Origin of the sequence: Micromonospora taraxaci (assembly GCF_007830095.1) — a bacterium.
In the GTDB taxonomy this organism is placed as follows: Bacteria; Actinomycetota; Actinomycetes; order Mycobacteriales; family Micromonosporaceae; genus Micromonospora; species Micromonospora taraxaci.
In genome coordinates this window covers 6164892-6219625 of the sequence record NZ_VIWZ01000001.1, presented here as the reverse complement: position 1 = coordinate 6219625, position 54734 = coordinate 6164892, and the positions used below count along the sequence as shown (strand labels likewise).

The 54734-nt window shown below is 71.6% G+C and carries 58 protein-coding genes (2 of these 58 cut by a window edge); 31 read left to right on the top strand and 27 right to left on the bottom strand.

Going from position 1 to position 54734, the window contains the following annotated elements; genetic code table 11:
* The 4 genes from FHU34_RS28160 to FHU34_RS28145 form a co-directional block, all read right to left on the bottom strand.
* On the bottom strand, window positions 1-508 hold the start of the coding sequence (locus FHU34_RS28160) for a DUF1996 domain-containing protein (RefSeq protein WP_145785214.1). Its footprint begins 704 nt before the window's first position; only the first 508 of its 1212 coding nucleotides appear in the window; its start codon is at window positions 506-508; the stop codon falls past the left edge of the window.
* 181 nt (window positions 509-689) lie between these two features.
* On the bottom strand, window positions 690-911 hold the full coding sequence (locus FHU34_RS28155) for a hypothetical protein (protein WP_145785213.1): 222 nt from the start codon (window positions 909-911) through the stop codon (window positions 690-692).
* A gap of 67 nt (window positions 912-978) precedes the next feature.
* On the bottom strand, window positions 979-1872 hold the full coding sequence (locus FHU34_RS28150; protein WP_145785212.1) for an ion transporter: 894 nt from the start codon (window positions 1870-1872) through the stop codon (window positions 979-981).
* A gap of 84 nt (window positions 1873-1956) precedes the next feature.
* Window positions 1957-2247: an amphi-Trp domain-containing protein gene (locus tag FHU34_RS28145; RefSeq protein ID WP_167524915.1), complete on the bottom strand. Its 291-nt coding sequence runs from the start codon at window positions 2245-2247 to the stop codon at window positions 1957-1959.
* A 146-nt stretch (window positions 2248-2393) separates the two neighbouring features.
* Here FHU34_RS28145 and FHU34_RS28140 point away from each other — a divergent pair, with 146 nt between their 5' ends.
* The gene (locus FHU34_RS28140) at window positions 2394-2690 is read left to right on the top strand and encodes a DUF6582 domain-containing protein (RefSeq protein WP_145785210.1); all 297 of its coding nucleotides are present in this window, start codon (window positions 2394-2396) and stop codon (window positions 2688-2690) included.
* A gap of 64 nt (window positions 2691-2754) precedes the next feature.
* The gene (locus FHU34_RS28135) at window positions 2755-3954 is read left to right on the top strand and encodes an FUSC family protein (protein WP_145785209.1); all 1200 of its coding nucleotides are present in this window, start codon (window positions 2755-2757) and stop codon (window positions 3952-3954) included.
* Window positions 3955-3975: 21 nt separating this feature from the next.
* Here the strand turns inward: FHU34_RS28135 and FHU34_RS28130 are convergent, their stop codons facing one another.
* Entirely contained in the window at window positions 3976-4404 is a 429-nt protein-coding gene (locus tag FHU34_RS28130; RefSeq protein ID WP_145785208.1) for a VOC family protein, read from the bottom strand.
* Window positions 4405-4731: 327 nt separating this feature from the next.
* On the opposite strand from FHU34_RS28130, the gene FHU34_RS28125 reads away from it, so the two are divergent.
* A complete protein-coding gene (locus FHU34_RS28125; protein ID WP_145785207.1) occupies window positions 4732-4923 on the top strand; it encodes a hypothetical protein in 192 nt (63 codons plus the stop codon).
* Window positions 4924-5033: 110 nt separating this feature from the next.
* Window positions 5034-6863, top strand: a complete 1830-nt coding sequence (locus FHU34_RS28120; protein ID WP_145785840.1) for a glycoside hydrolase family 15 protein — start codon at window positions 5034-5036, stop codon at window positions 6861-6863.
* A gap of 9 nt (window positions 6864-6872) precedes the next feature.
* On the opposite strand, the gene FHU34_RS28115 is transcribed toward FHU34_RS28120, so the two are convergent.
* Window positions 6873-7688 (bottom strand): DUF72 domain-containing protein, encoded by an 816-nt coding sequence (locus tag FHU34_RS28115; RefSeq protein WP_208745215.1) that lies wholly within the window; start codon window positions 7686-7688, stop codon window positions 6873-6875.
* 124 nt (window positions 7689-7812) lie between these two features.
* On the opposite strand from FHU34_RS28115, the gene FHU34_RS28110 reads away from it, so the two are divergent.
* The 3 genes from FHU34_RS28110 to FHU34_RS28100 all read left to right on the top strand — a co-directional run bounded on the left by FHU34_RS28110 (window position 7813) and on the right by FHU34_RS28100 (window position 10407).
* Window positions 7813-8817 (top strand): glycosyltransferase, encoded by a 1005-nt coding sequence (locus tag FHU34_RS28110; RefSeq protein ID WP_145785206.1) that lies wholly within the window; start codon window positions 7813-7815, stop codon window positions 8815-8817.
* Between the two features lie 59 nt (window positions 8818-8876).
* Window positions 8877-9629: a Clp protease N-terminal domain-containing protein gene (locus FHU34_RS28105; RefSeq protein ID WP_145785205.1), complete on the top strand. Its 753-nt coding sequence runs from the start codon at window positions 8877-8879 to the stop codon at window positions 9627-9629.
* A gap of 292 nt (window positions 9630-9921) precedes the next feature.
* Window positions 9922-10407: a hypothetical protein gene (locus tag FHU34_RS28100; protein WP_145785204.1), complete on the top strand. Its 486-nt coding sequence runs from the start codon at window positions 9922-9924 to the stop codon at window positions 10405-10407.
* 10 nt (window positions 10408-10417) lie between these two features.
* On the opposite strand, the gene FHU34_RS28095 is transcribed toward FHU34_RS28100, so the two are convergent.
* The 4 genes from FHU34_RS28095 to FHU34_RS28080 all read right to left on the bottom strand — a co-directional run bounded on the left by FHU34_RS28095 (window position 10418) and on the right by FHU34_RS28080 (window position 11977).
* Window positions 10418-10936 (bottom strand): hypothetical protein, encoded by a 519-nt coding sequence (locus tag FHU34_RS28095; RefSeq protein WP_145785203.1) that lies wholly within the window; start codon window positions 10934-10936, stop codon window positions 10418-10420.
* A 109-nt stretch (window positions 10937-11045) separates the two neighbouring features.
* Window positions 11046-11465 carry a PIN domain nuclease gene (locus tag FHU34_RS28090; RefSeq protein ID WP_145785202.1) on the bottom strand — a complete coding sequence of 140 codons (420 nt, stop codon included), beginning with the start codon at window positions 11463-11465 and terminating at the stop codon, window positions 11046-11048.
* Complete coding sequence (locus FHU34_RS28085) at window positions 11465-11719, bottom strand: type II toxin-antitoxin system VapB family antitoxin (RefSeq protein ID WP_145785201.1); 255 nt, start codon at window positions 11717-11719, stop codon at window positions 11465-11467. The genes FHU34_RS28090 and FHU34_RS28085 overlap by 1 nt, the downstream gene beginning before the upstream one ends.
* Window positions 11720-11782: 63 nt before the next feature.
* The gene (locus FHU34_RS28080; RefSeq protein ID WP_145785200.1) at window positions 11783-11977 is read right to left on the bottom strand and encodes a DNA repair protein; all 195 of its coding nucleotides are present in this window, start codon (window positions 11975-11977) and stop codon (window positions 11783-11785) included.
* Window positions 11978-12149: 172 nt separating this feature from the next.
* Between FHU34_RS28080 and FHU34_RS28075 the strand changes: the two genes are divergently transcribed.
* Entirely contained in the window at window positions 12150-12812 is a 663-nt protein-coding gene (locus FHU34_RS28075; RefSeq protein WP_145785199.1) for a GNAT family N-acetyltransferase, read from the top strand.
* A 267-nt stretch (window positions 12813-13079) separates the two neighbouring features.
* Here FHU34_RS28075 and FHU34_RS28070 read toward each other — a convergent pair whose 3' ends face one another.
* Window positions 13080-14534 (bottom strand): glycoside hydrolase family 3 N-terminal domain-containing protein, encoded by a 1455-nt coding sequence (locus tag FHU34_RS28070; protein ID WP_145785198.1) that lies wholly within the window; start codon window positions 14532-14534, stop codon window positions 13080-13082.
* Window positions 14535-14702: 168 nt separating this feature from the next.
* Between FHU34_RS28070 and FHU34_RS28065 the strand changes: the two genes are divergently transcribed.
* Window positions 14703-15878: an ROK family transcriptional regulator gene (locus tag FHU34_RS28065; RefSeq protein ID WP_145785197.1), complete on the top strand. Its 1176-nt coding sequence runs from the start codon at window positions 14703-14705 to the stop codon at window positions 15876-15878.
* Between the two features lie 111 nt (window positions 15879-15989).
* Here the strand turns inward: FHU34_RS28065 and FHU34_RS28060 are convergent, their stop codons facing one another.
* Window positions 15990-17000, bottom strand: coding sequence for an ABC transporter permease subunit (locus FHU34_RS28060; RefSeq protein WP_145785196.1), 1011 nt, complete (start codon window positions 16998-17000; stop codon window positions 15990-15992).
* Entirely contained in the window at window positions 16997-18004 is a 1008-nt protein-coding gene (locus FHU34_RS28055; protein WP_145785195.1) for an ABC transporter ATP-binding protein, read from the bottom strand. The genes FHU34_RS28060 and FHU34_RS28055 overlap by 4 nt, the downstream gene beginning before the upstream one ends.
* Window positions 18005-18135: 131 nt before the next feature.
* Here FHU34_RS28055 and FHU34_RS28050 point away from each other — a divergent pair, with 131 nt between their 5' ends.
* Both FHU34_RS28050 and FHU34_RS28045 read left to right on the top strand, forming a co-directional pair.
* The gene (locus FHU34_RS28050) at window positions 18136-18978 is read left to right on the top strand and encodes an ABC transporter ATP-binding protein (RefSeq protein ID WP_145785194.1); all 843 of its coding nucleotides are present in this window, start codon (window positions 18136-18138) and stop codon (window positions 18976-18978) included.
* 24 nt (window positions 18979-19002) lie between these two features.
* A complete protein-coding gene (locus FHU34_RS28045; RefSeq protein ID WP_145785193.1) occupies window positions 19003-19899 on the top strand; it encodes a ribokinase in 897 nt (298 codons plus the stop codon).
* Window positions 19900-19910: 11 nt separating this feature from the next.
* Here the strand turns inward: FHU34_RS28045 and ftrA are convergent, their stop codons facing one another.
* On the bottom strand, window positions 19911-20939 hold the full coding sequence (gene ftrA, locus FHU34_RS28040; RefSeq protein WP_145785192.1) for a transcriptional regulator FtrA: 1029 nt from the start codon (window positions 20937-20939) through the stop codon (window positions 19911-19913).
* Window positions 20940-21009: 70 nt separating this feature from the next.
* On the opposite strand from ftrA, the gene FHU34_RS28035 reads away from it, so the two are divergent.
* On the top strand, window positions 21010-21468 hold the full coding sequence (locus FHU34_RS28035; RefSeq protein ID WP_145785191.1) for a rhodanese-like domain-containing protein: 459 nt from the start codon (window positions 21010-21012) through the stop codon (window positions 21466-21468).
* A 24-nt stretch (window positions 21469-21492) separates the two neighbouring features.
* Here FHU34_RS28035 and FHU34_RS28030 read toward each other — a convergent pair whose 3' ends face one another.
* From FHU34_RS28030 to FHU34_RS28015, 4 genes are all read right to left on the bottom strand, one after another.
* Entirely contained in the window at window positions 21493-22221 is a 729-nt protein-coding gene (locus FHU34_RS28030) for a hypothetical protein (protein ID WP_145785190.1), read from the bottom strand.
* A 65-nt stretch (window positions 22222-22286) separates the two neighbouring features.
* Window positions 22287-22658, bottom strand: coding sequence for a DoxX family protein (locus tag FHU34_RS28025; RefSeq protein WP_145785189.1), 372 nt, complete (start codon window positions 22656-22658; stop codon window positions 22287-22289).
* Window positions 22655-23137 (bottom strand): DUF6232 family protein, encoded by a 483-nt coding sequence (locus tag FHU34_RS28020; RefSeq protein ID WP_145785188.1) that lies wholly within the window; start codon window positions 23135-23137, stop codon window positions 22655-22657. The genes FHU34_RS28025 and FHU34_RS28020 overlap by 4 nt, the downstream gene beginning before the upstream one ends.
* Window positions 23138-23436: 299 nt before the next feature.
* On the bottom strand, window positions 23437-23916 hold the full coding sequence (locus FHU34_RS28015; protein ID WP_145785187.1) for a DUF6232 family protein: 480 nt from the start codon (window positions 23914-23916) through the stop codon (window positions 23437-23439).
* 98 nt (window positions 23917-24014) lie between these two features.
* On the opposite strand from FHU34_RS28015, the gene FHU34_RS28010 reads away from it, so the two are divergent.
* Together FHU34_RS28010 and FHU34_RS28005 are read left to right on the top strand one after the other, a co-directional pair.
* Window positions 24015-24788, top strand: coding sequence for an enoyl-CoA hydratase-related protein (locus FHU34_RS28010; RefSeq protein WP_145785186.1), 774 nt, complete (start codon window positions 24015-24017; stop codon window positions 24786-24788).
* A gap of 85 nt (window positions 24789-24873) precedes the next feature.
* Window positions 24874-26496, top strand: a complete 1623-nt coding sequence (locus tag FHU34_RS28005) for an acetolactate synthase (RefSeq protein WP_145785185.1) — start codon at window positions 24874-24876, stop codon at window positions 26494-26496.
* A gap of 46 nt (window positions 26497-26542) precedes the next feature.
* Here the strand turns inward: FHU34_RS28005 and FHU34_RS28000 are convergent, their stop codons facing one another.
* From FHU34_RS28000 to FHU34_RS27990, 3 genes are read right to left on the bottom strand one after another with little or no spacing between them, the layout of a single operon-like run.
* Entirely contained in the window at window positions 26543-26959 is a 417-nt protein-coding gene (locus FHU34_RS28000) for a PLD nuclease N-terminal domain-containing protein (protein WP_145785184.1), read from the bottom strand.
* A gap of 27 nt (window positions 26960-26986) precedes the next feature.
* A complete protein-coding gene (locus FHU34_RS27995; protein WP_145785183.1) occupies window positions 26987-27292 on the bottom strand; it encodes a DUF202 domain-containing protein in 306 nt (101 codons plus the stop codon).
* Window positions 27289-27681: a YidH family protein gene (locus FHU34_RS27990; protein WP_145785838.1), complete on the bottom strand. Its 393-nt coding sequence runs from the start codon at window positions 27679-27681 to the stop codon at window positions 27289-27291. Before FHU34_RS27990 ends, FHU34_RS27995 begins: the two co-directional genes overlap by 4 nt.
* Window positions 27682-27723: 42 nt before the next feature.
* Here FHU34_RS27990 and FHU34_RS27985 point away from each other — a divergent pair, with 42 nt between their 5' ends.
* The 4 genes from FHU34_RS27985 (at window position 27724) to FHU34_RS27970 (ending at window position 30872) form a co-directional block, all read left to right on the top strand.
* A complete protein-coding gene (locus FHU34_RS27985) occupies window positions 27724-28521 on the top strand; it encodes a GNAT family N-acetyltransferase (protein WP_145785182.1) in 798 nt (265 codons plus the stop codon).
* Window positions 28518-28931: a hypothetical protein gene (locus tag FHU34_RS27980; protein ID WP_208745092.1), complete on the top strand. Its 414-nt coding sequence runs from the start codon at window positions 28518-28520 to the stop codon at window positions 28929-28931. The genes FHU34_RS27985 and FHU34_RS27980 overlap by 4 nt, the downstream gene beginning before the upstream one ends.
* Before the next feature lie 187 nt (window positions 28932-29118).
* Window positions 29119-29898 carry an electron transfer flavoprotein subunit beta/FixA family protein gene (locus tag FHU34_RS27975; protein ID WP_145785180.1) on the top strand — a complete coding sequence of 260 codons (780 nt, stop codon included), beginning with the start codon at window positions 29119-29121 and terminating at the stop codon, window positions 29896-29898.
* A 14-nt stretch (window positions 29899-29912) separates the two neighbouring features.
* On the top strand, window positions 29913-30872 hold the full coding sequence (locus FHU34_RS27970; protein ID WP_145785179.1) for an electron transfer flavoprotein subunit alpha/FixB family protein: 960 nt from the start codon (window positions 29913-29915) through the stop codon (window positions 30870-30872).
* Between the two features lie 96 nt (window positions 30873-30968).
* Here FHU34_RS27970 and FHU34_RS27965 read toward each other — a convergent pair whose 3' ends face one another.
* Both FHU34_RS27965 and FHU34_RS27960 read right to left on the bottom strand, forming a co-directional pair.
* Complete coding sequence (locus FHU34_RS27965; RefSeq protein WP_145785178.1) at window positions 30969-31778, bottom strand: anti-sigma factor; 810 nt, start codon at window positions 31776-31778, stop codon at window positions 30969-30971.
* Window positions 31732-32334 carry an RNA polymerase sigma factor gene (locus FHU34_RS27960; protein WP_145785177.1) on the bottom strand — a complete coding sequence of 201 codons (603 nt, stop codon included), beginning with the start codon at window positions 32332-32334 and terminating at the stop codon, window positions 31732-31734. Before FHU34_RS27960 ends, FHU34_RS27965 begins: the two co-directional genes overlap by 47 nt.
* Window positions 32335-32564: 230 nt before the next feature.
* On the opposite strand from FHU34_RS27960, the gene FHU34_RS27955 reads away from it, so the two are divergent.
* The 7 genes from FHU34_RS27955 (at window position 32565) to FHU34_RS27925 (ending at window position 38951) form a co-directional block, all read left to right on the top strand.
* Entirely contained in the window at window positions 32565-33395 is an 831-nt protein-coding gene (locus tag FHU34_RS27955; protein ID WP_145785176.1) for a DUF4397 domain-containing protein, read from the top strand.
* Window positions 33392-34045 (top strand): class F sortase, encoded by a 654-nt coding sequence (locus FHU34_RS27950; RefSeq protein WP_145785175.1) that lies wholly within the window; start codon window positions 33392-33394, stop codon window positions 34043-34045. Before FHU34_RS27955 ends, FHU34_RS27950 begins: the two co-directional genes overlap by 4 nt.
* A gap of 103 nt (window positions 34046-34148) precedes the next feature.
* Complete coding sequence (locus tag FHU34_RS27945) at window positions 34149-35324, top strand: cysteine desulfurase family protein (RefSeq protein WP_145785174.1); 1176 nt, start codon at window positions 34149-34151, stop codon at window positions 35322-35324.
* A gap of 68 nt (window positions 35325-35392) precedes the next feature.
* Window positions 35393-36466 carry a tRNA 2-thiouridine(34) synthase MnmA gene (gene mnmA / locus FHU34_RS27940; protein ID WP_208745091.1) on the top strand — a complete coding sequence of 358 codons (1074 nt, stop codon included), beginning with the start codon at window positions 35393-35395 and terminating at the stop codon, window positions 36464-36466.
* Window positions 36467-36503: 37 nt separating this feature from the next.
* On the top strand, window positions 36504-37508 hold the full coding sequence (locus tag FHU34_RS27935; RefSeq protein WP_145785173.1) for a uroporphyrinogen decarboxylase/cobalamine-independent methonine synthase family protein: 1005 nt from the start codon (window positions 36504-36506) through the stop codon (window positions 37506-37508).
* 36 nt (window positions 37509-37544) lie between these two features.
* Window positions 37545-37910, top strand: a complete 366-nt coding sequence (locus FHU34_RS27930) for a VOC family protein (protein ID WP_208745090.1) — start codon at window positions 37545-37547, stop codon at window positions 37908-37910.
* 30 nt (window positions 37911-37940) lie between these two features.
* Window positions 37941-38951: an ADP-ribosylglycohydrolase family protein gene (locus FHU34_RS27925; RefSeq protein WP_425280555.1), complete on the top strand. Its 1011-nt coding sequence runs from the start codon at window positions 37941-37943 to the stop codon at window positions 38949-38951.
* 176 nt (window positions 38952-39127) lie between these two features.
* Here FHU34_RS27925 and FHU34_RS27920 read toward each other — a convergent pair whose 3' ends face one another.
* Entirely contained in the window at window positions 39128-39667 is a 540-nt protein-coding gene (locus FHU34_RS27920) for a type II toxin-antitoxin system PemK/MazF family toxin (RefSeq protein ID WP_145785170.1), read from the bottom strand.
* A gap of 320 nt (window positions 39668-39987) precedes the next feature.
* On the opposite strand from FHU34_RS27920, the gene ligA reads away from it, so the two are divergent.
* The 6 genes from ligA (at window position 39988) to FHU34_RS27890 (ending at window position 50873) form a co-directional block, all read left to right on the top strand.
* The gene (gene ligA, locus FHU34_RS27915; RefSeq protein ID WP_145785169.1) at window positions 39988-42123 is read left to right on the top strand and encodes an NAD-dependent DNA ligase LigA; all 2136 of its coding nucleotides are present in this window, start codon (window positions 39988-39990) and stop codon (window positions 42121-42123) included.
* 158 nt (window positions 42124-42281) lie between these two features.
* Window positions 42282-44963: a putative bifunctional diguanylate cyclase/phosphodiesterase gene (locus tag FHU34_RS27910; RefSeq protein WP_145785168.1), complete on the top strand. Its 2682-nt coding sequence runs from the start codon at window positions 42282-42284 to the stop codon at window positions 44961-44963.
* A gap of 137 nt (window positions 44964-45100) precedes the next feature.
* Entirely contained in the window at window positions 45101-45406 is a 306-nt protein-coding gene (gatC, locus tag FHU34_RS27905; RefSeq protein WP_145785167.1) for an Asp-tRNA(Asn)/Glu-tRNA(Gln) amidotransferase subunit GatC, read from the top strand.
* Window positions 45403-46878, top strand: a complete 1476-nt coding sequence (gene gatA / locus FHU34_RS27900; RefSeq protein ID WP_145785166.1) for an Asp-tRNA(Asn)/Glu-tRNA(Gln) amidotransferase subunit GatA — start codon at window positions 45403-45405, stop codon at window positions 46876-46878. Before gatC ends, gatA begins: the two co-directional genes overlap by 4 nt.
* 13 nt (window positions 46879-46891) lie before the next feature.
* Entirely contained in the window at window positions 46892-48391 is a 1500-nt protein-coding gene (gatB, locus tag FHU34_RS27895; protein ID WP_145785165.1) for an Asp-tRNA(Asn)/Glu-tRNA(Gln) amidotransferase subunit GatB, read from the top strand.
* A gap of 124 nt (window positions 48392-48515) precedes the next feature.
* A complete protein-coding gene (locus FHU34_RS27890) occupies window positions 48516-50873 on the top strand; it encodes a transketolase-like TK C-terminal-containing protein (protein WP_145785164.1) in 2358 nt (785 codons plus the stop codon).
* An 11-nt stretch (window positions 50874-50884) separates the two neighbouring features.
* On the opposite strand, the gene FHU34_RS27885 is transcribed toward FHU34_RS27890, so the two are convergent.
* The 3 genes from FHU34_RS27885 to FHU34_RS27875 all read right to left on the bottom strand — a co-directional run.
* On the bottom strand, window positions 50885-52465 hold the full coding sequence (locus FHU34_RS27885; protein ID WP_145785163.1) for a metallophosphoesterase: 1581 nt from the start codon (window positions 52463-52465) through the stop codon (window positions 50885-50887).
* A 61-nt stretch (window positions 52466-52526) separates the two neighbouring features.
* Window positions 52527-53699, bottom strand: coding sequence for a PQQ-dependent sugar dehydrogenase (locus FHU34_RS27880; RefSeq protein WP_145785162.1), 1173 nt, complete (start codon window positions 53697-53699; stop codon window positions 52527-52529).
* A 91-nt stretch (window positions 53700-53790) separates the two neighbouring features.
* Window positions 53791-54734, bottom strand: partial view of a SpoIIE family protein phosphatase gene (locus FHU34_RS27875; protein ID WP_145785161.1) — the 3' portion only. It continues 874 nt past the right edge of the window; the window shows 944 of its 1818 coding nt (coding positions 875-1818); its start codon lies off the right edge, out of view; its stop codon occupies window positions 53791-53793.

Here is a 54734-nt window from a genome sequence, read left to right as displayed (position 1 = left end):
GGGAGGCGCCCGGGAGACCGGGGGCGACGATCGGGTCGTCCGGCAGCCGGTGGCTGTACTGGCAGTCCGCCCGGAACTCCGGGAGGTTGCCCACGCCGGCCGGGACGGGGTCGACAGTCAACGCCTGGTACGCGTCGGCCTGAGCTTTCCAGGCGGCCCGGTCGACGGGTATCCAGCCGGTCGTCGGGACCTTCGGGGTGGCCGCTGTCGACGGTGTCGTGGACGCCGACGGGGTCGCGGAGACAGCCGGTGTCGCGGGGGCCGACGCCGCCGCCCCGGGTGACTCGGCCTGCCCGGCCGACGGCGACGCGTATTCGAGGGCGTTGGCCGCGTTCGACGGCTCGGGCGTCACGTCGCCACTGCCCAGGTACACGCCGGCGGCAGCGATGACCACTGCGACCGCCGCGCCCACGGCCATGCCCAACCTGTTGCGGGCGAACCAACTCGGCGGGCGGTGACGGGACGGCGGTTGGCTCGCGTCCGGTTCGGGCAACGAGGCGTACGACACGGGTCACTCCCAACGAGCAGACGGCGGCACTGACCCGGACGGCCACGGCCGCCGTATGGTAGGCGCTTCCCGATCAGACCCGACAGCTTCTTAAAGCTTCTTTAAAGGATGTTGGTCGTTCCGCGGGCGGAGGTGGGGCACCGACCGCGAAGTCCGTCGATCGATGCCCGACCCGGTGCCGTTACTTGGCGGCGCTCAGGGCGACCAGCGCCTGGGCGGTGCGGAAGTACGGGCTACGACCGAGGTCGCCCACAGTGGTGATGTTGAATGCCTCCTTGAGCAGCTTGGCGTCTCCCGCGCTGACGCCGGTGAGGGCGCTCACGGGGGAGTCGACCAGCTCGGCGAGGGTCTTGTCCTGGTAGGCCTTGACGACGAGCTTGCTGAAATCGGCGGTGACGCTCATGCGATCTCCTACGAGCAGCAGGTGGGACATCCCACCGGGAAGCGGATCTAGCGGATGAATTAGATCATCAGGCGGGAACACGGTCCACAGGGGACGGTTGCGCTTCGCGTGCCGTGTCCGTGGCCTGCGGCAGCCGACGCTCCAGGTCAGTGATGATCGTGCGTAGCTGCGCCAACTGCTCGTGCACGGACGGCTCGCCGGGCTCCTCGCCGACCTCTGGCCGAAGGGCCCGCGACGCCGCGGCGCGCTCTTCCTGATGGGCCTCGTCCAGCGCGTTCAGGACCACCCCGACCAGGAGGTTCGTCAGCAGGTAGCAGGCGGCGATCATGTACGAGACGTAGTACAGCACCGCCCACTGCGTGACCTCCCGGCCGGCCTGGAGGGTGTCGGTGATGCCGTCCAACGACAGCAGCAGGAACAGCGTGAGCATCGCCTGCCCCACAGTGCCGTACCGCTCGGGAATCGCCACACCGAACAACATCCAGCCGAGCATCGCGTACCCGTACAGCACGAGGACGGTGACCAGAAGGAAGCTGCCGAGCCCGGGAAGGCTGCGCCGGATCCCGACGAGGATCACGCGCAGGCTCGGGAAGAGGCGGAACGCGCGGACGATGCGGGCCAGGCGCAGCAGTCTCAGCATCGTGACGTTCTCGCGTACGCCCGGCATCAGCGGCGCCGCGATGATGAGCAGGTCGAAGACGTTCCACGGATCCCGGAAGAAGTCGCCGGGGCGGCGCAGGTGCGCCCCGAACCGCGTCAACAGCTCGACCGTGAAGTACGCCAGGCACGCGTACTCGATGGATTGCAGCGGCGCCCCGGCCCGGCCGTACGTCTCCAGGCCCAGTGCCAGCGCATTGAGGGTGATCACGACGAAGCTGGCCAGGCTGAACCAGGGCGCGGCCACCAACTCCTGGCACGTGTCGGCCAGGCGATGTGTCCGACCGGGTGGTGCGCTCGTCATCGTTCCTCTCGGCCCGTTCGGGGTGACGGTGGTGGCGGCCACCGGGGTCGATGGCCGCCGTGCGACGTGGTGTCGCCCCGGGGGTCACGCCTCCGAGGTGGCCTCGCCCTGCTGCTCCCCGCTCGGCGATTCCTCGACCTCGTCCACTGCCTGCCCGGACGTCGGCACGGTCCAGGAGAACTCGATCTCGACGGACACCTCCGTCTCGCTCTCCTGTTCGATCTCCAGCTCGCAGCGCACGGTGTCCGCCACGGACACGGAGCCCGCCGCGCCGTAGAAGATCCGCCCATCGGACTCCAGCTGGCTCGCCAGCTGACGCAACCAGGCGGCCAGATCCGAACGTGACACCGTACGGGCGTCCTCGTAGATATCCATGCCGGCCATGCTCGCATTCCACAAAGGACCGACGCGGTAAGGGCTTCGGCCGCACGCAGGCCGACGGCATGGTATGGATCTTGTGGTGGCACGGGAAAACTCGTCGCGGCAGGTGCTCCCGCGCAGCTTGTGGGTACTGGTGAGGGATGACGTCGACCTGGAAACCCCACGAGAAGCACGGCGGCCTGACGGACAAGGACAAGCGCGAGCTGCCCGAGAGCGTCTTCGCGTTTCCGGACAAGCGTAAGGAACCGATGACCGACGCGGGTCACGTCCGGAACGCCATCGCCCGGTTCGACCAGGTGCAGGGCGTCACCGACAAGGAGCGTGACCAGGCCTTCCAGAACATCCTCGCTGCCGCCGCGCACTACGACGTCGAGGTGGCGGAGACGAACTGGCGTCAACTCGGCAAACTACCGCATACCCCGAATCCGGCCCACTGAGGCGAGCCGTCACGATTCCCTGTCGCTCACCGGATAGAACGGGTACCGCTGGGTAGACGGCGCGATGCCCGCGGAGCAGGAGGCGGCAGCCGACACCGACCCGACCCTCACCGGCCGGGCGTTGGCCGGCCTACGTGCGCGGGCGCGGTACGCAGTGCGCTCCCGCGCCTGGCGGCTGCGCCTCTACGGGCTGCTCGCCGTGCAGGCCGGGATCGCGGCGTCGCTTGCCTGGTTCGTGGGGTACCAGTTCCTGGACAACCCCGCCCCGGTCTTCGCGCCCACCACCGCGGTGGGCATCGTGGCGGCCTCGATGGGGTCACGCCTGCGGCGCACCATCGAGCTGCTGGTCGGGGTCGTCCTCGGGCTTGCCGTCGGTGACACGCTCATGCCGTTGTTCGGCATCGGGGCCTGGCAGACCGGTGTGGTCGTCGTGCTGGCGATCCTCGTCGCCGTGCTGCTCAAGGGCGGTGGTTCACTGCTGACCCAGGCGGGTGCCACAGCAGTGCTCATCGCCACCCTGGAACCGCCCGTCCGTGACCTGTCCATTCCGCGCTTCGTCGACGCGGCGGTTGGTGGGCTGATCGGACTGGCGGTCGGCCTGCTGGTGGTGCCCATCCACCCGCAGCGCACGGTGCGGCGGCTGGCCGAACCCGTCATCGACCCGACCATCGCGGCCCTCCACGACCTGGCTGCGGCGGCCCGCCTCCGCGATCTTGGGGCCGCCGAGCGGAGTCTGGGCGCGCTGCGGGAGGTCAGTCCTCGGTTGAACGGGTTGAACGACGGGCTCGACGCCGCCCAGGAGGTGGTCCGGCTCGCGCCACTTCGCTGGCGTGAACGCCCATCGCTGGCCTTCTACACCGAAGCCGTCCGCCACATGGGGCGCAGCCTGCACAGCTGTCGGTCCATCGCGAGGCGGCTCACCAAGGCGCTCCGGGACGACGAGCCGATACCCGAGGAGTTTCCCGAGGCGCTCGACCTGCTGGCAGTCAGTGTGCAGACCCTCAGATGCACGATCCGCACGCGGGATGATCCACAGGAGGCGCGCCAGCAGATTTTGACGGCCGTCGAGTTGGTCAGGAAGGCGGAGGGGGAGGCCGCGCTCGATCCCACCCGCCCGCACGTCCACCGGTTGGGCTATTCGGGAATGATCGCCGCCGGCGAGTTCCGTACCGCGGCGAACGACCTGCTCATCGCCAGCGGGCTCGACGCCGACGAGGCGGCAACGTTGGTGCGACGGACGTCGGATCCGGACGAATGGGAATGACCCCAACTCACGTCGCCTACCTCAGGTCGCCTTGGGCGAGGCGAGGATGTCGAGGTAGTGCGGGTTCCGCATGACGCCCAGTACGTTGCCGAACGGGTCGACGACCGACGCGGTGACGAACCCCCCGTCGCCGTGCGGGGTGATCGGCTGGTACTCCGTGGCGCCCAACGCCAGCAGCCGGTCGACGGTGGCGTCGAGGTCGTCGACGTGCCAGTGCATGACCACACCGCCGGGCCCGGTCGCGGATGCCCCGGCCGGCGCGTACCTGCGGTCGATGATGCCCAGTTCGGCCTGGTAGTCCCCGACGCGGAACTCGGCGTACGCGAGGCGACCGTCCGGCCCGGGGCGCGTGAAGTACGCCTCGACGCCGAGGAGGTCCGCGTACCAGGCGGTGGCGGCCTCCACGTCGTCCGCCCAGATGTTGAGTGTGGCAAATCCTCGCAGGCTCATCCGCGATCCTCTCGTCGCTGTCGTCGATGAGACGTTATCGGCGATTGCGGACGGATCCCTTCCGCAATCGCCGTCGGGTTCGACGATGTCGAGCCACCTGTGGATTAGCTGAACACCTCAATCAAATGCTTGCGTCAGCAATAAAAGGGCATGAGGATGATGTCAACGTTGTCGATGCAGGGGAGTGTGCGCATGCGAGCAGGATCAGCCCGAGTCGGAGCAGTGCTCACCATGTCCGCGGTCATGACCGCCGGGCTCGGCCTCCTGGCCTCTCCCGCCTCGGCGCAGGAGTCCGGCCTGACCTTCTAAAGCGGGAGCTTCACAACGGTGGTGGCGCACTTCCCCGCCCCGACCGGCGCGTGCACGCCGCTGCCCCAGACGGCCGACAGCCACGTGGGGTGGAGCGGCTTCCAGGACGTCACCTTCTTCCAGACCGCGGACTGCACCGGTCAGGCGACGGGTGGGGGCACGCTCCGCACCTACCCCGCCGGAAACTGGAAGACCTTCCTCGCCCGCTGACCCAATTGCCGGGACGGGGCCGAAACCCCGTCCCGTCTCCGGAATCGCGTGTGTCACGGCCTCTTTGCGGGTAGTCGCCGCCGTTGCCACGACGGATGGCGGGGGACAGCGTGGAGAGCTACCCGGCGGTCGAAGACCATGGCCTGATCGGTGACCTGCAGACGGCGGCGCTGATCAGCAAGGACGGCATTGTCGACTGGTTCTGCGCGCCCCGCTTCGACTCACCGAGCGTCTTCGGAGCGCTGCTGGACCGCCGGAAGGGCGGCCACTTTCAACTCGCGCCCGACGGCGTCGACTACGCGAGCAAGCAGCTCTACCTGCCCGGTACGCCGATCCTCATCACCCGTTTCCACAGCGCGGACGGTGTGGGTGAGTTGTTGGACTTCATGCCCGTCACCGGTGAACGTGCCACGGACCACCACCGGTTGATCCGACTGGTCCGCATGGTCCGGGGAAGCATGCGGTTCCGCTTCGACTGCCACCCGCAGTTCAACTACGGGCGCGATCCGTACCAGCTTGAGGTGCACCCCGAGGGCGACGTTTTCCGAAGCTCGACGCTGACCCTCACCCTCGCCGCCTTCAAGAACGTGGAGCGGGCGTTCGAGGTGAGGGATGTCCGACGCGACGCGGAAGGGGTGTCCGCGTCGTTCACCCTCAACGAGGGCGACATCGGTGGGGTGGCCCTGGAGACGGCCTGCCCGCACGCGCCCCGAGCACTCAGCACCGAGGAGGCGTGCGAACTGCTCGCCCAGACCCGCGACTACTGGCGACGGTGGCTGAGTGGTTCCAGCTACACCGGCCGCTGGCGGGAGATGGTCGATCGGTCGGCGCTGACGCTCAAGTTGATGACGTACGCGCCGACCGGCGCCCTGGTCGCCGCACCCACCGCTGGGCTGCCGGAGCAGGTCGGCGGGCAGCGGAACTGGGACTACCGCTACACCTGGGTCCGCGACGCGTCCTTCTCCGTGCACGCGCTGCTCCGACTCGGCTTCACCGAAGAAGCCCAGAAGTACCTGTACTGGTTGGACGCTCGCATCCGTGAGGCCAACGACAGCGGCCAGCCCTTGCAGATCATGTACCGGATCGACGGCTCACCGGACCTCGACGAAGAGGTGCTGGGCCACCTGGAGGGGTACCGCGGCTCGGCGCCGGTGCGGATCGGGAACGGCGCCGCAGGCCAACTGCAACTCGACATCTACGGCGAGGCGCTCGTCGCGCTGGACCTCGCGGACCGGCACGGACTGATCGCGCCGTACGAGGGGTGGCGGAAGACGGCCGGGTTGATGGACTGGCTCTGCGAGCACTGGGACCAACCCGAGGACGGCATCTGGGAGACCCGTTCCGGGCGGGAGGACTTCACCTACGGGCGGGTGCTGTCCTGGGTCGCGTTGGACCGGGCCGTCCGCATCGCCCAGCGCCGGGGGCGTCCCGGCGACATCCTCCGCTGGACCGCCGCGAGGGACGCCATCTACGAGCAGGTCATGACCCGTGGATTCGACCAGCGACGCGGAGCGTTCGTGCAGCACTACCGTTCCGGCATCCTGGACGCCTCACTCCTGGCGATGCCCGGGCTCAACGTCATCTCGCCGACGGACCCGATGTGGGAGTCGACGTTGCGGGCGATGGACGTCGACCTGGTCTCCGACAGTCTGGTCTACCGCTACGACCCGAAGGCCTCGCCGGACGGCCTCGCCGGCACCGAGGGCACCTTCAACATGTGCACCTTCTGGTACGTGCAGGCACTGGCACTGGCCGGTCGGCTCGACGACGCCCGGTTGACCTTCGAGAAGATGCTCACCTACAGCAACCCGCTGGGCCTCTACTCCGAGGAGATCGCGCCGACCGGCGAGCAGATCGGCAACTTCCCGCAGGCGTTCAGCCACCTCTCACTGATCAGCACGGCGTCCCACCTGGACGAACTGCTCAACGATCAGGGCTGACCGGGGCGGTCAGAACAGCGTCAGGGGTTCGACCGGGATCGGCTCGGGCAGCGCGTCGAGCGTGGGCACCTGTGCGCGTACCTCATCGTGGAACTGGCGGGCGAGTGCGGGCGCTTCGGCGTTGTCCGGGGTGTGGACGAACATCGTCGGTGAGCGACCCTCCCGAAGCCAGGTGGCGGTCACGTCGACCCAGCGCTGCCACCCCTCGACAGTGCGCGCCGAGTCGTCGCGGCCGAGGTAGCGGACGATCGGCTGATCGGTCAGCGCCGTCGACCGGAGCGGCACGCGTGGTTTCTTGGTCCAGGCGTCGCGCTCCGCGTCGCTGGTCGGCCGGTTCGCGAAGAAGGCGGTCGTGTCAAAGGGGATCCATTCGGCCGACGCGGCGGTGAGGGTCGCCTCCAGCAGCCGGATCGCGCGGTCGTCGGTGAAGAACGCCGGATGGCGGACCTCCACCGCGTACCGGTGGGATCGGGGGAGTCGAGTCAGGAAGCGGTCCAGGGTCGGCACGTCGGCGGGCGCGAACGAGCCGGGCAACTGGATCCAGAGAGCATGGGCACGCGGGCCGAGCGGCTCGATCGCGTCCAGGAAGGCGCGCAGTGGTTCGTCGACGTCAGTGAGTCGGCGTTCGTGCGTGACGACCTTCGGGAGCTTGGGGACGAACCGGAATGCGGGTTCGGTCTGCGTGGCCCATGACGTCACGGTGTCCCGGGTCGGGGTCGCGTAGAACGTCGTGTTGCCCTCCACGGCGTCGCACCAGCTGGCGTAGTGCGCCAGGCGATCCGCGGACGGCAGCCGGCGGCCCGGCCACGACCTGTGACTCCACATCGCGCACCCCACGTGGAGACGCATGACCGCCCCCTCCCACCGGTGACCGTGCTCGACGCTGCCCACCGTATACGGGCCGCCGCGCCGGGCCGGGGAGACGGTGCTGCCGCTAGGGTCCGGCGTCATGCGTGTGCTGTTCGCCAGTCTTGCGTCAGTCGGTCACACCTATCCGCTGATCCCGCTGGCGGTCGCCGCCCGGGAAGCCGGTCACGAGGTGCACTTCGCCGCCGGCGCGGCCGTACACGAGCCGCTCGCCGCGAACGGCCTGCGACCGTTCCGTCCCGCCGACGCGTTCTACGAGGTGTACGCGGAGGATCTCGAACCGGAGTTGGCGCGACTACGCCCGGATCTGGTGGTGCACGGGTGGGGGTTGCCGGGAGCCGGCGTCGCCGCTCGTCGGGCCGGCATCCCGAGCATCTGGCACGGGTTCGGCCGGATGATCCCCGAGGGCATCGGCCTCGAACTCCCCACCAGGAACCCCGAGGTCGTCGGTCGACCGCACGTCGACATCTGGCCGCCCTCCCTACAGGACGAGACTTTCCTCGCCACGGAACGTCGGATCGAGCTGCGCCCGGTCGCCTTCTCCACACCGGCCCCGCTACCCGCAGGGGTGAGCCGTCGGACGTCTCGGCCGTTGATCTACCTGACCCTTGGCACCGCGTTCGGCACTGCCGAACTGCTCCGTACGGCCATCGCCGGTCTGGCGACGGTGGACGCGCAGGTGGTGGTCGCGGCGGGTCGCGTGCCCCCGGAGCAGCTTGGCGAGATTCCCGACCACGTCACCGTGCGTCAGTGGGTGTCGCAGGCGGAACTGTTGCCGCTCGTCGACGCGGTGGTGCACCACGGCGGCAGTGGCACCACCCTCGGCGCGCTCGCTGTCGGCGTACCGCAGTTGATGCTGCCGCAGGGTGCTGACCAGTTCGCCAATGCCGAGGTGCTCAGCGCCGCCGGTCTCGCCCTGCGGCTCCTCCCCGGGGAGGTGGACGCCCGCGCTGTCGCCGAGCAGGCCCGCCGCCTGCTGTCGCGGCACGCCGCGCAGCGCGAGGCGGCCCGGGACGTCGCCGAGGAGATCGCCCACCTGCCGTCGCCGGCGCTCGTCGCCCGACGACTGCCGGAGTTCGTCGAGTGAGTTCGCCCATGCGTCAACTTCAGGTTGACGAAGGGATCGCGTCAACCTATGGTTGACGCATGACAGAACCTAACCGGATGAGCAACACGGTCAAGCTCGATGACCTGATCCAGGCGATCAAGACGGCGCACACCGACGCCCTGGACCAGCTCACCGATGCGGTCATCGCTGCCGACCACCTCGGTGAGGTCGCCGATCACCTGATCGGTCACTTCGTCGACCAGGCCCGCCGCTCGGGTGCCTCCTGGACCGACATCGGCCGCAGCATGGGCGTCAGCAAGCAGGCCGCCCAGAAGCGCTTCGTGCCGAAGGCCTCCACCGACGCCGCCGCACTCGACCCGAACGCCGGCTTCGGCCGCTTCACCCCCCGGGCCCGCAACGTGGTGATGGCCTCCCAGGAGGAGGCCCGAGCCAGCGGGAACGCCGAGATCGGGCCCGAGCACCTGGTGCTGGGTCTGCTGGCGGAGCCGGAGGCCCTCGCCGCCCGGGTGATGGCTGACCTGGGCGTCACACCCGAGGCGGTGCGGGAGACGGTCGCCGCCGCCCTTCCGCCCCGTGTCGAGCAGGTGCCCGACCTGATTCCGTACGACGCGCGTGGCAAGAAGGCGTTGGAGCTGACCTTCCGGGAGGCGCTGCGCCTCGGGCACAACTACATCGGCACCGAGCACATCCTGCTCGCCCTGCTCGAACAGGAGGACGGCGCCGGCGTGCTGACCAGTCTCGGTCTGGAGAAGGCGGCGGTGGAGGCCGACCTCGCCACCGCCCTCGCCGCCGCGGTCCGCGCCGCAACGAAGAGTGGCGAGGCGGGTTAGGTCACCGCGATCCGTTTCGAGCCGTCCCGCGAGTGGCGATGCCGCTCCGGGACGGTGCGGTCTTCCCGGCCGTCGCCGCGACCGAGGGCCTCGGCAGCGGAGCTAGGTCCGGAAAGGTGCTTATGCGTTTGCGGGTCCTCGCGCTGGATCGCTCTCACCTAGCCTCGGGTCATCGCACGCTCATCCACACAGTTGCCCAGGCGTGCCAGGGGAGCTGCGGTCGTGCCAGCCGACCGCAACGTTGCGATCTGCCCGAAATGTATGGTGACGCGCTGTTGATGATGGGGATTCGATGGCCCGAGCAGATGTCCGAGTGGTGGGTGTCCTCACGACGTTGGTGGCGCTGGCGGGGCTGACCGCCTGCTCCCCGGCAGAGAAACCGGTGCTTGCCCTACGCGTGGTCGACGGGCAACCGGCTCTGGTCATGGCGGAGTGTGCCGAATTCACGGCAGACCGGATCAGCGTCTACACCGTTGACGTCACGCCGGCTCAGAGCTGGACCATCGACCGCAACGGCGGCGGAGAGGTGACGAACGTGACCCTCTTCGAACTGCCTGCGGGTTGGACGCCCGACGAGCAGACGCTCACCGCTTTCGAACCCGGCACTGAATACTCCGTCGCCGCCTACGGGGACCGGCACAACGCCGTCCCCGTCCACTTCACACTGGCCGAGGTGACCGGGCTCGGGCCGGATCGCGTCCTCGTGCACGAGGGCCAGACGCAGCGGAAGGCGGTCACCGAGACCGCCTTCCGCGACAAGGCGAAGAAGGCCTGCTGACGCCGTTGGGTCAGGAGACGTCGGGAAAGCCGTAGCGCAGGGCGTGCTCCGGGTCGGCAGGGTCGATCTGGCGCACGCCCGCGTCGGCGAGGCGCTTGTTGACCTCGTTGAGCTGCTCGCGTACCAGTCGGGCCTCCTCCTCGGTGACCCGACCACGGTGCGGCTTGCCGGCGTGCTCGAGCGTGCCGTAGTCGATCTTCTCGGCGCTCTTGCGGGCCTTGGGCGGCCGGACCCGCTCGGCCGTCTTCAGCAGTTGAGCCATCGGCACGTCGGTGGCCATCGCGTCGAACTCACTGGCGGTCAACACCACCCGGCGGGGCTCGCCGCCGCCGTGTCGGTCGTGGATCTCGACCACCGCCACGTCCAGGGCGGCGTCGTCGATGTTCTCCACCTCGGTCGGCGTGGCGTCCAACTGCACGGGCCCGGCGACCAGGTCCGGGTGCTCCAGCACCACGACGCGGACCACCTCGTCGTCCTGCTGCAGGACCGTGCCGGTGAAGTCGGAGACGTGGATCGTCTTCTTGCCCATGCGCGGAGCTTCTCCTGTCGTAGCCGGGATGCCGGACCACAAGAAATTACCCGACAGGTGTGCGAAAGCCGCCGCTGGTCCTCCCCGGTGTGTCGCCCGCTCAGGAGGCTCAGAGGCTGCCCTTCGGTGCGACCCACTCGGTGGGCTGACCGGTCACGGCGCTGATCCGGTCGTAGTCGGCGTCGTAGTGCAGCACTGTCGCGCCGTGCTGCTCAGCGGTGGCTGCGATGATCAGATCGGGTAGCCGGAAGTGACGGTGCTGACTGTCAGCCGCGAGGACGCGGTGGACCGCCAGGGCTCGGTCCATCGCTGCTGTCGACACATCCATCCAGCGGTGCCCCCGCAGTGCCTGCCAGAGGATTTCGTAACCCTTCGGGTGGGGTGCGCTGTTGAGATATTCGAGGCTGGTCATCTGACAGGCGGCCAGCCGTCCCTCGGCCAACAGTGTCTCGAAGCGCCGCCGAACCGACGGGTGGCGACCCTGTAGGACGTAGACCGAGGTGTCCGCGAGGTAGATCGGCCCGGCCATCAGGCTGCCTCGGTGTCGCGCGCCTGTTCGGCGAGTGAGCCCAGGTCGCGGCCGCCGCCGTGGCGCCAGGCATCGACGGACCCGCTGAAGTCCATCTCCACCTGGTCGAACGCGGCGACGATCTCGCGAGCCTGCCGACGGATGGCGAACGCGTGGAGGGCGGCATTGATGGTGGCCACCTTGGTGTCAGTGCCAAGGACCTCCCGGGCGGCATCCAACCACTCGTCGTTCACGTCCACGGTGATGCGAGTCATGAGGCGAAATATACACCAGTCGGCGCTCTCGTCAGGCACCAGAATGTGCCTTGGTTTGGTGCGTCAGCGGCGGTTCAGGCGATGCCGACTGGAGCTGCCGGCGGGCATCTTGTTCAGCCCGCACCACGACAGGGCTCCAGCGCCGACCGTTCGGGGGTGGCGGTAGCGGGGTTGGGGCGGGATGCCACCGACGGTCTCCGCCGCCTGCCAGAGTCGCTCGGGGTCCTGCTGGTAGTGGTCGTTCGGCTGCATCGGCATGCGTTCACCGTCCCAAACAAAGGTGACCAGGTATGGAAATAGATATGACGGTCGATTTGTCTACCTGGTTCCGCGCACCCACTGCCGGGTCCGGCCCGCATGGTTCGTCCGCCCGACCGCGCCCCCCGGCGTACGGTGATCCACGACGGGCCGGGTGACGGGGGAGGTCTGCATGCTCGACCGGCGGCTCCAACTGCACCTGGCCACCTGGCTCGGCCAGTGGCCGGCCGGGCCGGGGTTGCACGTGGTCGCCTCGCGTCGACGGGCCCAACCGGCCTGGGACGGTCGACTGCGGCCCGCGCTCGCCGTGGACACCGGGCAGAGTGGTGTCCTCTCCGTCGCGCCGGAGCGGGTGGCGGCGATCCGTTCGCTGGTCCGGCGTACGCCGGATCGGCTGCTCGCTGCGCTGCCGGAGGCCGTCGGGCTGCCGGACTGGTGCGTGCACGACGGCCCTTTCCGGTGGAGCGTGGCCCCCGCCCCGCTTCCCGACGTGGGGGAGTGGACAGATCCGACTGCTCCCGGGTTGCCCCCCTGGTTGCGGCTCTTCGACCAGCCGGTGCTGGTGGTCCGTGACCCGGACGGCGCCTACCTGGCGGGTGCCGGCATCAAGCGGCACGACGCGTACGGGCACGAGTTGGCCGTCGGCACGGTGCCGGCCGCCCAGGGGCGCGGCCTCGCCCGCCGACTCGTGGCCCAGGCGGCGCGACGGGTCCTCGACGAGGGGGCGGTGCCGACCTATCTGCACGAGCGGGACAACCACGCCTCCGCCCGGGTGGCCGACGCGGCCGGTTTTCCGGATCGGGGCTGGCGGGCGTACGGGGTCTATCCGCGCTGACCGGCCAGCGGGCCGGTAATGGGCGCGGACCGTGGATCCCGGGCCGGATCCACGGTCCGCAACCTCCCCCCAGGTCCCGGTTCCGGTGCGCCGGTCGCGCCGTGCGCGAACCGGAACATGTCGATCACGCTACGTATCGAACAGGCGTGGGGCAAGGTTTGAGCTGTCGGTTCGGAGTGTCGAAAAGTGGACTTGACCTGCGGCTGAACTGTTCAAGCCGTCTCGACCAACGGTGACGTAGCGTGTAGCACCGGGGTGGGCGTTCCGCTATCGGGTCAGACCGAGCGCCTCGGCCGCCGCTCGCCCGTTGGCGTGGCTCGCCCCGTAGGTGGTGACGAAGGCGCGTACGCCCGTTGGACGCCACTGTGCCGGCCAACCCATCTCCACCACCGTCACGGCGTGCTGCGCGGCCAGTCCGTTGATCAGCTCCGGGCCGCCGGGCAGCCGGTGCAGGTGCCGCCCGACCAGCACGATGGGTCGGTCACCGGCCAGCCCGCGCAGGCTCGACGGGTCGGCCTCGGTGGCGATCACCCGGAGCTCCTGCACCCCGTCGAGGTGTGGGCCGAGGCCCCACGGGACCCGCCCCTCCGCGATCGTCGACTCGGTGTGCAGGTGCACCACAAGCGGTTGGTCCAGGCCGGTGAGCACGCCGTCGACACGGACGGCGCGGCGCGCTGCCGCGTACCCCAGGTCGGTGTCGTCGGTGGTCGTCGACCCGATGGCGGCCCGGGTCCAGGCGGCGAGTTCGGCGGTGCGACCGGCGGCCTCCTCGACCCGCGCGGTCGCCAAGCGGCCGTCGCTGAGCGCGTCGACGATCTCGGCGGCTACCAGCTCGACCAGCTCGGCGTCGACCTTGGCACCGATGCAGAGCAGGTCGGCACCGGCAGCCAGTGCCCGGACGGCGGCCGGACCCACCCCGCCGGCGGCCACCGCCGCGCCCTTCATCTCCAGGGCGTCGGTGATGACGACGCCGGTGAAGCCGTACTCGGCGCGGAGCAGGTCGACCAGGACGGCCCGGCTGAAGGTGGCCGGGTCGCTTCCGGTCAGCGCCGGAACCCGGATGTGCGCGGTCATCACGGCCCGTGCCCCGGCGGCGACGACAGCGGCGAACGGCGGCAGGTCCCGCTGGCGCAGCAGGGTCAGTGGGGCGTCCACGGTGGGCAGCTCATGGTGGGAGTCGGTGACGGTGGCGCCGTGCCCGGGGAAGTGTTTGGCGCAGGCGGCCACGCCGGCAGCCTGCAGGCCGGTGACGGCGGCCGCCGAGTGGGCGGCGACCCGCACCGGATCCGCGCCGAAGGACCGCGTGCCGATCACCGGGTTGTCGTCGGCGGTGTTGACGTCCACCGTCGGGGCGAGGTTGACGGTGATGCCGAGCGCGGCCAGTTCGGCGCCGATCGACTGGTAGACCCGTCGGGTGAGCGCCACGTCACCGATCGCGCCGAGGGCGGCGTTGCCGGGGTACGGGCTGCCGGTGGCGTGTGCCAGCCGGGTCACGTCGCCACCCTCCTCGTCGATGGCGATCAGCACGTCCGGCCGTCCCGCGCGCAGCGCGGCGGTGCTCGCCGCCAGCTGTGCGGGGTCGTGCACGTTGGTGCCGAACAGGGTGTGCCCGGCCAGCCCCTCGGCCAGCAGATCGACCGCCCAGTCCGGCGGTACCGGTCCCGGGTACGCGGCCAGCAACGTGCCCAGCGCCAGCCGGCGCAGTCCTGGATCCAGCCCCACGTGATCTCCCCCTTCGGTGCCCAGCCGGTACGAAACCTCGTACCGGTGGTGGTCTTGGCCCTGCCGACTCGGCCGAGCGTCCCACCGTCGGGTGGCCGTTACGCTACGGCTACCCGTTCGCAGGTCGGTTTACAGTTAGCAAAGTTTACTAAAACTAGAGGACGTGTCATGAGTGCGACCCGGCTACCCGGTACCCCCCGCCTGTTGCGGGCGCTCAACGACCGTGCCGCGCTGGAACTGCTCCTCGAACGCGGCCCGCTGACCAGGGCCCGGCTCGGCGAGCTGACCGGGCTGTCGAAGGTCACCGCTTCGCAACTCGTCGAGCGGCTGGAGGAGCGCGGCCTGGTGACGCGGGTCGGCGAGCAGGCCGGCGGGCGGGGGCCGAACGCCCAGCTCTACGCGGTCCGTCCGAGCAGCGCGCACGTGGTCGGGGTCGACGTCGGGCCGGACCGGGTGGTGGCCGCCTGCGCCGACATCACCGGTGCGGTCATCGGCCGGGTGGAGCAGTCGACCCGGGACACCGACGATCCGGTGGGCGTTGTGCACAACGCCGTGGTGCAGGCCGCGAGCAGCGCCCAGGCCCAGCTGAGCAGCGTGCGGCGGATCGTGCTCGGCACTCCGGGTCTGGTCGACCCGAACACGGGCGACATCACCTTCGCCTTCAACCTGCCGCGCTGGCACAGCGGCCTGCTTGCCGCGCTGCGGGAGGACCTGCACACCCCGGTCGTCTTCGAGAACGACGTCAACCTGGCCGCAGTGGCCGAGGCGCAGTCCGGCGCCGCACAGGGTCTGGCGGATTTCGTGCTGGTCTGGGTGGGTGCCGGTGTCGGCCTGGCGATCATGCTGGGCGGGCGGCTGCACCACGGCAGCAGTGGAGCGGCCGGCGAGATCGGCTATCTGCCGGTGCCCGGCGCGCCCATCCCGCGTGATGTCTCCCGTCGCGCCAAGCCGGCCTTCCAGCAGCTCGTCGGCGCGGATTCGGTGCGGGCGGTGGCCGGTGAGCACGGCTACCCGGACGCCGACGCCGCCGAGGCGGTCCGCGCGGCCGTCGCGGCCGGTGCCGACGGCGGCCCGATGCTCGACGAGTTGGCCCGCCGGCTCGCGATCGGCGTGGCCAGCACCTGCGTTGTGCTCGACCCGCCGCTGGTGGTGCTCGCCGGCGAGGTGGGTCAGGCCGGTGGCGCGGCGCTCGCCGACCGGGTGCAGCAGGAGGTGGCGGCGATCACCCTGGTCCGACCTCGGGTGGTGCCGACCGGGCTGACCGAGGAGCCGATCCTGCACGGCGCGCTGCGCACCGCGCTGGACGCCGTGCGCGACGAGGTGTTCGGCTCCACCGTCGGCTGAGCCCGCTGCGGCGGTCATGTGAAGGAATATTTCACCGCGAGTCTGCGGCTTGCAAGCCCTTGCCGGCCGGTCGGGCCGACCCCTGTGAGGGCCGGCCCGCCGGGTCACGACTCAGATCAGGTCGCGGCGACGGAACACGGCGAACGACGCCGCGATCAACCCACCGGTGAGCACGAGCAGCACCACCAGGGCCGGCCCCCAGGTCAGGCTGTAGGAGCCGTCGCAGTAACCGGTGCCCGAGCTGCCGGGGCAGGTGTCCCAGAACTTCGCCTCGCCGGTGAGCCACGCCCCGACGTGGCTGGAGAGCATGAACCGGTCCGGCCGCCGGGCGTCGATGATCTCCAGAATCAGACGGCCGCCCAACTCCCACACCACCAGGTACGCGGCTGCCGCACCCAGCGCCGCCGACGTGTGCCGACCCAGTGTCGCGATGGCGAAGCCCAACGCGGAGGCCAGCAGCACCAGCACCACGCCACGGAGGTGCACCGCGCCGAGCGAACGCCAGAACTCACCGCTCAGCCGGCCGGGTAGCCCGGCGGTCTGCCCGATCACCCAGAACGTGGCGAGGTAGGCCACCGACGCGATCAGGGCCAGGACCAGCACCATGCCGAGCAGGGTGCCCAACTTGGTCGCGAGCACCGTCAACCGGCGTGGTCGCCAGAGCAGCAGGTTCACCACGCCACCGGAGTTCAGGTCGGCGCCGATGTAGGAGGCGCCGACCAGGAACCCGAACAGCACCAGGAACGCGATGAGGAAGTAGAGCAGCGGCAGCGCCTGGTTGGCGAAGCTGAACACCCCCGGCAGGAAGTCCGCGGCGATCGGCAACCGATCCTGCCGGATCGGGTCGATCTCCGAGCAGTCCTGAGGGAAGTACTGGTCCATGTCGCTCTGCGGAAGCGTGCCGTTCTGTCGCGCCAGGCACTGCTGGTGAGTCACCTCCATTCCCTGCCGCGCCTCGACGGCCTGAGCCCGCGCCGAGTTCATCTCGTCCGCGCTCGGCTTGTGGGAACCCGCCAGGGTGGTCGCCGCCGTGACAGCGAAGGCAAACGCCAGCAGGACGACCATGAGCTGCACGAAGCGACGGGCCGACAGCCGCTCCACCTCGGCACGGACCAGGTTCACGCGTCCACTCCCCGATCGAGATTGATCACAGCATCGCCCTGATCGGCGGACGGCAGGGCAGCGTCGTCGACCTGCCGGGGCACCGACGGATGCTCGTACGCGCCCGTCAACTCCAGGAAGACGCTCTCCAGATCCGGCCGCAGCGGGGTCAGCTCGCCCACCCACAGGCCCTGCTCGCCGAGCGTCCGGCTGACCACCGTCGGGTCACTCACCCCGCTCACCACCAGCGCCTCGCCGTCGACGGCCGCCGTCAGCCCGGCCGCGTGCAGCAGCTCGACAGCGCGCTCGGCCTCGGCCACCCGCACCAGGAACTCGTGCCTGTCGTAACCCGCCAGCACCTCGTCCACCCGGCCGGCCGCCACCCGACGCCCGTGCGAAATGATCGTGACGTGGTCGCAGATCAGCTGGATCTCACCCAGGATGTGACTGGACACCAGCACTGTCACCCCGGCCGCCGCCAGCGACCGCATCAGGTCCCGCATCTCCCGGATGCCCGCCGGGTCCAGCCCGTTCGCCGGCTCGTCCAGGATGAGCAACCGTGGGTCCTTCAGCAGCGCGGACGCCACAGCGAGGCGCTGCTTCATGCCCAGCGAGTAGCCCTTCACCCGCTCGTCGCCACGGTCGCGTAGGCCCACCAGCTCCAGCGCCTCGTCCACCCGCGAGACCGGCACCCCGCCGGCACGCGCCAACAACCGCAGCGTGCGGTAGCCGGTGAAGTTGCCGAAGAACTGCGGACTCTCCACGATGGCGCCGACCTGCCCCGCCACCCTGGGCAGCGACTCCGGCGACGGCGCACCCAGCACCGTCATCCGTCCGCTGTCGGCGCGTACCAGCCCGAGCAGGGCGCGCAGGGTGGTGGTCTTGCCGGAACCGTTGGGGCCCAGGAAGCCGTGGATCTGGCCCTCCTCGACCAGCAGGTCGAACCCGTCCACCGCCACCCGTCGGCCGTTGCGCATGCTGTGGAAGGTCTTGCGCAGACCCTCGATCTCGATGACCGCGCTCATCCGCGCGGCTCCCTACCTCGACGGGGCATGGGTGGTCCTTCAGGTTTGGTGATCAATGACACGGCGCCTCACCCTATGGCCGGGGCGCCGCCCATGGGGGGCGCCGCGTCGCTGCGTGGTTGGATGGAGCGGTGACTGGTGACCTGATCCCCGGCGCTGCCGGCGCCGCGCCTGCCGCCGCCCCCGTCGACCCGGATCTGGTGGTCAGCCTCGACAGCGTGGGCGTACGCCGCTCCGGCACCGCCCTCCTGCAGGACCTGACCTGGCGCGTCGAGCTGGACGAGCGGTGGGTGGTGCTCGGCTCCAACGGTGCCGGCAAAACGACACTTCTCAACCTGGCCGCCGGCCGACTGCACCCCACCACGGGTGTCGCGCACGTGCTCGGCGAACGGATCGGCCGCACCGACGTCAACGAGCTGCGTACCCGCATCGGGCTCACCACCGCCGCGGTCGCCGAGCGACTACCCGCCGACGAGCGGGTCAGCGACGTGGTGGTGACCGCCGCCTGGTCGGTGGTCGGCCGCTGGCGGGAGAACTACGACCGTGGCGACGAGGCGCGGGCCCGGGCGCTGCTGAGCCAGCTCGGTGTCGGCGGGCTCGCCGAACGCCGTTACGGCACCCTCTCCGAGGGGGAACGCAAGCGCGTGCAGATCGCGCGTGCCCTGATGACCGACCCGGAGCTGCTGCTGCTCGACGAGCCCGCCGCCGGGCTCGACCTGGGTGGCCGGGAAGACCTGGTCGCCCGACTGGCCGAGCTGGCGTACGACCCGGACGCCCCCGCGATGGTGCTGGTCACCCACCACGTCGAGGAGATCCCGCCGGGGTTCACCCACGCGCTGCTGCTGCGCGAGGGTGGCGTGGTCGCCCAGGGGCTGCTCGCCGACACCCTCACCGGGGACAACCTCTCCAAGACCTTCGGCCTGCCGCTGGTGGTGGAGCGCTCCGGCGACCGCTACACCGCTCGGGCCGCCTGAGCGACGTCCAGGGCGGAGACGACAGTGCCGCAGACGCGGGTCGCCGTGGTGGGCAGCGCCAACATGGACCTGGTCGCAATGGCGCCCGCGTTGCCGAGACTGGGCGAGACCATGCTCGGCACCGACTTCATGATGGTGCCCGGCGGTAAGGGGGCCAACCAGGCCGTCGCCGCGGCCCGGGCCGGCGCGTCCTGCTCCTTCCTCGGCGCGATCGGCTCGGACGCCTTCGGCGTCACCCTCAAGGCCCGCATCGCGGCGGCCGGGGTGGACACCAGCCACCTTCGGGTGGTCTACGGCACCTCAGGGGTGGCGCTGGTGATGGTGAACGCCCAGGGTGAGAACGCCATCATGGTCACCCCCGGGGCCAACGACGCGCTGGTCGGCCTCACCGAGGACGAGCTGGCCACTGTGTGCGCGGCGGACGTCCTCGTCGCCCAACTGGAGATCCCGGTGTCGACGGTGACGGCCGCCGCGGTGGCCGCCCGCGCCGCCGGCACCCGGGTCATCCTCAACGCCGCCCCGGCCCGCGAACTCCCGCCCGAGCTGCTCGCATCGGTGGACCTGCTGGTCGTCAACGAGGGCGAGGCACGCACGCTCGCCGGTCGAGGTCGGGAAGAGCCCCGGGCGCTGCTCGACCTGACCCCCAGGGCCGTGCTCACCCTCGGAGGTGAGGGCGCCTGGTACGTCGACCGGGACGGCGCCGAGGTGCACGTACCGGCGGTCCGCGTCGACGTGGTCGACTCCACCGCTGCGGGCGACGCGTTCACCGCCGCGCTGGCGGTCGGCTGGGGCGAGGGACGCGACCTGGTCGACGCGGTGCGCTGGGCGTCGGCGGCCGGCGCCGCCTGCGTACGCAAGCTCGGTGCCTCGGTGGCGCTCCCGCAGCGCGCCGAGATCGACGAGCTGTACGCGCCGGCCTGAACCGGTCCGCGCTACGCCGGCCGGTCCGCGCCGACGCGGAAGGCCCTGCGGTACGCCGACGGTGAGGTCAGCATGATCCGGCCGAAGTGGTGCCGGTACGTGACCGGCGTGTCGAAGCCCACCGACCGGGCGACCCGCTCGACCGGGGCGTCCGTCTCCTCCAGGAGGGGCAGGCTGGCCCGGACCCGCTGGTCGATCAGCCAGCGGATCGGGCTGGTCCCGGTGGCCCGTGCGAAGTGCCGCAGGTAGGTACGGGGCGACATGTGCGCGTGCCCGGCGAGCTGGGCGACTGTCAACGGCTCGGCGAGATGGGCGAGTGCCCAGTCGATGCTGGCGGCGATCCGGTCGTCGTCCGGGTCGACGGGCACCGGCGCCTCGACGAACTGGGCCTGCCCGCCGTCGCGGTGCGGCGGGATCACCAGTCGCCGGGCGACCGCGTTGGCGACCGCCGCGCCATGGTCACGCCGGACCACGTGTACGCAGAGGTCCAGCCCAGCGGCGCTGCCGGCACTGGTGAGCAGGTCACCGTCGTCGAGATAGAGCACGTCCGGGTCCACCTCGATCCGCGGGTACCGCCGCGCCAGGAGTTCGGCGTACCGCCAGTGGGTGGTGGCCCGCCGGCCGTCCAGCAGCCCGGCGCCGGCCAGCGCGAACGCGCCCGAGCAGATCGACATGATCCGCGCGCCGCGTCGGTGCGCCCGACGTAGCGCGGTCACCAGCTCCGGTGACGGGTCACCGGTCACGTCCGGGACGCCGGGCACGATCACCGTCCGCGCCGCCGCCAGTTCGGCCAGGCCGTACGGGGTGTGCAGGCTGGCGCCGCCGACCACCGGCACCGGTCCCGGTTGCTCGGCGCAGACCACCAGGTCGTACCACTCGACGCCGAACTCGGGCCGGGGCAGCCCGAACACCTCGGTGACGATGCCCGTCTCGAACACCGACATCCCCGGGTACGCGAGCACGGCGACGCGGTGCGCGGCTGCCGCCCGCCGGGGCGCCGGGAGCAGGAGCGGGTCGGTGGTCGTGGACCCGAGCGGCATGGCGGGATGTTAGCGCAGGACGGCGTATCCGCCACTCGTCCCGGACCGGCCAGCTGGCGAGGATCGGTGTATGACCTTCTCCTTCGCCGTTCCGGCGGCCGACCCGGCCACCGCCGCCGCCCACTTCTCCGCCCGGCTCAGCGTCGAGACCGACGTGAGTGACGTGCACGCCGACCTGTCGGCCCGTACCCCTGCTCTGGTGGTGGTCGACACCAGGGGCGTGGCGGCCTGGACGCAGGGACATCTCCCCGGTGCGGTGCACCTGCCCACCGCCGAGATCGCGACCCACGCGGCGGAGGTCGTCCCGGCCGGCTCGTCGGTGGTGACCTACTGCTGGGGGCCGGGCTGCAACGGCGCAACTCGTGCGGCGCTGGAGTTCGCCCGGCTCGGCTACCGGGTCAAGGAGATGCTCGGTGGGTTCGAGTACTGGGCGCGGGAAGGGCTGCCGGTGGTGACGGCGAGCGGGTTGACCCGTCGCCCGGTCGACGACCTGACCGCCCCGACCACGACGATCACCTGCGACTGCTGATCCCCTGTCCAGGTGGGCGAGGGCTCAGCCGGCGGGCTCGTCGGCGAGCTTCTCGCCGCGTCGGCGCAGCATGCCCAGCCCGGGGATGCCGGCCACGGCGAGCTTGAGGTCACGGGTCACGTCGAGCAGGTCGTGCAGGTCGGGCCCGACCCGGTCGAGGGTGGCCAGGATCGGCAGGATGTCCGCCGTCAGGTGTTGCTTGAGCTTGGGCAGCTCGTCGATCAGGTGGATCGCGGCCGTGATCTCCTCGTGGCTGAGCTGCTCGACGAACCGCTCGGTCATCGGCGCGGCCCGCCGCAGTGCTGGCTCGTACGCCGCCAGCAGCTCGGCCGCGGTGGCGGCGGCCTCCGCCGCGGTGCCTACGGTGGCGGCGGCCCGGCCGGCCACCCCCTCGGCGTTGGCGACCACAGTGGCGGCGGTCCGGGCGACGCGGTCGGCGTCGGCGACCACGACGGCGGCGGCAGTGGCCACCTCGGTGGCGGTGTCGATGGCGGTGGTCGCGGCGGCGCTGATCACGGCGACCTCACGGACCGCCTCCTCGGCGTCGGTGAGCACCTGATCGGTCCGGTCCAGGGTCGTCTCGATCCGGTCGACCACGCCGTTGATCCGCGCCAGCAGCGCCTCCACCCCGTCCAGCACCGCGAACGCGCGGGCGGGCACGGCGGCGAACGAGGCGGCCGAGCCGAGCGCCTGGTCGAGAGCGGAGCGGGTCAGGCCGACCACGGCGGTCGGGGTGGGGAGGGGAATCGCCATGGGGTCAAGTGTGCGTCGGAAGCACCACAACCGCCCGACGGGGCTGGTCGGGGCCCCGGAAGGGCCTACCGACCGGCGCGGGCGACGCGCAGGGCCCACCAGATCAGCGGCACCTGCACCGGCACCCGCCCGTAGGCGATGGCCCGTTTCGCCGGACGCCGGTGCCGCCAGTCCACCGCCATCTTCACGTTGGCGGGCAGCACGGCGACGAAGAGCGCGGCCGCAGCCCGACCGCCGGCCCGTCGGGTGTTCGGATGCGCCACGGCCGCCGCCACCGCCAGCTCGGCGACTCCGCTGGCGTACGTCCAGAAGCGGGCCGGCCCGGGCAGCGTGCGCGGCACGATCGGGTCGTAGAAGCCGGGGCGCACCAGGTGGGTGACGCCAGCGATGGCGAGCAGCCCGGCCAGCGCGGCGGCCTCGCCACGGCGGTTGGTCATCGATGGTCCCCCTGCTGTTCGACGGCACGCTGCACGGCCCGGTAGATCTGGCCGAACCGTAGCGCGTCCGGAGTGCGCAGCAGCAGATCCTCCCGACCATGGTGCTGCACCCACAACTCGTGCACATGGCTGCCGCGCTCGTAGGAGCGGTCCAGCCAACCGAGGGGGATCTCCAGGAACGGCAGCGACACCAGGGCCCCCACCGAGCAGGCGGCGAGGATGATCAAAGCCAGCTTCCAGTTGCCCCGGTCCTGTGCCGACCAGGCCAGTGACAGCACGCAGACCACGGCGACCAGCGGCGGCAGCGAGAGCAGCAGGACCAGGACACCGCGACCCAGCACACGGCCGCGTACGGCGAGGGTCTTCTGCCCCCGTGCGTGCCACACGAACGTCACGTCGGACAGGGCGATCACGTGACCGCCTGCCCGGATCGACTCGGATGTCACCTGCACCGCGTCGTCCCGGTAATAGAGGGTCATCACTAAGCCTAACCACCGGAAGGCAACCTTCGCCCGGCTCATCCCTGGTCGCCCGGGGCCTCGGCGACCCTCGGATCAAGGGGGCGGTGGTGCTGTGGCGGGTCCTTTCGAGCTGAATCGTCTGCGACATCGTCCTCGACCGGGCGCCCGCTCCGCCGGTGTCCGCCGCAGTCGGATTCATCCGGATCGTCATGAGTGACGGCCCGATTCGTTTGCGACATCAGCTCCAAAGGGCCCGCCGGACACCACCACACCCGCGCTGCCGCGGGCGAGCGCGGGCCGAACCGCGGGCGTGCGGGCTAGCGGCGCGTGACGGGGCGGGCCGGTTGGCTGTGCTCGACCGCGCGTTGCACGGCCCGGTAGATCTGCCCGAAGCGCAGCGCGTCGCCGGTGCGCAGCAACCGCACGGGCTGACCGCGCCAGCGGGCCCAGATCTCCAGTTGGCGGCTGCCCCGGGCGTATGAGCGGTCCAGATGTTCGAAGAGGAAGTCGGCGACGGGCCCGACGGCCAGGCCGACCAGCACCGACGCGCCGACGATCGCGATCGTCACGGTGGGGGAGCGGTGCAGCCACACGGCCACGCCGATTCCGAGCACCGCCGCGACCAGCGGACCGGCGAGCGCCGCGCCGATCGCGCCCCGCCCGGCGAGCACGCGCCAGGATCGGGTGCCCCGGCGGTGCCAGATCATGCTGATGTCGGACAGCGCGTAGGTGCGGCCATCGACCCGGACGGTGGTGGAGGTGACCTGCACCGACCTGTCGTCGTAGTACGTCGTCATGGCTGGACTCCCGCCCACGGGGCTGACACCACACTACTTACCCAAACGAGCCGGGTCGTAAGGTTGGCACGCGACTTCGACGAGGAAGTGAGGGCAGCGTGGGCGAGTTCGTTCGGCTGGAGACCACTGACGGCATCGGCACGATCCGGCTGGAGCGGCCGCCGATGAACGCGCTCAACACCCAGGTGCAGGAGGAGTTGCGCGCCGCCGCGACGGCGGCCACCGCCGACCCCGAGGTTCGCGCCGTCATCGTGTACGGCGGGGAGAAGGTCTTCGCCGCCGGTGCGGACATCAAGCAGATGGCCGATATGTCCTATGTCGACATGGCGGACCGGGCTGCGAACCTGTCCAGCGCTCTCGGCGCGATCGCACGGATCCCCAAGCCGGTGGTTGCCGCGATCACCGGGTACGCGCTCGGTGGCGGCTGCGAGTTGGCGCTGGCCTGTGACTGGCGGATCGTGGCCGACGACGCCAAGCTCGGCCAGCCGGAGATCAAGCTCGGCATCATCCCGGGTGCCGGCGGCACCCAGCGGCTGGCCCGCCTGGTCGGCCCGGCCCGCGCCAAGGATCTGATCATGACGGGCCGGATGGTCGACGCCGAGGAGGCGCTGCGGATCGGCCTGGCCGACCAGGTGGTCCCGGCCGCCGAGGTCTACGAGGCCGCTGTCGCCTACGTGAAGCCGTACCTGACGGGTCCGGTGCAGGCGTTGCGCGCGGCGAAGCTGGCGGTCGACGGCGGCCTGGACATGGACCTGAACTCGGGTCTGGCCTGGGAGAGTCAGCTCTTTGCGGCGCTGTTCGCCACCGACGACCGGCGGGAGGGCATGTCGGCCTTCGTGGAGAAGCGCAAGCCGGACTTCACCGGCCGCTGACACGGCTTAGCCGAGAACAGTTCACATTGTTCCTACCGGCCAGTAGCGTGGGGCCCCGGTCAAGAGGAACGAAGGGGAGCGGCGAATGACGGAGCGGATCGAGGGTCACGGCGGCGAGTTGGCGCTCGCGGCCCTACGCGCGCACGGCGTACGGGAGATGTTCACCCTCTCCGGAGGGCACGTCTTCCCGCTCTACGACGCGGCGTACAAGACCGACTTCCCGATCTACGACGTCCGGCACGAGCAGTCCGCGGTCTTCGCCGCCGAGGCGGTGGCCAAGCTGCAGCGTCGTCCCGGCCTCGCCGTGCTCACCGCCGGGCCGGGTGTCACCAACGGCATCTCCGGCATGACCAGCGCGTTCTTCAACGCCTCACCGGTGCTGGTGCTCGGTGGCCGCGCGCCCGCGTTCCGCTGGGGTTCCGGCAGCCTCCAGGAGATGGACCACCTCCCGCTGGTCGCCCCGGTCACCAAGCACGCCGAGACGGTGTTCAGCACCGACGACATCCCGCGCGCGGTGGGTGCGGCGCTCAACGCCGCGCTCACCCCGCACCGCGGCCCGGCCTTCCTCGACTTCCCGCTCGAGACGGTCTTCTCGGTCGCCGAGGCGGACCTGCCCGCCGCGACCGGCGTCGACCCGATCGCACCGGACCCGGAGGAGGTCGGCCGCGCCGCCCTGCTCATCGCCGGGGCGCAGCGACCGGTCATCATCGCCGGCTCCGACGTGTACGCGGGCGACGCGGTCGCCGCGCTGCGCGAGGCGGCGGAGGCGTTGCAGGTCCCGGTCTTCACCAACGGGATGGGCCGCGGCTCGCTTCCGCCGACGCACCCGCTCGCGTTCGCCAAGGCCCGCCGGGCCGCGCTCTCCGGCGCCGACGTGGTCGTGGTGGTGGGCACCCCGCTGGACTTCCGCCTCAGCTTCGGTGACTTCGGCGACGCCAAGGTGGTGCACATCGTCGACGCGCCCAGCCAGCGGGCGACGCACGTGCAGCCGGCCGCCGCCCCCGCCGGCGACCTGCGCCTGATCCTCTCCGCGCTGGCCGACCACGCCGGTGACCGGACCGACCACGCCGACTGGATCGCCGACCTGCGCGTCGCCGAGGACGCGGCGAAGGCACGCGACGCCGCCGAGATGGCCGCCGAGACCGACCCGATCCGTCCGGCGCGGATCTACGGCGAGCTGCGTCGGGTGCTGGCCCCGGACGCGATCACCATCGGCGACGGTGGCGACTTCGTGTCGTACGCCGGGCGGTACCTGGAGCCGTCGCAGCCCGGCACCTGGCTGGACCCGGGCCCGTACGGCTGCCTGGGCACCGGCATGGGTTACGCGATGGGCGCCCGGGTCAGTCACCCGGACCGGCAGATCTGCGTGCTGATGGGCGACGGCGCGGCCGGCTTCTCGCTGATGGACGTCGAGTCGCTGGTCCGCCAGAAGCTGCCGGTGGTGATCGTCGTCGGCAACAACGGCATCTGGGGGTTGGAGAAGCACCCGATGCGCGCGATGTACGGCTACGACGTGGCCGCCGACCTCCAGCCGGAGCTGCGCTACGACACGGTGGTCAGCGCGCTCGGCGGTGCGGGGGAGACGGTCGCCAAGGCGGCGGACCTCGGTCCGGCCCTGCAGCGGGCGTTCGACGCCGGAGTGCCGTACCTGGTCAACGTGCTCACCGACCCGACCGACGCGTACCCCCGGTCGTCGAACCTGGCCTGAGTCGCACCCGCCGCCGTCGCTCCCTGAGGGGGCGGCGGCGGCGCGCTCACACCTCCGGCCGGTCACCCTCGCGGGGCGGCTCACCGTCGCGGCGGCGCAGGTCGTCCTCGCGGCGGCGCAGGTCGTCCTCCCAGCGGCGGAAGAGTTCCTCGTCCTGTTCCTTGGCGCGCTCCTGCACGGAACGCAGGAACTCCGGGTCGTCGTCGGGGGCGACCGTGCGGGGGCGCTGCCGCTCGGGCGAGCCGGTGCCGCCCAGCCAGCCCTTGCGGGCGCTGGGGCTGGCCTCCCGGCCGGCGAGGAACCAGGCGATCGAGCCGATCAGCGGAAAGAACAAGATGATCAGCACCCAGGCGATCCGGGGCAGGGCACGGATCTGGCCCTCCTCGGCGGAGAGGCAGCTGATCAGCGCGCAGACCGCGAGGACGATCTGCACCAGGAAGAGGAGTACGCCAAGCCGGGCCATGCACCCATCATGACGCACCGTTTCCCGTCACCACAGTCCGCGGAGCGCCAGCAGCACTCCCAGTAGTGCGAGGCCTACCGTGCCGAACGCGACCAGGGGCAGCGTCCAGCCGCCGGTGCGGGCTGGTCCGGTGCCGGTGGCCCGGGGCCAGCAGAGCATCAGCAGGGCGCCCCACACCACCACGGCGACACCGGCGATCAGCGCCCCGACCGGGTCTCCGGTCGACGCCAGCCGCACGGCGAGCGCGGTCACCACCGTCGCCGTGAGCAGGGTCCGCCGCCAGGCCAGCCGGGTCCGCTCCGGTTGCAGCCCGGGGTCGCGTCCGGTGCTCATCGGCCGCCGACGGCCCGGATCAGGACGGCGATTACCAGCAGCACCGCCCCGGCGCCGACGGCGATGGCGAGGATGGCGGGGAACCGCGACGCGGGCAGCTCCTCACCGAGCCGGATGGCCCGCTCGGTGCGTGCCCAGTGGTCCACGGCGCGGATCGCGACCACCCCGCCGAGCAGCAGCAGTGTCACCGCGATCACCTCCCGCAGGTGGCTCATCGGCAGGGGTGGCAGGAACTGCGCGGCGGCCAACCCGCCGCCGACCAGCGCCAGCCCGGTTCGCAGCCAGGCCAGGAAGGTTCGCTCGTTGGCCAGGGAGAACCGGTAGTCCGGAGTCTCACCGACCGAGCGCAGCTCCGCCGGGTCGAACCACCGCCTGATCGCCTCCCACACAGTGGGAGAATATCCACTTCCCATGCCGCTTAGCCTGGGCCGGTGACTGATCTCGACGTAATGACGCTGCGCGACGCCTACGACAACCAGCTCCGCCCGGAGATCCCCGACCCGGTTCCGGCCGGGGTGACTGTGGAGCGGGACGGGCCGCTGGTCCGGATCATCGGGCTCGACGCCGGCGGGTTCCTTACGTACCGCAACCTGGGCGGGCTGACCGGTGACGCGCTGGACGAGCTGATCGCCCGGCAGGTGCAGTTGTTCCGTGAGCGTGGCCAGTCGGTCGAGTGGAAGCTCAACGAGCACGACGAACCGGCCGACCTGGCGGACCGGCTGCGCGCCGCCGGCTTCGTCCCGGAGGACCGCGAGACCGTCGTGGTCGGGCCGGTCGCCCCGCTGGCCGCCGCGCTGCCGGTCGTTCCCGAGGGGGTACGCCTGCGTGAGGTGACCGCCCGGGAGGACCTGGAGCGGATCGCCGCCATGGAGGAGGAGGTCTGGCAGGCGGACCGTTCGCACCTCGTGACGGGTCTGGCCAAGGAGATCGACGCCGACCCGAACTCGATCACCGTGGTGGTGGCCGAGACGGATGAGATGGTGGTGAGCGCCGGCTGGGTGCGGTTCCCGGCGAACACCGGCTTCGCCACGCTGTGGGGTGGCTCGACGCTGCCGCAGTGGCGGCGCAAGGGCATCTACCGGGGGTTGGTCAACTACCGGGCGCGGCTGGCCGAGCAGCGGGGCCGGACGCTCATGCAGGTCGACTGTTCCGAGGACAGCCGGCCGATCCTCCAGCGGCTCGGCCTCGTCCCGGTCACCACCACCACCCCGTACGTCTACACTCCGTGATCATGGAGCAGCGGTTGACGGACGAGGAGCGCCTGACCATCAAGACCGGTGCCTTCGGTGCTGTCTTCCTGGTCTCCAACGCCGACCCGGGGGTGCTGGGGGTGATCCGGGAGAGCATCGCCGCGTCCGGCGCGCTCGCCGACGCCAGCGGGGCGATCAAGGAGGCGCTGACCACCGGCCCGTTGCCGCGGCTTCCCCGGGACTCGCAGTTGGAGATCGAGTCGGTGGTGCTGCCGGCGTTGCGTCAGGCGGTGCTGATCCTGCGCGAGAAGTCACCGCCGGACGTGGAGGCGTACCGGTCGGTGGTGCTGGCCGCGGCGGACCGGGTGGCCCGGGCGCACGACGGGGTCGCACCGGCCGAGGCGGCGGCCATCGACCAGATCCGGGTTGCGCTGGCCGAGCCGGCCTGACCGGCCCGGCGTCGGTGAGCTGTGTCACCCTGTGTGCCTCGGGAGCGCAACCTACTGGCAGGTAACATTGCCTCGTGGGAAACCGCACAGCAGCCCGCGGTTGACCTGGCGTCGACCGACGCGCGACGCTGCGCCCCATACCGGGCGAGCGAATCGCAACACCACACAGGAGGGTCGTCGAAGCGCGATGAATATCGTCGTACTCGTCAAGCAGGTGCCTGATTCGGGCGCGGACCGCAACCTGCGCAATGACGACAACACCGTCGACCGCGGTTCGGCGAACAACGTGATCAACGAGATGGACGAGTACGCCATCGAGGAGGCGCTGAAGATCAAGGAGGCGCACGGCGGCGAGGTCACCATCCTGACCATGGGTCCGGACCGGGCGACCGAGTCGATCCGCAAGGCGCTCTCCATGGGCCCGGACAAGGCCGTGCACGTGCTGGACGACGCCCTGCACGGCTCCTGTGCCGTCGCCACCTCCAAGGTGCTCGCCGCCGCGCTCGGTCAGCTCAGTGCCGACCTGGTCATCTGTGGTGCCGAGTCCACCGACGGTCGGGTCCAGGTCATGCCACACATGATCGCCGAGCGGCTGGGCGTCGCGGCGCTCACCGGCGCCCGCAAGCTCACCGTCGACGGCGCGACGCTGACCGTCGAGCGGCAGACCGAGGAGGGGTACGAGGTCGTCACCGCCTCCACCCCGGCCGTGGTCTCCGTCTGGGACACGATCAACGAGCCGCGCTACCCCTCCTTCAAGGGCATCATGGCCGCGAAGAAGAAGCCGGTGCAGACGCTCGCGCTGGCCGACCTCGGTGTCGCGCCCGCCGAGGTGGGCTTCGACGGTGCCACCAGTGCCGTGGTCGAGCACACCAAGCGCCCGCCGCGTTCCGGCGGAGCCAAGATCACCGATGAGGGCGAGGGCGGCGTCAAGCTGGTCGAGTTCCTCGCCACCGAGAAGTTCGTGTGAGAGCGGGTCTGGACATGTCTGAGGTTCTCGTCGTCGTCGAAGCCACCAAGGAATTCGGCGTCAAGAAGGTCACCCTGGAGATGCTCACCCTCGCCCGCGAGCTGGGCACCCCGAGCGCTGTGGTGCTCGGTGGCACCGGCGCCGCCGAGGCGCTGAGCGGCAAGCTGGGCGAGTACGGCGCGGAGAAGATCTACGCCGCCGAGGGTGACGAGATCGACGGCTACCTGGTGGCCCCCAAGGCCACGGTGCTGGCCGAGCTGGTCCAGCGGGTGCAGCCGGCCGCCGTGCTGCTGGCCTCCGCCCAGGAGGGCAAGGAGATCGCCGCCCGCCTTGCGGTCAAGCTGGACAACGGCATCCTGACCGACGTGGTCGGCCTGGACGCCGACGGCACCGCGACGCAGGTCGCCTTCGCCGGCTCCACCATCGTCAAGGCCAAGGTCACCAAGGGCCTGCCGCTGGTCACCGTGCGACCCAACTCGGTCACCCCCGCCCCGGCGGCGGCCACCCCGACGATCGAGCAGCTCACCGTGTCGGTCACCGACACCGACAAGCTGGCCAAGGTCGTCGAGCGGGTCGCCGAGCAGAAGGGCTCCCGGCCCGAGCTGACCGAGGCCGGCGTGGTCGTCTCCGGCGGTCGCGGTGTCGGCAACGCCGACAACTTCAAGCTGGTCGAGGAGCTGGCCGACCTGCTCGGCGGTGCCGTCGGCGCGTCCCGCGCGGCCGTCGACTCCGGCTTCTACCCGCACCAGTTCCAGGTGGGCCAGACCGGCAAGACGGTCTCCCCGCAGCTCTACGTCGCGCTCGGCATCTCCGGTGCCATCCAGCACCGGGCCGGCATGCAGACCTCGAAGACCATCGTCGCGGTCAACAAGGACGGCGAGGCGCCGATCTTCGAGCTGGCCGACTTCGGCGTGGTGGGCGACCTGTTCAAGATCGTCCCGCAGGCCGCCGAGGAGATCCGCAAGCGCAAGTGACCCGGTTACCACGGAAGTGGCCGCCCGTCGCGACGGGCGGCCACTTCCGTGGTCGGGAGCTGATCGGCGGGCCGGGGAGCTGAACCGGCCCACCGATCAGCCCGTCAGGGTGCCCCTCAACAGGCTGTCGCCGGAGTGGCGGGTGTTGTTGTCGTACTGCTCGGCGGAGACGTCGACCACCGAGTAACTCTTGAGATCGACATTCGGGGGCAGCGGCAGCAGAGCATCCGAACCGCCGCCCAGGGTGCCCACCGAGAACATCTCCATCGTCGTCGGATTGATGAGCCAGACCTCGTAGTACCCCGGGACGCGCGGGAGATTCGCCACATGCAGATGCAGTTGGCCGTCCTGGAGAACACGGGCGTCGCCAGTGGCCGTCGGCGGTGTCGATCCGTACGCCGCCAGCGGCGCGCTCGCCACCACCACCTGCGGCGGAGTGGGCGACGGGTCGTCCGGCCGTAGCACGGAGACCGTGCCCACCACACCGACCGCCGCGGCGGCTGCCGCCGTCACGGCGGTTGCCGCCCAACGGGACCAGCCGGAGCCCCGGCGGGACCGACGCGTCGGATCCAACCTGGTGACCGTCGACTCGGCGTGCGTGTCGTCGGCCCTCGCGGCCGTGGTGCTGTGGGTTTGCGTGGGCACCTGCTGCCGAGCGAGCCCGGTCGGCGACGGCCCGGCTTCCGCCGCCCTGACCTGGGCGATGATGCCCTGCCAGACGTGCTCCGGGGGGTCGGGCAGGTCGGTCAGGCCCTGCGTCTCGGTGCCGAGCCCAGCAACCCGTTCCAGGGTCGCCAGCTCCGCGCGGCAGTGCGCGCAGGTGCCGAGGTGGGTGCTCTCCCCGTTGTCCGCCTCGCTCTCACCGAGCGCCAGAAAGACCAGCCGGTCGTGGTCCAGGTGCTGCACCGTCCACCTCCCATCTGCGTTTCAAGCTCGCCATGCCGCGCCGGATGTGACTCTTCACGGTGCCCAGCGGCACTCCGGTCACCGTGGCTATCTGCTGGTGTGTCAGGTCGTCGTAGAAGGCCAACTCCAGCATGCGTCGTTGGTCGTCCGGCAGAAGGGCCAGCTCGTCGGCGATGACCAGCCGGTCCACCACCCGGTCCGGGTCCGGGTCGGTGGACGTCGGCTCGGGTAGTTGCCGGACCGTCTCCACCACCCGGGTCTCCCGGGCCGAGGCGCGCATCCGGTCGATCACCTTGCGTCGGCCGATGCCGAGCAGCCACCCGACCAGCGATCCCTTGGCCGGGTCGAAGGTGTCGCGACCCAGCCAGGCGGCGACGAACGTCGCCTGGGTGACGTCCTCGGCGTCGCTGCGGTTGGCCAGCATGGAGGTGGCCAGGTGGTGCACGGCGCGACCGTACCTGTCGTACGCCTCGCGGAGGGCCACCTCGTCGCCCGCGCGGAAGCGGAGGCCGAGGTCGTCCACCGGGGGGTCCGGTTCCTGTAGGGGCGCCGTCATCGGGCGGCTCGCCTTCGATGGGGCATGCCCGACTGTAGCTGCCACAGTCTCTGCCCCACTCTCCCGGTCGAAGTCATCTCACCAGCTCTTCGTCCCAGGGGCGTCGTTCGGATGCAGGCGGGACCGAAAAAGAAAAGTGCTCCTCCGGCGCATCCGCCCGTCGAAGAGCCGGCGTAACCCGTTCTGCAAGCCAGGCCTGACGAATCAGCAGTTATCACCAGGAGGCAGACATGCAGCTCTCGTACTTCCGTCGGGTCGCCGCCGCTGGCGCGGTCGCCGCGTTGACGTTCGCCGGTGTCGGCGCGCTCACCGCCACCCCCGCGTACGCCGCCACGTCGAAGGTCTCCGTCGTGCACGGCATCCCGGACACCCCGGTCGACGTCTACGTCAACGGCAAGAAGACGCTGGAGAACTTCAAGCCCGGTGACGTCGCCGGCCCGCTGAACCTGGAGGAGGGCGACTACGACATCGCGCTCACCAAGCCCGGCGAGCCGATCGGCAGCGCGATCCTCAAGGCCGACAACGCGGCGGTGCCCGGCGGGGCCAACATCAGCATCGCGGCGCACCTCGACGCCGCCGGCCAGCCGAAGATCACGCCGTTCGTGAACGACGTGTCGAAGGTCGCCGCCGGCAAGGCCCGGCTCATCGTCCGGCACACCGCCGCCGCCCCCGAGGTCGACGTACGCGCTGGTGGCACCCCGGTCTTCGAGGGCCTCACCAACCCGAACGAGGCCAAGGGCGACGTCGACGCGGGCAGCGTGAAGGCGGACGTGGTGCTGGCCGGCACCGACACCGTGGCCATCGGCCCGGCGGACCTCAACCTCAAGGAGGGCACCGCGACGGTCGTCTACGCGATCGGCTCCGCCGAGGCGAAGAACCTCGGCGTGGTGGCCCAGACCATCACCGGCCTGCACTCCGCTCCCGGCGGCGTGCCGAGCGGTGACGGTGGGCAGGCCGGCACGGGCGTGAACACCTGGTGGTACGTGCTCACCGGTGCCGGCGTACTCCTGCTGCTCGGTGGTGGGGTGCGGATGGCGACCGCGCGGACCGGTCGCAAGTGACGGTGCGCAACCGCGGCGCGCTGGCGGCCCTGGCCGCCGGCGTTGCCGCGCTCACCGTCGCCGCCCTGGTGGCGTGCGGCTCGCAGCCGGCCGGGAACGTGGGCGCGGACGAGGCGACAGCCCTCGCCAGCACCCCACCGGCCGTCGCCAGCGGCCCGACCGTTCCGGTGACCGCCGGTGAGCTGCCCGCCGACGCGAAGATCGTCCCGCCGGTACGGCTCGTGATCCCGGAGATCGGCGTCACCGCCACCGTCAACGCGGTCGGCATCAACGAGAAGACGAACGAGTTCGAGGTGCCGCCGAGCGTCGACCAGATCGGCTGGTACCGCCACGGCCCCGGCCTGGAGGCGGACGCCGGATCGGTGGTCATCGCCGGTCACGTGGACAGCGCCAAGCAGGGCAAGGGTGCGTTCTTCCGGCTGCGGGAGCTGGACCAGGGCGACACGGTGACCGCGACCGGCAGTGACGGTGAGGCCCGGCTGTACCGGGTCGTGGCCCGGGAGGAGTACGACAAGACCAGGATTCCGCTGGACCGGTACTTCGCCCGGGACGGGAAGCCACGGCTGACGCTGATCACGTGCGGTGGGCCGTTCGACGCCAAGGCCCGCAAGTACCGGGACAACATCGTCGTGACCGCGGTACCCGCCTGACGAGGTCACGCCATGTGCCGGGGTGGGGAGTCCCACCCCGGCACATGGCGTGAAGCCACTCCGGCATCCGGCCCCCGACGTGTCGGCCGTACGCTGAACGGTGATGGCTTACCTGGATCACGCGGCGACGACTCCGATGCTCGACGAGGCACTGGAGGCGTACGTCGCTACCGCCCGCGAGGTCGGCAACGCGTCCTCCCTGCACGCGTCGGGCCGCCGTGCCCGCCGCCGGGTCGAAGAGTCGCGTGAACGGGTGGCCGCGGTGCTGGGCGCACGACCCTCCGAGGTGATCTTCACCGGTGGCGGCACCGAAAGCGACAACCTCGCGGTCAAGGGCATCTTCTGGGCTCGCCGAGATGCCGGCGCCGACCGCCGCCGGGTGGTCTCCAGCGCCGTCGAGCACCACGCGGTGCTGGACGCGGTCGACTGGTTGGCGCAGCACGAGGGCGCCGAGGTCGGTCTGCTCCCGGTGGACGCCGTCGGTCGGCTCGACCCGGAGGACCTGCGCGCCGAGTTGTCCGCGCACGCCGACCGGGTGGCAGTCGTCACCGCGATGTGGGCGAACAACGAGGTGGGCACCGTCCAACCGGTCGCCGAGCTGGCCGCCGTCGCCGCCGAACACGGTGTGCCGTTCCACACCGACGCCATCCAGGCGGTCGGTCAGGTGCCCGTCGACTTCGCCGCCAGCGGGGTCGCCGCGCTGACCGTCACCGGGCACAAGCTGGGCGGCCCGGCCGGGGTGGGCGCGCTGCTGCTGGCCCGGGACGTGGCGGCCACGCCGCTGCTGCACGGTGGCGGCCAGGAACGTGACATCCGCTCCGGCACCCTGGACACCGCAGGCATCGTCGCCTTCGCGGTCGCCGTCGAGGCGGCGGTGAAGGGCCAGCAGGAGTACGCGGCCCGGGTGGCCGCACTCCGCGACGACCTGATCGAGCGGGTACGTCGGGCGGTGCCCGAGGTGATCTACAACGGTGACCCCGCCGACCGGCTGCCCGGCAACGCGCACTTCTCCTTCCCGGGCTCCGAAGGCGACGCGCTGCTCCTGCTGCTCGACGCGCAGGGGATCGCCTGCTCGACGGGTTCAGCCTGCTCAGCGGGGGTGGCCCAGCCGTCGCACGTACTCCTGGCGATGGGCGCCGACGACGACCGCGCCCGATCCTCGCTGCGCTTCTCCCTGGGCCACACGAGCACCCAGGCCGACGTCGACGCCGTCGTGGCGGCCCTTCCGGCAGCTGTCGAGCGGGCCCGCCGCGCGGCCGCCCTCCGTACTCCCCGCTGACCCGGTCCCCGGGGCTTGCCCGGGCTGGTGGATAGGGTTGTCCCGGGAACGGGGAAGGGAGTGGGCCGGTGAGGGTTCTGGCGGCGATGTCGGGCGGGGTTGACTCGGCCGTGGCGGCGGCGCGGGCGGTGGCGGCCGGGCACGACGTGACAGGCGTGCACCTGGCGCTGGCCCGCAACCCACAGACCTATCGGACCGGGGCGCGCGGCTGCTGCACCCTGGAGGATTCCCGGGACGCCCGCCGGGCCGCCGACGTGATCGGCATCCCCTTCTACGTGTGGGACATGGCCGACCGCTTCCACGAGGACGTGGTGGACGACTTCGTCGCCGAGTACGCTGCCGGCCGCACGCCGAACCCCTGCTTGCGCTGCAACGAGAAGATCAAGTTCGCGGCGGTGCTGGACCGGGCGGTGGCGCTGGGCTTCGACGCGGTGGTGACCGGGCACCATGCCCGGCTCGGCTCCGACGGGCTGCTGCGGCGCAGTGTCGACGTGGCCAAGGACCAGTCGTACGTGCTGGCCGTGCTCACCCGCGAGCAGCTGGACCGGTCGATCTTCCCGCTGGGCGACTCGACCAAGGCGCAGGTCCGCGCGGAAGCCGCCGAGCGTGGCCTGGCGGTCGCCGACAAGCCCGACTCGCACGACATCTGCTTCATCGCCGACGGTGACACCCGTGGCTTCCTGGCCGGCCGGCTCGGCGAGGCGCCCGGCGACGTGGTGGACGCGAGCACCGGCGCGGTGGTCGGCAGCCACAGCGGCGCGTACGCGTACACGGTGGGGCAGCGTCGCGGGCTGCACCTGGACCGGCCCGCCCCGGACGGCCGGCCGCGCTACGTGCTCTCCATCACCCCGAAGACCAACACGGTGACCGTCGGCCCGGCCGAGGCGTTGGAGGTGTCCGAGGTCCGTGCCGTTCGTCCGGTCTGGACCGGCGGCGCGCTTCCGGACTCCCCGGTGGAGTGCGAGGTGCAGTTGCGCGCGCACGGCAGCGTGGTGCCCGCCACGGTCGCCCTCGACGGTGACCTGCTGCACGCCGAGCTGCGCCAGCCGGTACGCGGCGTCGCCGCCGGTCAGGCGCTGGTCGCGTACCGGCCGGACCCGGCCGGTGACGTGGTCCTCGGCTCGGCGACCATCACCGGCTGACCGCACGGCCCAGGTGCCCGCGGGATAGCCTTCGCCCGTGACAGATCAGGCGTGGCCCTGGCCGGCGGGTTCGGCAACCGGAATCGGTTCGCTGCCCGGCACCGACATCGGCGAGGCCCAGCGGGTGGTCCTCGGTGAGCTTCCGGACCTGCCCCACCTGCCCGAACTGCCGGCCCGTGGCCCTGGCGCGGACCTGATCGGCCGTTCCGCCGGCTTGCTGGTCGACCTGCCCGTCGAGGTGTACGCCGGCCGGTGGCGGGTCGCCCCGCGCCCGGGCCGCGACCTGCGCCGGGCCCTCGACCTCATGGAACGCGACCTGGACCAGCTCGCCGAGCAGGCCGAGGAGTACGCCGGGCCGATCAAGGTGCAGGCCGCTGGTCCGCTCACGCTTGCCGCCTCCCTGGAGCTGCCGATCGGCGGCCGCCTGTTGCGCGACGCTGGCGCGGTCCGCGATCTGACCGGTTCCCTCGCCGAAGGGCTGCGCGAGCACGTCGCGGCGGTGGCCCGGCGGCTGCCCCGGGCGTCGGTGGTGCTCCAGGTGGACGAACCGTCGCTGCCGGTCGTGCTGGCCGGGCGGGTGCCGACCGAGAGCGGGTTCGGCGCGTACCGGGCGGTCGACTCGGTGGACGCCGCCGCGCTGCTGCGCACTGTCGTCGAGGCGGTCGGCGTGCCGACGCTCGTGCACTGCTGCGCCCCGGACGTACCGCTGGAGCTGATCCGCTCCACCGGTGCCGTCGCTGTCGCCCTCGACCTGGACCTCGTCACCGACCTGGACCCGCTGGGCGAGGCGATCGACGCCGGCCTCGGGTTGCTGGCCGGGGCCGCGCCGACCCGGCCGCCGTCGGCCGGTCGCGCTCCGACCTCCGCGCAGATCGCCGACCGGGTACGCCAGCTCTGGGACCGCCTCGGCTTCCCCCGCCGACAGCTGGCCCAGCAGGTGGTGGTCACTCCGGCCTGCGGTCTCGCCGGTGCCACCCCGGAGTACGCGCGGGCGGTGCTCGCGGCCTGCCGGGACGCCGGCCGGAGGCTCGCCGAGGTCTGAGGTTTCCTGTCGTACCCGCTGGGCAGGATGACGGTCATGATTGGACAGCTGCGTTCAGTGGTGATCGACTGCCCGGATCCGCGGGCGCTGGCGGCGTTCTACGCCGAGCTGCTCGGCATCCCCTTCGCCGAGGGTGACTCCGACGACGACTGGGTGGTGCTGGGCGGTCCGCCCGGGCACCAGCCTCGTCTCGCCTTCCAGCAGGCGCTCAACCTGCGGTCACCGGCCTGGCCGGACCCGGAGCGCCCTCAGCAGTTCCACCTGGATGTGACGGTGGACGACATCGAGAGCGCGGAGAAGGCGGCGCTCGCGCTCGGTGCCCGTCGACTGCCGGGCGAGGGCGAGGGTTTCCGGGTGTACGCCGATCCGGCCGGCCACCCGTTCTGTCTCTGCTGGGACTGACCTCGCCGTGGGTTGCGGCGGCGGGGCATGATGGCCGCCGTGATCCACACCCCCGCGCTGCGCGCCTCCGGTTCGCTCTTCGGCCTCGCCTACGGTGACGCGCTGGGCAAGCCGACCGAGTTCCTGACCGTAGCCGAGATCGAGCACCGCTACGGTCCGGCAGGTCCCCGCGAGCTGTCCGGCGAGCCGGCGCTGGTCACCGACGACACCCAGATGGCGCTCGCCGTTGGCTGGGCGCTGCACGAAGCGCCGTCGTTGACGCCGGAGGCGGTGGAGCCTCTGCTGCGGCGACGCTTCGTGGCCTGGTCGGTCAGCCCGGACAACAACCGCGCTCCGGGCATGACCTGCCTGCGCGCCTGCGCCGAGCTGAGCCGTGAGGTGCGCTGGCAGGAAGCGACAGTGGCCGGGTCGAAGGGCTGCGGGGCCAACATGCGGGTCACCCCGGTCGGCCTGCTCGACGTCGACCTGGACACGCTGGCCGGGCTCGCCCAGTTGCAGGCCGGGCTGACCCACGGTCACCCGACGGGGCTGGCCGCCAGCGAGCTGACCGCGTACGCGGTCTTCGCGCTACGCGCGGGCGCCACACTGCCCGAGGTGCCCGCGCTGCTCATCGAGCGGGCGTGGTCCCAGCGCCTGGTCTACCGGGAGCAGTGGCTGGGTGACCTGTGGCAGCGCCCCGGTTCGCGTTCTCCGGAGGAGTTCATCGCCCGGGGCTGGGACGAGTGCCTGGCGGTGCTGGGTCGACTGGTGGACGCGCTGGGGCAGCCGGACGACGGCGGTGACCCGTGCCGGGCCACCGGAGAGGGCTGGGTCGCCGAGGAGGCGCTGGCCACCGCGCTGCTCTGCGCCGTACGGCACGCCGACGACCCGGTCACCGCCCTGGCCCGGGGCGCGACCACCGCCGGCGACTCCGACTCGATCGCCGCCCTGGCTGGCGCGTTCGTGGGCGCGGCGGTCGGGATGGCCGCCTGGCCGACCGGGTGGGCGGACCGCATCGAGTACGCCGACCAACTCGCCACCCTCGGCGCGACCTGGGACTGACCTTCCGCGTGCCGGGGTCGGCCCGGCTGGGCCGCGTGCCAGGTCCGCCTGCCCGGTCGGTGCCTGTGATCGACTCGGGTTCCTGGAAGTCGGGGCATCGCGGGGCATGTGATGGCACGTTTTTCAGGAACCCGAGTGGATCAGGCCCCAGGGTCAGGGCTGGCGCGACGGGGTGGTCAGGCGGTGGGCAGGTGCCGCAGGCTGCGGACCTTCTTCCACAGGTCGGCGTCGCAGCGGCCGGCGTGGTCGGCGAAGGCGGCCGAGCTGAGGCGGATGGGCTCGGTCAGGCTGAGGTAGCTGTCGTGCTCCGCGCCAGGGTCCCAGTCCCGGGTGGGGATCCGCACGTGGTCGTCCCGGTCGCTCTTGTCCTGGCTGGTGATCTTCAGGACGTCGGCGCCCCGGGAGTCGGCACGAAGCACCAGGCATGGGCGCACCTTCGATCCGGTGCCATCGGCGTACGGCACGTCGGCCCACCAGATCTCGCCGGGTGCCGGGGCGTCGCGCCGGTCGGAGTCGCGCGGGCGGGGCTTGGCCGGCCGGTCGGTGCTGCGTGGTCGGGGCGGAGCCGGACGCCGACCGCCGGGGCGGTCCGGGGCGCGCCGGTCCGGGCGGCTGCCCGGAGGGCGGGTCGACACACGGTGCCGCCAACTGTTCCACGCCCAACCGGCGGCAACCGCCAGCAGGATCGCCACCGCCCAGAGCAGCGCCTCGGGCATCCGTACCTCCGCCTCTCGGCGACCCCGAGGGTCGCACCGTCCGGCGATCGTCGCACGCCGCCGCCCAGGCCGCCCGCCGACAACGCCGGAGCGTCCCCACCACCCGGGGCGCCCTGGCTCGGTGATCGACTCCAGGTCGGCGAGGTGGGGGTGTCGGGGCGGTGGAAAGGCACCAGGTCGCCGATGTGGAGTCGATCACCGAAAGCGGGTGAGGGCGGCGTCGCTTCCGGCGCGGGCGGACGCCGGATTGTCCCACCGGCCCGATACCGTGCCGGAGTAGCGTGATCAGGGAGGTCGCAGGCGTGTCCGAAGGTGGCGGTGTGTCCGAGGAACAGATCGGTCAGCAGGTCAGCCCGGCTCAGGAGGCGGCGGCCGGGGCAGAGCCCACGCCGCAGGCCCGGGAGCGGCACGCCACGCTCAGCCAGGAGCTGACCGAGCACCAATACCGCTACTACGTGTTGGACTCGCCGACCATCACCGACTCCGAGTTCGACAGGCAGTTGCGCGAGCTGGAGGCACTGGAGGCGGAGTTCCCGGCGCTGCGGACGCCCGACTCGCCGACCCAACGGGTGGGTGGCACGTTCTCCACCGACTTCACCCCGGTCACCCACGCCGAGCGGATGCTGTCGCTCGACAACGCGTTCGCCGACGAGGAGTTGGCGGCGTGGGCCGAGCGGGTCGAGCGGGACGCCGGTGGCGCGGTGCCCTACCTGTGCGAGTTGAAGGTCGACGGGCTGGCGATCAACCTGACCTACGAGAAGGGCCGGCTGGTCCGTGCGGCCACCCGGGGTGACGGCCGCACCGGCGAGGACGTCACCGCCAACGTGCGCAGCATCCGCGACGTGCCCGGCCAACTCACCGCGTCGGCCGACTTCCCGGACGTGCCCGAGCTGGTGGAGGTCCGGGGCGAGATCTACTTCCCGGTCGCCGCGTTCGCCGACCTCAACGCGGGCCTGGTGGAGCAGGGCAAGGCGCCGTTCGCCAACCCCCGCAACGCCGCCGCGGGCAGCCTTCGGCAGAAGGACCCACGGATCACCGCCTCCCGACCGCTGCGCCTGGTGGTGCACGGCATCGGCGCCCGCCGGGGGTTCCAGCCCACCGCCCAGTCCGAGTCGTACGCGGCCCTGAAGGCGTGGGGGCTGCCGACCAGTGACCGGTGGCGGGTCGTCAGGGATCTGGCCGGCGTGGCCGAATACATCGCCTACTACGCCGAGCACCGCCACGACGTCGAGCACGAGATCGACGGGGTCGTGGTCAAGGTCGACCCGGTGTCCATCCAGGGCCGGCTGGGCTCGACCAGCCGCGCGCCGCGATGGGCGATCGCCTTCAAGTACCCGCCGGAGGAGGTCACCACCAAGCTGCTCGACATCGACGTCAACGTGGGGCGCACCGGTCGGGTCACCCCGTTCGCCGTGCTCGAACCGGTGCGGGTCGCCGGCTCGACCGTCGCGCTGGCCACCCTGCACAACGCCCGTGAGGTCGAACGCAAGGGCGTGTTCATCGGCGACACGGTGGTCCTGCGCAAGGCCGGCGACGTGATCCCCGAGGTGCTCGGCCCGGTCGTCGACCTGCGACCCGCCGACGCCCGGCCGTTCGTCATGCCGACCACCTGCCCGGCGTGCGGCACCCCGCTCGCGCCGGCCAAGGAGGGCGACATCGACATCCGCTGCCCCAACACCCGCAGCTGTCCGGCCCAGCTGCGGGAGCGGGTGTTCCACCTCGCCGGTCGCGGCGCGTTCGACATCGAGGTTCTCGGCTACAAGGGTGCGGCAGCCCTATTGGACGCGGACGTCATCGCCGATGAGGGCGACCTCTTCCAGCTCGACGCCGAGCAGTTGTCCCGGTCCCCGTTCTTCGTCAACAAGGACGGCACGCTGGGCAGCAACGCGGTCAAGTTGTTGGACAATCTGGCGGTCGCCCGTGAGCGTGACCTGTGGCGGGTGTTGGTGGCGCTCTCCATCCGCCATGTCGGCCCCACCGCCGCGCAGGCGCTCGCCCGGCACTTCCGCTCGATGGAGGCCATCGATGCGGCCAGCGAGGAGGAGCTGTCCTCCGTTGACGGGGTCGGTCCGACCATCGCGGCCAGCATCCGCGAGTGGTTCGCTGTGGACTGGCACCGGGAGGTCGTCCGCAAGTGGGCCGAGGCGGGCGTACGGATGGCGGAGGAGGCGGTCGACGAGGGTCCGCGCCCGTTGGAGGGGTTGACAGTGGTGGTGACCGGCACACTGGCCGGCTTCTCCCGGGACCAGGCCGCCGAGGCCGTGCAGAGCCGGGGCGGCAAGCTCAGCGGGTCGGTCTCCAAGAAGACGAGCTTCGTGGTCGTGGGGGACAACCCCGGGTCCAAGGCCGACAAGGCGGCGAGCCTCAAGGTGCCGGTGCTGGACGAGGACGGGTTCCGGCTGCTGCTGGACGCGGGTCCGGACGCCGCGCGGGAGGTCGCCCAGTTCGGCGAGTGATTCCGGCGGCACGGTTGCGGAGACGACTGGCGGCGTATACCAACTTAATTACGACTACGACCGATTCGTGACTGTCATACCGGGAAACCGGGGGCTGAGGGCGTTTCATTGGGTCACGGCGTACCGCAGCGGCACGCCGACGGTCGTCGGGAGGTGTGGTGGAGGCCGCCGATCCACGCAACTCGCTCCCCCCGGGGCGGGCGACGCCGTTCGCCACCTTCGTCGTCGGCATCCTGGTGGTCGCCGCGCTGACCGCCGCCGTGCCGCTGGCGAAGCTTCCCGGCGAGGTCTCCGGGCTGCCGGTGGCGTTCTGGACGATGGCCGTGCTCGCTGTGGTGTGCGACGCCCGGCCGTTCGTCCCGCCGGGGCGTCGGCAGACCTCAGCGGTGTTCCCGTCCACCTGCTTCACCTTCGCGATCCTGCTCGGCTGGGGCCTCGGCCCCGCCGTGGTGGTACAGGCGGTCGGGGTGATCGTCTCCGGTTGGCGGATGCGACACGCGGCCTGGCGGACCGCGTTCAACGTCGGCCAGTACGCGTGCGCCCTCGCCGCCGCGTACGGGGTGATCCAGCTCGGCCCGGGCACCATCTTCTCCGGCGGTCGTCTGCACTGGACCGACGTGGCCGCTGTCGGCGGTGCCACGCTGGCGTGGTTCGTCGTCAACTACGGGCTGGTCAGCTGGGCGGTGCGGTTGCGTTTCGGCGACCGGTGGTGGCCGACCCTCCGTCAGGGCCTGGGCTTCGAGTTGCTTTCCACCGGTTCGCTGTTGCTGCTCGCCCCGGTGCTGGTCGCCGCAGCCCGGGTCAGCGCGGCGTTGATCCCGCTGGTGCTGGTGCCGCTGTTCGCGGTCTACCGGATGGCCCGGCTGACGGTCGAGCAGCAGCACCTCGCCGCCGCCGACCCGCTGACCGGGCTTCCCAACCGCAAGGCGCTGCTGGCCGAGGTGGCCGAGCAGGTGCACCTGCACGCCGAGCGGACCGCCCGTGGCGAGCCCGACGGTCAACTGGCCCTGCTCCTGATCGACCTGGACCGTTTCAAGAACGTCAACGACGCCCTCGGTCACGCGGTGGGCGACCGGCTCCTGGTCGAGGTCAGCGCCCGGCTCGCCGACGTGCAGCCCCGGCCACAGATGATCGCCCGTCTCGGCGGCGACGAGTTCGCCATCGTGATGACCGGCCTGACCGACGTCGGTCAGGCACGGGAGTTGGCCGACCGGGTGGTCCAGGCGCTGGCCGAGCCGGTGCCACTCGACGGGCTGCCGTTGGACGTCGGCGGTTCGATCGGGATCGCGCTCTTCCCCGAACACGGCGAGGACTTCGCCACGTTGATGCGCCACGCCGACGTGGCGATGTACGACGCCAAGCACCGCAACGACACTGTCGCCGTCTATGCCCCCGAGTCTGACCACAACTCCGCCGAGCGACTCGGCCTCCTCGCTGACCTGCGCCGGGTGCTGGAATCCAGCCCGTCGACGGACGAGCCGCTCGCCGCCGAGCGGGAGGGGCAGGCCACCGAGCCGTTCGACGCCGAGCAGGAGATGCACGGTTACGGCGAGGCTGCGGTCGAGCAGGCCGACGGGAACGGCCGGGACTTCGTGCCGAGCGGCGTCGAGCGGGTCGACGTACCCCTGGGCGCGAAGGCCGAGGTGCGCGGCGGTGACGGGGCGGCGCTGCCCCTCGGGTCCCCGGCCGAGCCCACACCACACGCGGAGCCGGCATCGGCGGTCGCCACCGCGCCACCGGCCGGTCCCCGCTGGTGGGGGCGCCGTCGCCGCAACGACGCCGAGCTGGTGCACGCCGACGAGCTGATCAACCGGATCGCCACCGGGGCCGACCCGATCCGGGGCCGAAGCTCCCGTGCCTTGGTCGCCGGCACCCGCTCGGGTTCGACCCGGGAGCGACGGGCAGGAGCGGGCAACGGCCGCCGGGTGCCGAACGCAGGCGTGCTCCCCGCCAGGGGCAACGGTGGTCCCTGGCCACGGCGTGACACCGGACCGGGCACGACGGGGCAGGCGCCCGGATCGACCGGGTGGGCGCACGTGGACGGGAACGCGCCCGACGACGCCGGGGAAATCACGATGTACTACCAGCCGCAGATCGCCATCGCTACCGGTGAGGTGGTCGGGGTCGAGGCGCTGCTGCGGTGGCGGCACCCCCGCCGGGGCATGGTCGACCCGGAGGAGCTGATCCGGGTCGCCGAGCAGAGCGCGGTGATGCGGCTCCTCACCCGCCGGGTCGTCGACGACGTCGTGGAGCAACTCGCCAAGTGGTCGGCGGCCGGCATCGGCCTGCGCGCGGCGCTGAACGTGAGCGTGCGGGACCTGCACACCGGCGAGATCGCCGACCAGATCGCCGACCGGCTGTCCCGCTACCAGGTGCCGGCCGAGCGGTTGCAGGTGGAGATCACCGAAGGTGCCCTGATGGCCGACCCGCGCCGGGTGCTGGCCACCATCTCCCACCTGCACCGGATCGGCGTGGCCATCGCGCTGGACGACTTCGGCACCGGCTACTCCTCCCTGCAACACCTGCGCCGGTTGCCGCTGTCCGAGGTGAAGGTGGACAGGTCGTTCGTGCTCGGCATGGCCGACGACGCCGATGACGCCGCGATCGTCCGGTCGATGATCGAGCTGGCCGGCGCGTTGGGGCTGCGGGTGGTCGCCGAGGGCGTCGAGGACGAGCGGACCTGGCGGATGTTGCACGCCGCCGGCTGCGACGCCGCGCAGGGCTGGTTCTACGCCCGGCCCATGCCCGCCGAGGAACTAGTCACCTGGCTGGCCCGGTACCGGCCGGTGCGCCCGAGCGGCCCCCCGCAGTCGGACACCGGTCGCCGGCCCACCCGCTGACCCGGCTGTCGGGAGGGGGAGTCGGGGACGCGGCACCGGAGCGGAACAATAGACTCGCTCCGGTCACCGCGCGTCACGCTCCACCCGCCGCGCGGCAGGCACACCGCCGACCAGCAGGACATCAGAAGGGGGCACGGATGGCCGCCATCTCCCGCGAGGAGGTCGCGCACCTGGCGCGCCTGTCGCGGCTCGCCGTCACCGAGGAGGAGCTGGACACGTTCGCCGGCCAGCTCGACGTGATCCTCCAGGCAGTCGCCCAGGTCGGCGAGGTCGCCGCCGCGGACATCCCGCCGACCTCGCACTCGGTGCCGCTGACCAACGTCTTCCGCGAGGACGTCGTCACGCCGTGCCTGACCCCGGAGGAGGCGCTCTCGGGCGCACCCGACGCCGAGGACCAGCGGTTCCGCGTACCGCGGATCCTGAGCGAGGACGTGGCCTCATGAGTGATTTGATCAAGATGACCGCGACGGAGATCGCGTCCCTGGTCGCCGGGGGCGAGACCTCCGCCGTCGAGGTGACCCAGGCCCACCTGGACCGGATCGCCGCCGTCGACGACCGGGTGCACGCCTTCCTGCACGTCGACACCGACGGCGCGCTCGCTGCGGCCCGCGCTGTGGACGAGCGGCGGGCAGCCGGCGAGGAGTTGGGCCCGCTGGCGGGTGTGCCGGTCGCGGTGAAGGACGTGCTCGCCACCCGGGGCGTCCCGACCACAGTGGGGTCGAAGATCCTGGAGGGTTGGCGCCCGCCGTACGACGCGACGATCGTGCAGCGTCTGCGCGACGCCGGCACCGTGATGCTCGGCAAGACCAACATGGACGAGTTCGCCATGGGGTCCTCCACCGAATACTCGGCGTACGGCCCGACGCACAACCCGTGGGACCTGACCCGGATCCCGGGCGGCTCGGGTGGTGGCAGCGCTGCCGCGCTGGCCGCGTACGAGGCGCCGCTGGCCATCGGCTCGGACACCGGCGGCTCGATCCGCCAGCCCGGCGCGGTGACCGGCACCGTGGGCGCGAAGCCCACCTACGGCGGCACCTCCCGCTACGGGCTGGTCGCCTTCTCCTCGTCGCTGGACACTCCCGGCCCGTGCGCCCGCAACGTGCTCGACGCCGCCCTGCTGCACCAGGTGATCGGCGGGCACGACCCCCGGGACTCCACCTCGATCCCGCAGCCGGTTCCGGATGTGGTGGCGGCGGCGAAGCTCGGCGCGACCGGTGACCTGACCGGCGTTCGGCTCGGCATCGTCAGCGAGTTCGTCGGCGAGGGCGCCGAGCCGGGTGTGATGACCGCGTTCCGTGAGTCGGTGGACGCGCTCGCGAAGATGGGCGCGGAGATCGTCGAGGTGTCCTGCCCGACGTTCGCGTACGCGCTGCCGGCGTACTACCTGATCGCCCCGAGCGAGTGCTCCTCCAACCTGGCCCGGTTCGACGGTGTCCGGTTCGGCCTGCGGGTCGGCGACGACGGCAACCGGTCGCTGGAGGAGGTCATGTCGCTGACCCGGGAGGCCGGCTTCGGCCCGGAGGTCAAGCGCCGCATCATGATCGGCACGTACGCGCTGTCGTCGGGTTACTACGACGCGTACTACGGGCAGGCACAGAAGGTCCGGACGCTCATCACGCGGGACTTCACCGCCGCGTTCGAGCAGGTCGACGCGTTGATCTCGCCGACCACCCCGTCGGTGGCGTTCCCGATGGGCGCGCGGACCGCCGACCCGTACCAGATGTACCTGGCCGACCTGTACACGATCCCGACCAACCTGTACGGCGGGCCGGGCATCTCGGTGCCCTGCGGGCTCTCCGAGGGGTTGCCCGTCGGTCTGCAGGTGATGGCCCCGACCATGGCCGACGACCGGATGTACCGGGTGGCCGCCGCGCTGGAGTCCGCCATCGGCACGTTCACCCCACCGACGTTGTGAGGCAGGAGCCCAGATGACCACGACACTGCCCGCGTACGACGAGGTCGTCGCGCGCTTCGAACCGGTGATCGGCCTGGAGACCCACGTCGAGCTGGGCACGAACACCAAGATGTGGTGCGGTTGCCCGACCGACTTCGGTGGCGAGCCGAACACCCGGGTCTGCCCGGTGTGCCTGGGCCTGCCCGGTTCGCTGCCGGTGGCCAACAAGGCGGCGATCGAGGCGATCATCCGGATCGGTCTGGCGTTGAACTGCTCGATCGCCGAGTGGTGCCGGTTCGCCCGGAAGAACTACTTCTACCCGGACATGCCGAAGAACTTCCAGATCAGCCAGTACGACGAGCCGATCTGTGTCGACGGTTACCTGGACGTCGAGGTGGGCGGCGAGACGGTGCGGATCGAGATCGAGCGGGTGCACCTGGAGGAGGACACCGGCAAGACGCTGCACGTCGGCGGTGCCACCGGCCGCATCCACGGCGCGACGGAGTCGCTGGTCGACTACAACCGGGCCGGCATCCCGCTGGTCGAGATCGTGACCAAGCCGATCACGGGCACCGGCGCGCTCGCCCCCGAGGTGGCCAAGGCGTACGTCGCCGAGCTGCGCGACGTGATCCGCACCCTCGGCGTCTCGGACGTGCGGATGGAGGAGGGTTCGCTGCGATGTGACGTGAACACCTCGCTGAACCTGCCGGGCGCGGAGTGGGGCACCCGTACCGAGACGAAGAACGTCAACTCGTTGCGGTCGGTGGAGCGGGCGGTCCGCTCGGAGATGCTGCGGCAGGCGTCGGTGCTCGACGCGGGTGGCCGGATCACTCAGGAGACCCGCCACTTCCACGAGGACACCGGTGACACCACCCCGGGTCGCTCGAAGGAGACGGCCACCGACTACCGGTACTTCCCGGAGCCGGACCTGGTGCCGATCGCCCCGGACCCGGCCTGGGTCGCCGAGCTGAAGGCCGCCCTGCCGGAGCTGCCCCGGGTGCACCGGCGTCGGCTCCAGGAGCAGTGGGGCCTCTCCGACCTGGACATGCAGTCGGTGTTGAACGCCGGCGCGGTCGAGCTGATCGAGGCCACCGTGGCCGCCGGCACCACCCCTGCGGCGGCCCGTAAGTGGTGGCTGGGTGAGCTGTCCCGCCGGGCCAACGAGAGCGGTGTGGAGCTGGCCGAGATCGGCGCCACCCCCGCCCAGGTGGCCGAGCTTCAAGGGCTTGTCGACGCCGGCAAGCTCAACGACAAGATGGCCCGCACGGTGCTGGAGGGCGTGGTCGATGGTGAGGGCTCGCCCACCGAGATCATGACCAGCCGGGGCCTGGAGGTCGTGTCGGACACCGGCGCGCTGACCGCCGCAGTGGACGAGGCGATCGCGGCGAACCCCGGCATCGCCGACAAGATCCGCAGTGGCAAGGTCGCCGCGGTCGGCGCGCTGGTCGGCGCGGTCATGAAGACCACCCGTGGTCAGGCCGACGCGAAGACGCTGCGTGAGCTGATCCTGGAGCGCCTCGGCGTCCAGGGCTGAGAGACCGACCCGGAGAAGGCCGCCGCCGCGACCCGGCGGCGGCCTTCCGCCACCCCCTGCCGACCGAGCGGCCACCCCGCACCCCTCGCGAGGGCGTCAACGGCGACGCCCGGATGGAGCCACCGTGACCCAGCACGACCTCGATGTCCTCGACGAGATCCAGCGGCGGGTGCTCTGGCTCGCCACCCGGATCGTGGACGCCGCCAACCACGACCGGGCCACCGGCGACGGTGTGAAGGTCGGCGGCCACCAGGCGTCCAGCGCCTCCCTGGTCACGGCGATGACCGCGCTCTGGTTCGCGCACCTGGACGCCGAGGACCGGGTCGCCGTGAAGCCGCACGCGTCCCCGGTGTTCCACGCCATCCAGTACCTGCTCGGCAACCTGGACCGCTCCTACCTGCCCCGGCTGCGGGCCCGTGGCGGCCTCCAGTCGTACCCGTCGCGCACCAAGGACCCGGACGAGGTGGACTTCTCCACCGGTTCGGTCGGCCTCGGCGCGGCGGCGCCGCTCTTCGCCGCCGCCACCCGGCGTTACGTCGACGCGCACTTCGGGGCCCGCCCGCACTCCCGGTTCGTGGCGCTGATCGGCGACGCCGAGCTGGACGAGGGCAACATCTGGGAGGCGGTCGCCGACCCGGCCACCACCGGGCTCGGCAACGTCATGTGGCTCGTCGACTTCAACCGCCAGTCGCTGGACCGGGTGGTGCCGGGCATCCGGATCAACCAGTGGCGCGGCCAGTTCGAGGCGGCCGGATGGCACGTCGTGGAGGTCAAGTACGGCCGTAAGCTCGCCGAGGCGTACGCCCGGCCGGGTGGCGAGGCGCTGCGCGACTGGATCGACGCGATGCCCAACGAGCAGTACCAGTCGCTGTTCGGGTTGGCCGGCCCGGCCCTGCGCAAGCAGTTCCTGGACGGCGCTCCGGCCGGGATCGCCGAGCTGATCGCCGCCATCACCGACGAGGACCTCGGCCCGCTCGTCACCGATCTGGGCGGGCACGACCTTCAGGCGATGCTCGACGCGTACGCCCAGTGCGACGCGGTCACCGACCGGCCCAGCGTCGTCTTCGCGTACACAGTGAAGGGTTGGGGTCTGCCCATCGCCGGCAACCCGCGCAACCATTCCGCGCTGCTCAGCACCGAGCAGGTGGACACGCTGCGGGCCGCGCAGGGCCTCACCGCCGAGACCGAGTGGGACCGCCTCGACCCGGCGTCACCGGCCGGCATCCGGGCCGGCGCCCGCCGGGAGGCGCTGTCCCGCGCGCCCCGCGAGCGCGCGTTGGGGGTCACCGTCCCGGAGAGCACGGGAGTACGCGCCAACAAGCCGATCTCCACGCAGGAGGTCTTCGGTCGGGTGCTGGTGGACCTGGCCCGGGACCGGGAGGTGGGTCGTTACCTGGTCACCACCGCCCCGGACGTGGCGACCTCCACCAACCTCGCCGGGTTCATCAACAAGACCGGGGTGTTCGCCCCCACCGAGCAGCGTTCCTGGACCGAGGACCGGATGCTGCGTTGGACGGAGAGCCCCGCTGGGCAGCACATCGAGCTGGGCATCTCGGAGATGAACCTGTTCCTGCTGCTGGGCCAGCTCGGCCTCTCCTGGGACCTGTCCGGGCAGCCGCTGCTGCCGGTGGGGACTGTCTACGACCCGTTCGTGCTGCGGGGCCTCGACGCGTTCCTGTACGGCACGTACTCCGGCTCCCGGTTCGTGGTGGCCGGCACCCCGTCCGGCATCACCCTGGCTCCCGAGGGCGGTGCCCACCAGTCCACCATCACCGCGTCGGTCGGCCTGGAGTTGCCCGGGGTCACCTTCCTCGAACCGGCGTACGCGGGCAGCCTCGACTGGTTGCTCTGCGACGCGCTCGGGCAGATCGCCGGTGGTTCGAGTCCGGCGGCGACGGCCGCGCCGACGGAGGACGGGGCGTACTACTTCCGGTTGAGCACCCGCCCGCTGGACCAGGCGCCGTTCGAGGCGGCCCGGGCCCGGCTCGGCGACGCGGTCCTGCGTCGGCAGGTGGTCGCCGGGGCGTACCGGCTGGTCGACGCGCACCAGGCGTACCCGCTCCTGGTCGACGCCCCGGTGGTGCAACTGGCCGCCTCCGGCGCGGTGCTGCCCGAGGTGCTGGCCGCCGCGGCGGAACTGGCCGACGAGGGCGTCGCCGCACACGTGGTGGACGTGACGTCGCTGGACCGGCTCTACCGGGCCTGGCAGCGCACCTTGCGGCAGGGTGTGCGGACGGCCACGGTGCCGAGTGTGCCGGGCGCGCTGCGGTCCGCGTTCGCCGACCGGGTGCCGGTGGTGACAGTGCACGACGCGGCGTCGCACGCGATGGCCTGGCTCGGGTCGGCGGTCGGGGCACCGGCGGTGCCGCTCGGGGTGGACGAGTTCGGCCAGTCCGGCACCGTCGCGGAGCTGTACGAGTTGCACGACCTGCTGCCCGGCAGCATCGTCAACGCGGCACTGGCCGCCATCGCCCTGCGCTGACCGCCCCGCCCTCAGCCCGTGGGGGTCGGTGTCGGTGTCGGGGTGCCCGAGGGGGGCGCTCCGGCGGTCGGGTTCTCCACCAGGCGTCGTTCCAGGTTGACCTGGGCCTGCCCGGTGCCGCCGACGGTGATGGTGTCGTACGCCTGGAGCATCTTTTGCTGGTCGAAGTAGAGCACGCTCATCGACAGCGGGGTGGGCTTCTCACCCTCCAGGCCGCGCAGCCCGGCACCGCCGGTCGAGCCCTCCACCATCAGCGTGGTGGGCTGCTGCCCCGGCGCCTGCGGCAGCTTGGACACCTGCCGGGAGTGGGTGTGCCCGGCCAGCACCAGCGGGCAGGTGCCGGAGAGTGGGCCGGCCGACGCCGGGTCGTGCACGAGTGCGATGTTGACCGGTCGCGGTGAGGCGCGGACCGTCGCGGCGAGATCGATGCCGGCGCCGACCACCTGGTCGGCCACCTGCGGGGTCAGCCCGCTGCCCGCCGGGGAGGTGTTCTTGTCCGGGGTGAAGCGCGGGTCGCCGATGCCGGCGATGGTCAGGCCGGCGACTGTCGTCGTGGAGTTGTCCAACACGATGGCGTTCGACTGCCGGGCCACCGCGGCGGCGGTCTTGCCGGAGTCGTGGTTGCCCCGGATGAACACGTACGGCTTCTTGAGCAGGCTGATCGAACCGACGAAGGACGCCTCCGGTTCGCTGCCCCAGTCGGTGATGTCCCCGGTGTCGATCACCACGTCGATGCCGAACTGCTCCACGACGGTGCGGATCAGCTGCCAACCGGTCGGGTTGAGGTGCATGTCGGAGACGTGCAGGACACGGGTGGTGCCCGGGGCCGGCTCGTACACCGGTAGCGCGGACACCGTGGTGTAGAGCTGGCTGACGTTGCCGACCAGGCGTTGCAGCTGCTCGGCGTACTTCGTGTAGTCGTTGGCGATCCGGCGGGCGTCACCGACGATGGCGGGCGCGTTGACCAGCAGCCCCTCGTAGCGTGGTTCCTCGATCGCCTGTGGGCGCAGGGTGGCCGCCGCCGTGCCGAGGCTGCCGGCGGTGAACAGCAGCGCCAGCCCGCCCGCCCAGGCCGTCCGCCGGGAGTTCCGGAAGATCAACCCGGCCAGGATCAGGGTGACGAGCAGCGACGCGCCGAGAGTCCGCAGGCCGAGTCGCATGATGCCGGAGCGGACGTCCTCCACCGCGCTCTGGCTCGCCCGGCTGATGCTGGCGGGGTCGTCGAGCAGCGCTTCGGTGCGGCCCTGGTCGAGTGCGCCGAGCCGCACGGTGAGGTGGGTCGGCCCGTCATGGCTGTCGAGCAGCAGTGCCCCGAGCGGTGGGATGTCGACGGTGGTGCCGCCGTCCCGGGCGGGGGAGATGCTGAGGTTGGCCCGGAACGGGCCGATGTCGGTGTCCACCCGACCGCCGGCCAGCACCCCGAGCACCGCCCCGGCCAGGGCGACGGCGAGGACGGCGCCGATCAACCCGATACGGCGCAGCGGCCCGGCCAGCGCTGCCCACCGGCCGTTCGGGCGCGGCAGATCGCCGCCGGCAGCCGGGGCGTCCCGGTCGTCGGCGTCGTCGTGCTGCTCGTCGCGTTGCCCGTCCATGCTGAAATTCTGACCTGCCCGTCGGAAGATCTTGGCAAACCTGAACGGATGGTGACGAACGTCAGCTGCGTCCGCCGTCACCGCCGGCGAAGACCACCCGCAGGAGTCGGTCGTCGTCACCGGCCGGGTCACCCCGCCCGTCGTGGTTGGAGGTGCCCACCCAGAGCGACCCGTCCGGTGCGGCGGCCACCGCGCGCAGTCGGCCGTACCGGTTGGTGAGCAGCTCGGTGGGCTGGCCGAGCAGCGTACCCGTGTCGGTCAACTCCATCACCCAGAGGCGCTTGCCCCGCAGGCAACCGGCGACCAGCAGCTGGTCAGCGGCGGCCAGACCGGAGCAGGACGCGTCCGAGGTCGCCCACTGCGTGATCGGGTCGGTGAAACGCCTGTCGCCGGCCCGCCCCTCGACCTCCGGCCAACCGTAGTTGCCGCCCTTGGTGATCTGGTTGATCTCGTCCCACGTGTTCTGGCCGAACTCGACGGCGTACATCCGCTTGGCCGTGTCCCAGGTGAAGCCCTGGACGTTGCGGTGGCCCAGGGACCAGACCGGGGATCCGGGGTACGGGTTGCCGGCGGAGGGTTTGCCGTCCGGTGTGATCCGGAGGATCTTGCCGCCGAGGCTCTTCACGTCCTGCGAGAGGGGTCGCTCGCCCGCGTCGCCCGTGCTGACGTAGAGCTGCCCGTCGGGGCCGAAGCCCAACCCGCCGCCGTTGTGCACGTTGGCCTTGGGAATGCCAGTCAGGATCGGGGTGGGCTGACCGCCGAGTTCCAGCCGGGCGACCCGGTTGTCCTGCGCGGACGTGTAGTAGACGAAGACCGACCGGTCCTGGGCGTAGTTCGGGGAGACGGCGATGCCGAGAAGGCCACCCTCGCCGGCCGCCGCCACGTCGGGGATCGTCTGTGCCGGCCGGACCCGCAGCCCGTCCGGCCCGGACTCCGGGCCGACCTGGAGGATCCGACCGTTGTCCCGTTCGGTGACCAGCGCGCCACCGTCGGGCAGGAAGGCTATGCCCCACGGCACCCGCAGACCCTTGGCCAGGACTGTCGTCACCGCCTGCCTGGCGGCGCCGCCCGGGCTCGCCGACGTGGACGGCGTCGGCAGGTTGGGCGGCTCGCCAGCCGGGTCGGGCTCCGGCTCGCCGAAGCTGCAACCTGAGGCGAGCAGCAGCGCCGCGCAGGACGCTGCGAGGGCCACCCGGAGGCGGCGGACGCGAGGGTACGGGGGACGGGCTCTCACCCGGCCCAGGGTAGCCCGCCGGACGGCCCGGTCGGGCCCGTCACGATTCGACGGGTGTCGGTGACCGGGCCGAAGGTTTCCGGTGGACCACTCACCGTGCCCGTACGGCCAACAGCGCGGTGTCGTCCTCACGGCCGTGGACCGAGGCGAGCAGCAGGTCGCACACCTCGTCGAGGGGCAGCGTGTCGGTGCCGGTCAGCCGGCCCACCAGCTCGGCCAGTCCCTCGTCGATGGACCGGTCCCGACGCTCGATCAGCCCGTCGGTGTAGAGCAACAGGGTGTCGCCGGAGGCCAGGCTGGAAGGCTTACTGGTCCGCTTCGACGACCGGGCCAGGCCGAGCAGCGGCTCCGGCGCCGCCTCAAGGACCTCCACCGTCCCGCCGGCACGGACCACCACGGCCGGTGGGTGCCCGGCGTTGGACCAGGTCACCTCGTGGACGCCGGCGACCTGTGGGCAGATCCGGACCAGCGTCGCGGTGGCCGCGATCGGCAGCCGCAGGCCGCGGATCGCGGCGTCCAGGTCACTCATCAGCGCCCCGACACCGTCGGGCCGGCCGAAGGCGTTGCCCCGCACCAGGTTGCGCAGCTGGCCCATCGCCGCTGCCGCCTCGATGTCGTGCCCTGCGACGTCACCGATGGTGGCGATCACGTCGCCGTCGGGCTGGACGAACGCGTCGTACCAGTCACCGCCCACCTCCACCTGGTCGGCGGCCGGCTGGTAGCGGGCCGTCAGCTCCAGCTCCGGCACGTCCGGGAGTTTGGGCAGCATGCTGTGTTGCAGGACCTCGGCGACGTGCCGCTGCTCGCCGTACATCGAGCTGTTGCTGACGGCCTGGCCGGCGCGGCGGCCGATCTCGACCGCGGTGAGCAGGTCACGGTCGTCGAATTGCTGACGCTCCGCGCTGTTGACGAGGGTGATCGCCCCGAGCACGGTGCCGCCGACGCCGCGTACCGGCACGCTCAGGTAGGAGGCGATGCCGAGACGAGCGGCGATCGACACCATCTCCGGGTCGTTGGTGCCCCTCGCCACGTCGG

What these genes read in the sequence shown, in the direction of transcription:
- FHU34_RS28055 (WP_145785195.1), bottom strand. Translation starts at nt 18,004, where the DNA reads ATGAGCGCGGTCATCGAGATCGAGGGTCTGCGCAAGACCTTCCACAGC.
- FHU34_RS27975 (WP_145785180.1), top strand. Translation starts at nt 29,119, where the DNA reads ATGAATATCGTCGTACTCGTCAAGCAGGTGCCTGATTCGGGCGCGGAC.
- FHU34_RS28155 (WP_145785213.1), bottom strand. Translation starts at nt 911, where the DNA reads ATGAGCGTCACCGCCGATTTCAGCAAGCTCGTCGTCAAGGCCTACCAG.
- FHU34_RS28105 (WP_145785205.1), top strand. Translation starts at nt 8,877, where the DNA reads ATGACAGAACCTAACCGGATGAGCAACACGGTCAAGCTCGATGACCTG.
- FHU34_RS27955 (WP_145785176.1), top strand. Translation starts at nt 32,565, where the DNA reads ATGCAGCTCTCGTACTTCCGTCGGGTCGCCGCCGCTGGCGCGGTCGCC.
- FHU34_RS28135 (WP_145785209.1), top strand. Translation starts at nt 2,755, where the DNA reads ATGCCCGCGGAGCAGGAGGCGGCAGCCGACACCGACCCGACCCTCACC.
- FHU34_RS27925 (WP_425280555.1), top strand. Translation starts at nt 37,941, where the DNA reads ATGGCCGCCGTGATCCACACCCCCGCGCTGCGCGCCTCCGGTTCGCTC.
- gatA (WP_145785166.1), top strand. Translation starts at nt 45,403, where the DNA reads ATGAGTGATTTGATCAAGATGACCGCGACGGAGATCGCGTCCCTGGTC.
- FHU34_RS28035 (WP_145785191.1), top strand. Translation starts at nt 21,010, where the DNA reads ATGACCTTCTCCTTCGCCGTTCCGGCGGCCGACCCGGCCACCGCCGCC.
- FHU34_RS28115 (WP_208745215.1), bottom strand. Translation starts at nt 7,688, where the DNA reads ATGTGGAGTCACAGGTCGTGGCCGGGCCGCCGGCTGCCGTCCGCGGAT.
- FHU34_RS28090 (WP_145785202.1), bottom strand. Translation starts at nt 11,465, where the DNA reads ATGGCCGGGCCGATCTACCTCGCGGACACCTCGGTCTACGTCCTACAG.
- FHU34_RS28085 (WP_145785201.1), bottom strand. Translation starts at nt 11,719, where the DNA reads ATGACTCGCATCACCGTGGACGTGAACGACGAGTGGTTGGATGCCGCC.
- ftrA (WP_145785192.1), bottom strand. Translation starts at nt 20,939, where the DNA reads ATGCCGCTCGGGTCCACGACCACCGACCCGCTCCTGCTCCCGGCGCCC.
- FHU34_RS28145 (WP_167524915.1), bottom strand. Translation starts at nt 2,247, where the DNA reads ATGGATATCTACGAGGACGCCCGTACGGTGTCACGTTCGGATCTGGCC.
- FHU34_RS27930 (WP_208745090.1), top strand. Translation starts at nt 37,545, where the DNA reads ATGATTGGACAGCTGCGTTCAGTGGTGATCGACTGCCCGGATCCGCGG.
- FHU34_RS28130 (WP_145785208.1), bottom strand. Translation starts at nt 4,404, where the DNA reads ATGAGCCTGCGAGGATTTGCCACACTCAACATCTGGGCGGACGACGTG.
- FHU34_RS28015 (WP_145785187.1), bottom strand. Translation starts at nt 23,916, where the DNA reads ATGACGACGTACTACGACGACAGGTCGGTGCAGGTCACCTCCACCACC.
- FHU34_RS28025 (WP_145785189.1), bottom strand. Translation starts at nt 22,658, where the DNA reads ATGACCAACCGCCGTGGCGAGGCCGCCGCGCTGGCCGGGCTGCTCGCC.
- FHU34_RS28140 (WP_145785210.1), top strand. Translation starts at nt 2,394, where the DNA reads ATGACGTCGACCTGGAAACCCCACGAGAAGCACGGCGGCCTGACGGAC.
- FHU34_RS27960 (WP_145785177.1), bottom strand. Translation starts at nt 32,334, where the DNA reads ATGACGGCGCCCCTACAGGAACCGGACCCCCCGGTGGACGACCTCGGC.
- FHU34_RS28065 (WP_145785197.1), top strand. Translation starts at nt 14,703, where the DNA reads ATGAGTGCGACCCGGCTACCCGGTACCCCCCGCCTGTTGCGGGCGCTC.
- FHU34_RS27970 (WP_145785179.1), top strand. Translation starts at nt 29,913, where the DNA reads ATGTCTGAGGTTCTCGTCGTCGTCGAAGCCACCAAGGAATTCGGCGTC.
- FHU34_RS28095 (WP_145785203.1), bottom strand. Translation starts at nt 10,936, where the DNA reads ATGGGCAAGAAGACGATCCACGTCTCCGACTTCACCGGCACGGTCCTG.
- FHU34_RS28005 (WP_145785185.1), top strand. Translation starts at nt 24,874, where the DNA reads ATGACGGAGCGGATCGAGGGTCACGGCGGCGAGTTGGCGCTCGCGGCC.
- FHU34_RS28080 (WP_145785200.1), bottom strand. Translation starts at nt 11,977, where the DNA reads ATGCCGATGCAGCCGAACGACCACTACCAGCAGGACCCCGAGCGACTC.
- FHU34_RS27945 (WP_145785174.1), top strand. Translation starts at nt 34,149, where the DNA reads ATGGCTTACCTGGATCACGCGGCGACGACTCCGATGCTCGACGAGGCA.
- FHU34_RS28110 (WP_145785206.1), top strand. Translation starts at nt 7,813, where the DNA reads ATGCGTGTGCTGTTCGCCAGTCTTGCGTCAGTCGGTCACACCTATCCG.
- FHU34_RS28000 (WP_145785184.1), bottom strand. Translation starts at nt 26,959, where the DNA reads ATGGCCCGGCTTGGCGTACTCCTCTTCCTGGTGCAGATCGTCCTCGCG.
- gatB (WP_145785165.1), top strand. Translation starts at nt 46,892, where the DNA reads ATGACCACGACACTGCCCGCGTACGACGAGGTCGTCGCGCGCTTCGAA.
- FHU34_RS27995 (WP_145785183.1), bottom strand. Translation starts at nt 27,292, where the DNA reads ATGAGCACCGGACGCGACCCCGGGCTGCAACCGGAGCGGACCCGGCTG.
- FHU34_RS28020 (WP_145785188.1), bottom strand. Translation starts at nt 23,137, where the DNA reads ATGACCCTCTATTACCGGGACGACGCGGTGCAGGTGACATCCGAGTCG.
- FHU34_RS28150 (WP_145785212.1), bottom strand. Translation starts at nt 1,872, where the DNA reads ATGACGAGCGCACCACCCGGTCGGACACATCGCCTGGCCGACACGTGC.
- FHU34_RS27920 (WP_145785170.1), bottom strand. Translation starts at nt 39,667, where the DNA reads ATGCCCGAGGCGCTGCTCTGGGCGGTGGCGATCCTGCTGGCGGTTGCC.
- FHU34_RS28100 (WP_145785204.1), top strand. Translation starts at nt 9,922, where the DNA reads ATGGCCCGAGCAGATGTCCGAGTGGTGGGTGTCCTCACGACGTTGGTG.
- FHU34_RS28075 (WP_145785199.1), top strand. Translation starts at nt 12,150, where the DNA reads ATGCTCGACCGGCGGCTCCAACTGCACCTGGCCACCTGGCTCGGCCAG.
- FHU34_RS27885 (WP_145785163.1), bottom strand. Translation starts at nt 52,465, where the DNA reads ATGGACGGGCAACGCGACGAGCAGCACGACGACGCCGACGACCGGGAC.
- FHU34_RS28030 (WP_145785190.1), bottom strand. Translation starts at nt 22,221, where the DNA reads ATGGCGATTCCCCTCCCCACCCCGACCGCCGTGGTCGGCCTGACCCGC.
- gatC (WP_145785167.1), top strand. Translation starts at nt 45,101, where the DNA reads ATGGCCGCCATCTCCCGCGAGGAGGTCGCGCACCTGGCGCGCCTGTCG.